Source organism: Streptomyces sp. NPDC005302, from assembly GCF_040607345.1.
Classification (GTDB): Bacteria; Actinomycetota; Actinomycetes; order Streptomycetales; family Streptomycetaceae; genus Streptomyces.
In genome coordinates, this window is the sequence record NZ_JBEXGN010000023.1 from 1 (window position 1) to 57,671 (window position 57,671).

At 70.3% G+C, this 57,671-nt stretch carries 37 protein-coding genes (1 of these 37 running past the window's edge); 14 read left to right on the forward strand and 23 right to left on the reverse strand.

Features of this window, described 5'->3' with window-relative positions:
- Positions 1–366: 366 nt before the first annotated feature.
- The gene (locus tag ABZT74_RS28105; RefSeq protein ID WP_356439117.1) at positions 367–2,880 is read right to left on the reverse strand and encodes a hypothetical protein; all 2,514 of its coding nucleotides are present in this window, start codon (positions 2,878–2,880) and stop codon (positions 367–369) included.
- Between the two features lie 565 nt (positions 2,881–3,445).
- Here ABZT74_RS28105 and ABZT74_RS28110 point away from each other — a divergent pair.
- The 3 genes from ABZT74_RS28110 to ABZT74_RS28120 all read left to right on the forward strand — a co-directional run bounded on the left by ABZT74_RS28110 (position 3,446) and on the right by ABZT74_RS28120 (position 5,324).
- On the forward strand, positions 3,446–4,141 hold the full coding sequence (locus ABZT74_RS28110; protein ID WP_356439120.1) for a hypothetical protein: 696 nt from the start codon (positions 3,446–3,448) through the stop codon (positions 4,139–4,141).
- Positions 4,142–4,236: 95 nt separating this feature from the next.
- The gene (locus tag ABZT74_RS28115; RefSeq protein ID WP_356439123.1) at positions 4,237–4,713 is read left to right on the forward strand and encodes a hypothetical protein; all 477 of its coding nucleotides are present in this window, start codon (positions 4,237–4,239) and stop codon (positions 4,711–4,713) included.
- Positions 4,710–5,324, forward strand: a complete 615-nt coding sequence (locus tag ABZT74_RS28120; protein WP_356439126.1) for a hypothetical protein — start codon at positions 4,710–4,712, stop codon at positions 5,322–5,324. Before ABZT74_RS28115 ends, ABZT74_RS28120 begins: the two co-directional genes overlap by 4 nt.
- A 580-nt stretch (positions 5,325–5,904) precedes the next feature.
- On the opposite strand, the gene ABZT74_RS28125 is transcribed toward ABZT74_RS28120, so the two are convergent.
- Complete coding sequence (locus ABZT74_RS28125; RefSeq protein ID WP_356439129.1) at positions 5,905–6,477, reverse strand: transcriptional regulator; 573 nt, start codon at positions 6,475–6,477, stop codon at positions 5,905–5,907.
- Between the two features lie 743 nt (positions 6,478–7,220).
- Positions 7,221–8,189 (reverse strand): LysR family transcriptional regulator, encoded by a 969-nt coding sequence (locus ABZT74_RS28130; RefSeq protein WP_356439132.1) that lies wholly within the window; start codon positions 8,187–8,189, stop codon positions 7,221–7,223.
- A 179-nt stretch (positions 8,190–8,368) separates the two neighbouring features.
- Between ABZT74_RS28130 and ABZT74_RS28135 the strand changes: the two genes are divergently transcribed.
- The 4 genes from ABZT74_RS28135 to ABZT74_RS28150 all read left to right on the forward strand — a co-directional run bounded on the left by ABZT74_RS28135 (position 8,369) and on the right by ABZT74_RS28150 (position 13,533).
- Positions 8,369–9,355: a helix-turn-helix domain-containing protein gene (locus ABZT74_RS28135; RefSeq protein WP_356439135.1), complete on the forward strand. Its 987-nt coding sequence runs from the start codon at positions 8,369–8,371 to the stop codon at positions 9,353–9,355.
- 723 nt (positions 9,356–10,078) lie between these two features.
- Entirely contained in the window at positions 10,079–10,462 is a 384-nt protein-coding gene (locus tag ABZT74_RS28140) for a peptidase inhibitor family I36 protein (RefSeq protein WP_356439138.1), read from the forward strand.
- Between the two features lie 375 nt (positions 10,463–10,837).
- The gene (locus tag ABZT74_RS28145; RefSeq protein ID WP_356439141.1) at positions 10,838–11,314 is read left to right on the forward strand and encodes a hypothetical protein; all 477 of its coding nucleotides are present in this window, start codon (positions 10,838–10,840) and stop codon (positions 11,312–11,314) included.
- Between the two features lie 182 nt (positions 11,315–11,496).
- Positions 11,497–13,533 carry a tetratricopeptide repeat protein gene (locus ABZT74_RS28150; protein WP_356439144.1) on the forward strand — a complete coding sequence of 679 codons (2,037 nt, stop codon included), beginning with the start codon at positions 11,497–11,499 and terminating at the stop codon, positions 13,531–13,533.
- Between the two features lie 163 nt (positions 13,534–13,696).
- On the opposite strand, the gene ABZT74_RS28155 is transcribed toward ABZT74_RS28150, so the two are convergent.
- The 7 genes from ABZT74_RS28155 to ABZT74_RS28185 all read right to left on the reverse strand — a co-directional run bounded on the left by ABZT74_RS28155 (position 13,697) and on the right by ABZT74_RS28185 (position 21,339).
- Positions 13,697–14,164: a hypothetical protein gene (locus ABZT74_RS28155; RefSeq protein ID WP_356439148.1), complete on the reverse strand. Its 468-nt coding sequence runs from the start codon at positions 14,162–14,164 to the stop codon at positions 13,697–13,699.
- 74 nt (positions 14,165–14,238) lie between these two features.
- A complete protein-coding gene (locus tag ABZT74_RS28160) occupies positions 14,239–15,114 on the reverse strand; it encodes a hypothetical protein (protein WP_356439151.1) in 876 nt (291 codons plus the stop codon).
- Positions 15,115–15,360: 246 nt separating this feature from the next.
- Positions 15,361–15,891: a hypothetical protein gene (locus tag ABZT74_RS28165; RefSeq protein ID WP_356439154.1), complete on the reverse strand. Its 531-nt coding sequence runs from the start codon at positions 15,889–15,891 to the stop codon at positions 15,361–15,363.
- A 358-nt stretch (positions 15,892–16,249) separates the two neighbouring features.
- Complete coding sequence (locus ABZT74_RS28170; protein ID WP_356439157.1) at positions 16,250–17,026, reverse strand: ABC transporter permease; 777 nt, start codon at positions 17,024–17,026, stop codon at positions 16,250–16,252.
- A complete protein-coding gene (locus tag ABZT74_RS28175; protein WP_356439160.1) occupies positions 17,023–17,994 on the reverse strand; it encodes an ATP-binding cassette domain-containing protein in 972 nt (323 codons plus the stop codon). Before ABZT74_RS28175 ends, ABZT74_RS28170 begins: the two co-directional genes overlap by 4 nt.
- 80 nt (positions 17,995–18,074) lie before the next feature.
- Entirely contained in the window at positions 18,075–18,746 is a 672-nt protein-coding gene (locus tag ABZT74_RS28180) for a DUF4097 family beta strand repeat-containing protein (RefSeq protein WP_356439163.1), read from the reverse strand.
- Between the two features lie 337 nt (positions 18,747–19,083).
- Positions 19,084–21,339: an MMPL family transporter gene (locus ABZT74_RS28185; protein WP_356439166.1), complete on the reverse strand. Its 2,256-nt coding sequence runs from the start codon at positions 21,337–21,339 to the stop codon at positions 19,084–19,086.
- 700 nt (positions 21,340–22,039) lie between these two features.
- Here ABZT74_RS28185 and ABZT74_RS28190 point away from each other — a divergent pair.
- Positions 22,040–22,825, forward strand: a complete 786-nt coding sequence (locus ABZT74_RS28190) for an MBL fold metallo-hydrolase (RefSeq protein ID WP_356439170.1) — start codon at positions 22,040–22,042, stop codon at positions 22,823–22,825.
- Here the strand turns inward: ABZT74_RS28190 and ABZT74_RS28195 are convergent.
- Positions 22,822–24,414 carry an MFS transporter gene (locus tag ABZT74_RS28195; protein WP_356439173.1) on the reverse strand — a complete coding sequence of 531 codons (1,593 nt, stop codon included), beginning with the start codon at positions 24,412–24,414 and terminating at the stop codon, positions 22,822–22,824. The genes ABZT74_RS28190 and ABZT74_RS28195 overlap by 4 nt on opposite strands.
- A gap of 148 nt (positions 24,415–24,562) precedes the next feature.
- Positions 24,563–25,294 (reverse strand): helix-turn-helix domain-containing protein, encoded by a 732-nt coding sequence (locus ABZT74_RS28200; protein WP_356439176.1) that lies wholly within the window; start codon positions 25,292–25,294, stop codon positions 24,563–24,565.
- Between the two features lie 251 nt (positions 25,295–25,545).
- Between ABZT74_RS28200 and ABZT74_RS28205 the strand changes: the two genes are divergently transcribed.
- A complete protein-coding gene (locus ABZT74_RS28205; RefSeq protein ID WP_356439179.1) occupies positions 25,546–26,220 on the forward strand; it encodes a DUF4097 family beta strand repeat-containing protein in 675 nt (224 codons plus the stop codon).
- 64 nt (positions 26,221–26,284) lie between these two features.
- Here the strand turns inward: ABZT74_RS28205 and ABZT74_RS28210 are convergent, their stop codons facing one another.
- From ABZT74_RS28210 to ABZT74_RS28225, 4 genes are all read right to left on the reverse strand, one after another.
- A complete protein-coding gene (locus ABZT74_RS28210) occupies positions 26,285–27,343 on the reverse strand; it encodes a methylmalonyl-CoA mutase family protein (RefSeq protein ID WP_356439181.1) in 1,059 nt (352 codons plus the stop codon).
- Between the two features lie 42 nt (positions 27,344–27,385).
- Positions 27,386–28,438 (reverse strand): 2-oxoacid:ferredoxin oxidoreductase subunit beta, encoded by a 1,053-nt coding sequence (locus ABZT74_RS28215; protein WP_356439183.1) that lies wholly within the window; start codon positions 28,436–28,438, stop codon positions 27,386–27,388.
- Complete coding sequence (locus tag ABZT74_RS28220) at positions 28,428–30,329, reverse strand: 2-oxoacid:acceptor oxidoreductase subunit alpha (protein WP_356439186.1); 1,902 nt, start codon at positions 30,327–30,329, stop codon at positions 28,428–28,430. Before ABZT74_RS28220 ends, ABZT74_RS28215 begins: the two co-directional genes overlap by 11 nt.
- Before the next feature lie 186 nt (positions 30,330–30,515).
- Positions 30,516–32,090 (reverse strand): acyl-CoA carboxylase subunit beta, encoded by a 1,575-nt coding sequence (locus ABZT74_RS28225; RefSeq protein WP_356439333.1) that lies wholly within the window; start codon positions 32,088–32,090, stop codon positions 30,516–30,518.
- Positions 32,091–32,230: 140 nt separating this feature from the next.
- On the opposite strand from ABZT74_RS28225, the gene ABZT74_RS28230 reads away from it, so the two are divergent.
- The 4 genes from ABZT74_RS28230 to ABZT74_RS28245 all read left to right on the forward strand — a co-directional run bounded on the left by ABZT74_RS28230 (position 32,231) and on the right by ABZT74_RS28245 (position 35,215).
- Positions 32,231–32,377 (forward strand): hypothetical protein, encoded by a 147-nt coding sequence (locus ABZT74_RS28230; protein ID WP_356439189.1) that lies wholly within the window; start codon positions 32,231–32,233, stop codon positions 32,375–32,377.
- A gap of 382 nt (positions 32,378–32,759) precedes the next feature.
- Positions 32,760–33,521: an alpha/beta fold hydrolase gene (locus tag ABZT74_RS28235; RefSeq protein ID WP_356439192.1), complete on the forward strand. Its 762-nt coding sequence runs from the start codon at positions 32,760–32,762 to the stop codon at positions 33,519–33,521.
- A 112-nt stretch (positions 33,522–33,633) separates the two neighbouring features.
- The gene (locus ABZT74_RS28240; RefSeq protein ID WP_356439195.1) at positions 33,634–34,434 is read left to right on the forward strand and encodes an alpha/beta hydrolase; all 801 of its coding nucleotides are present in this window, start codon (positions 33,634–33,636) and stop codon (positions 34,432–34,434) included.
- 4 nt (positions 34,435–34,438) lie between these two features.
- Positions 34,439–35,215 (forward strand): MerR family transcriptional regulator, encoded by a 777-nt coding sequence (locus tag ABZT74_RS28245; RefSeq protein WP_356439198.1) that lies wholly within the window; start codon positions 34,439–34,441, stop codon positions 35,213–35,215.
- A 289-nt stretch (positions 35,216–35,504) separates the two neighbouring features.
- Here ABZT74_RS28245 and ABZT74_RS28250 read toward each other — a convergent pair whose 3' ends face one another.
- From ABZT74_RS28250 to ABZT74_RS28270, 5 genes are all read right to left on the reverse strand, one after another.
- Positions 35,505–36,416, reverse strand: coding sequence for a 3-hydroxybutyryl-CoA dehydrogenase (locus tag ABZT74_RS28250; RefSeq protein WP_356439201.1), 912 nt, complete (start codon positions 36,414–36,416; stop codon positions 35,505–35,507).
- Complete coding sequence (locus ABZT74_RS28255) at positions 36,413–37,402, reverse strand: ketoacyl-ACP synthase III (protein ID WP_356439204.1); 990 nt, start codon at positions 37,400–37,402, stop codon at positions 36,413–36,415. Before ABZT74_RS28255 ends, ABZT74_RS28250 begins: the two co-directional genes overlap by 4 nt.
- A gap of 1 nt (position 37,403) precedes the next feature.
- A complete protein-coding gene (ccrA, locus tag ABZT74_RS28260; RefSeq protein ID WP_356439207.1) occupies positions 37,404–38,753 on the reverse strand; it encodes a crotonyl-CoA carboxylase/reductase in 1,350 nt (449 codons plus the stop codon).
- A 94-nt stretch (positions 38,754–38,847) separates the two neighbouring features.
- On the reverse strand, positions 38,848–42,114 hold the full coding sequence (locus tag ABZT74_RS28265) for an AMP-binding protein (protein WP_356439210.1): 3,267 nt from the start codon (positions 42,112–42,114) through the stop codon (positions 38,848–38,850).
- A 196-nt stretch (positions 42,115–42,310) separates the two neighbouring features.
- Positions 42,311–45,556, reverse strand: a complete 3,246-nt coding sequence (locus tag ABZT74_RS28270; RefSeq protein WP_356439213.1) for a type I polyketide synthase — start codon at positions 45,554–45,556, stop codon at positions 42,311–42,313.
- Positions 45,557–45,729: 173 nt separating this feature from the next.
- On the opposite strand from ABZT74_RS28270, the gene ABZT74_RS28275 reads away from it, so the two are divergent.
- Complete coding sequence (locus ABZT74_RS28275) at positions 45,730–46,932, forward strand: transposase (RefSeq protein WP_356439216.1); 1,203 nt, start codon at positions 45,730–45,732, stop codon at positions 46,930–46,932.
- A 51-nt stretch (positions 46,933–46,983) separates the two neighbouring features.
- Here ABZT74_RS28275 and ABZT74_RS28280 read toward each other — a convergent pair whose 3' ends face one another.
- The gene (locus tag ABZT74_RS28280) at positions 46,984–53,607 is read right to left on the reverse strand and encodes a type I polyketide synthase (RefSeq protein WP_356439219.1); all 6,624 of its coding nucleotides are present in this window, start codon (positions 53,605–53,607) and stop codon (positions 46,984–46,986) included.
- 9 nt (positions 53,608–53,616) lie between these two features.
- Positions 53,617–57,671: the 3' portion of an SDR family NAD(P)-dependent oxidoreductase gene (locus ABZT74_RS28285; RefSeq protein ID WP_356439222.1), read on the reverse strand. 1,654 nt of this gene lie beyond the right edge of the window; only the last 4,055 of its 5,709 coding nucleotides appear in the window; its start codon lies beyond the right edge, outside the window; it ends in the stop codon at positions 53,617–53,619.

Here is a 57,671-nt window from a genome sequence, read left to right on the forward strand (position 1 = left end):
GGGCGTCGTGGACTCACAAGACACGCAACGACCCACCATCACCCTGGTCACAGTGAATGCCTCAAATCGCCTGCAAAATAGATCAGTTGCCCTCTTGCAGCGCACTGGCTGGTTCTCAGAAATGCACGGCCACAAGGTCCGCAGACCCCTGCAGGGCAGGTCGATGATTCGAAGACGCTATAACGCAGCGGCGTCTGGGAATCAGTGGCCGAGTAATCGGTTCAGCCATAACTTCGTAGGTTCGGGAGGGGTGGAGGGTACTGGTGACCGCCGTTGATGTGGGTCATGCCCTTCGGCTGCCGGACGCAGCGAGGTCGACAAGGCGAAAGGGAAGGTTCCGTCGGGCATGACGCGAAGCCGGCGCCATCACCAGCCGACGCGGTGGGGCGTAAGGCCGGATTCCGGAATGGACGGCTTGCCTGTGTCGGCAAGAAAATCATCAACGCCCGCCCACGCCGGATCGTCAGTCTCGGTTCTGAGGGAGTGCTCGCTCATTGCCCAGTGAGCCGGGAAAAGCGCCGTGGGCGCGAACGACGACTGGCGCCCGAATCGATGACGGATCGTCTGCCGTGTGCTCCAGTATGCCCATCGCAGGGAATGCATCCGCACCGGCTTGCCCTTCGTCCGCCAGGCGACGAGGGTGACCGCGAATTCGCCCAGGGGGTCGGTCGACGCGAGAGACTCCAAGCGGCGAGCACTGTCATGAAGGCCGTAGGCAACCAGCGCCTGGTAGTGCTCCAAGAGCACGCTCGGGGGCCGTCGCCGGGCAAGGGTCGTGAGCAGACGATCGGCGAGGCGCCTGGTGCTGACGAGTTCGGGAACGCTTCCACCGGACAGCTCATCCTGCCGGGGCGGGCGAGGTTGCATGATGTTCCTCAGGAGCAGGACGGCCTCGGGAGCTGGCCTGTCCAAGAAACGTTCCGTGATCACTTGGTCAAGGTGATCGTCAAGGTGCGCCTCGTACAGAGCTCGGCACAGGGCTGCGATCTCGGGTGCACCACGATGCTGGCTCTCGTCGGTGCAGATCCCTTCCGGCAGGACGTGGCGGGATCCTCGTGCCCTCAGACCGCGCAGTACCGCCCCGGCGTGGCCTGTGGGCCGTGACGTGATGGTGTTCCACCAGACGGCTACGGCGTGATCGTGCAGTCCGCAGTCGAACAGGGTGTCCACCATCTCAGCTCCGTCCGCGGCGCTGCACTGGCCGGCGGCCTCCGCCACGAGTTTCAACGAGCCGTTCACTCCGACGGGAAGCGAGTCGAGGCATCTGATCAGGTGGGCGGACTCGTGCGGGGGCAGGGAGCACAGTCCGATCGTGAGGGTGTCTGCCGCCTGCTGGTAGCGGCCGGCCAGATGAAAGTCAGCAATGATCTTCGCGGCCTGCGGAACGGGTCGGCTCCTGAGTACCTGGGGGAAGACGTTCGAGGCAGCAACGTGCAGGTCAGCCGATTGCAGGGCGGAGACAAGCGTGGCCAAATGGTCCGGGCTGCGCTGCTGGGTCGCCCGGAAGACGGCGTTGAAGTCATCGGTGCGTCCACCGCGGTGCAGAGCCCCCATGAGCTCGGCGACGTCAGAGGCGGACCGCTGGAGGGCTACGGCTGACTGAAACGCCTGTGCGAGTGCAGTCAGGTTCGCTTCATGGCACGCCAGGATCAGCAACACGAGGTCGTTGCAGAGGCGTTCCCTCGTCACCTCGGCAGCGGACTCCAGCATGTGGTGCTGGAGGGGGCTCTCGGTCAGGGCCTCATACATGGCCACAACGTCGTCAACCGGTCTGCTCGCGGCCGCTGCGCTCAGTACGACCAGGACTGCTTCCTCAAGTCCCGACCGGTGCAGCGTGGATGCCAGGCCCACTAGGTCTTGCGGAGTGTGCAGTTCGACCGACGCCCGAAGTACGGGGACTACGGGGTCCTGGAGCCCGGACTGGAGCAGTTCACTGACAAGGACGGCGATCTCGTGCGCACTGCGGATGGCGACCATGGCGGGCAGTGCGGCGTCTGCGTACTTGCCCAGTCCTGCCCGGTACAGCCCCGCCAGCAGATCCTGGACATCGTCCACCGGCCGGCAGCGCAGGACCGAGGTGACAAGGTCTCCTGCCGTGGCGGGGCGGGTGTTGGTTACCAGCCCGCCAACGAGCTGGAGCAGCTCGGGGACGGACGCCGAGCGGTCGGTAGCGTCCAGTACATCCATGAGGGATGCTCCGGAGATGCCCTGCGCCAGCAGCTCCTCTGCCGCGACAAGACGCTGCTCAAGTTGGACGCAGCGTTCCTCGGCCACGCGCCGTTGCTGCTGCACGTCCGCGAGAGCGGCACGCAGTCGCGCTACTACCTCCTCCAGGGCGGCGCAGTGCCCGTACATCCGGTCGTGCAGATCCTCCCAGCGGACGATCGCGCCGGCGTGTTCCTGCTGAAGCTCCGTCAGTTCCACCTCGGTGGTCATGTTCTGTGCGCGTAGCTCCTCCAGCTCTTGCTGACGGTCCAAAAGCTGCGCGGCCAGAGCGTTTTCCCGTACCTGTAGCCGGCGGGCCAGCGTATCCGTGGCTGCCAGCTGCTCCTCGATCTTTTGCAACTCGTCGGCAGGCTTGTGCGCTTGCTGCGCGTCCTTGTGCTGCTTTCGCAGCTCCCTTTCGACTGAGTCAGTGATCGGCTGCCCCGTCTTCTCTGAGGCGGCGCTCAACAGGGTGGAGACAAAGCTCCATTCAGGAACACGGATCCCCCTGAGGTAGCGGCTGACAGTGCTCGGGTGATGGTTGTAGCGACTGGCGTATCGGCGCACGCCGATGTCGAGCCCTTGAAAAACGGTGCGCAGGGAATCTGCGAACAGTCTCTTCTCCAGCGGGAGATCCTCAGGCAAGGGCGCCAGACTGCCGCCTGATGTGGTCATGATCTCCTCAGCGCATCGCTATTAGGGACAACGACCCTCAGAATCTAGCGATTGGCGCCTCGCCGGCAGCTGTCTCCGGCGCAATTGGCAACACTGACCGTCGCCGTTTCGAACGGCGGCTGTTGCCGCCTCCTGCGCAACAGCGGCGGGGGCGATGCTCGGAGGGCGGCTAGCGATCCTGGCCGCATCGTCACCGAGCGTGCACATGCCAGATCACAGGGAGAGCCGTGTCTACTGTCCAACCGCCCCGCAAGAAGCAGCGAGCGAGCGCCCCTTCTGTACCCTCTGCCGCACTCGAAGGCCGAAGCCGTCTCCTTCTGGAGCTGGCAACGCCACGCCGCCCCAGCGCCGTAGGCGCGACAGCCGTCGTCGGTAGCGGGGCCCTTGCCACGGCCATTGCGGGCGGGCATCTTCCCCACACTCCGGGCCAGGTCTGGCCCTTGGTCGTGCTGAACGTCTCCGCGATGGCCTACGACCTGGGACGTGAAGCGCTCAGGAGCCGACGGTCCCTCTAGCGCTGTGCCCGCAGAGACTCCGCCGCGGCCCGGGCCCGTAGCCTGACCGGATGCCCGATGACATCCTCGCCCAGTGGCCCCTCGCGCCCGCCTCCGAGACCGACTGGCTCACGGAGCTCACTCGGGACGACGGCCTCACCGGCTACGAGGCACCCGGGCGGCCCGACGCCGCCTGGGTGCTCGGCGCCATGTACGAGCGAGGGTCGTCCGCGAGCAATTCGGTCAACGACAGCCAGAGCAGGGACGAGCACCCCGGCCTTGGATGGGAGCGGCTGCGCTGGGCTGACCTGGCCGACCGCATCGGCGATCCGATCGTTCCACAGGGGCTGTACCCCTGCTTCCACTGCTTCCCCTCCACGAATACGGCGGACATCGGGCCCGGCACCATCGAATGGCCGGCCGAGGGCAGTCTCGACAGACCGACATGGGACCAGCTGATCCGGTTCCTTACCGCCCATAGCCTCGACGGAGCAGACACCGCCTGTCTGGCGTACTACAGCCCTCTCATCACCGGTGACTTCGAGAAGGGCCACGTCCGCTCCGGGCGCCTGGGCGACGCCCGGTCCCTCTTCGACAACCCGGACATCCTGCAAACCCCGTCCAACCTGTGGGTCACCGACCGCTCCTGGGTCATCTGCACCGACTACGACCTGTGGGGCACGAAGGTCTGCGGCCCCCACTCCCTCGTTGAAGCACTACTCAGGGACCTCGAGATTGAAGCCATTCGCCTGCCCTGGACCAGCTAGTGACTTCGTAGCGTCCATGAACTGGCCAATATAGAACTACAGTTCGGCTGAAGGGTCCCTTTTGACACCTCTAGCACCATGATGTGATCAGCGCCATGAAGAAGATCACGGCGTTAACAGCCACTGCCCTGACCACCGCGACGCTGCTGTCAGGTCTCACATCGTCCGCACTGGCCAGGCCCGGCCCGGTCGTACCGCACCCCTGGGACAAGCGGGTGCACTGCAACGCGACCGACCCTGACGGCCGTCACATCGTCACCCGCTTCGGCACATCCGGCTTCGGCTGGAACCACTTCACCACCCGCCACAACATCCACAAGTGCTCTACGCTGGCCGCAGCCATCCACGGCAACGTCGACCGCAACGACCACCACGGCCGCCTGGAGTACGACGGTGTCGCCTTCGAAACTGGCCCACGGCCACGGCAGGTCAAGTTCACCGTCATCGTTCAGTACACCCGGAAGACGAAAGACGGGCTGTACGACGCAGGCAGGGGACAGAAAATCGGCGTCATCAACGCGTTCTGCCACAACCAGAGAAACAACAAGTGCCCCGCATGGATGCATCCGTGACCGATCCTGAAGACCGCGAGCAGCAGGCGGACATCACCCGGCGCCTGCTGTACTTCCTGAACGCTCCGATTGTCGAGTACTGCCGCCTGCGCGGTGTCCTGCCCGCACCCGGCGCCGTACGCGTCGCGATCCGTGCCGGGGACGACGAGCACGCCCGGGACTTCCTCTACGAGATCCCCAACGACACCGTGACCCCCTACTACGTTCCTGGCCTCCTGAGAGCGGTCCTGACCGGGCCCCAGCTCTACAGCAGCAGCGATGTGGAGGAGGTCATGGGGATGACACTCATCCGGCTGCGCCCGGAGGAGATCGCCCCGGAGCCGGAGCCCGAGCAGGGGCGGGCGCTCACCGCCGTGCAGGCATTGTCGGGACCCGGTGACGACGAGGACCCGTTCTTGATCGGCTTCCTGATGCACGGCGGCGGACTGCTGCGCCTGTACGTGCAGCGCACCGACCGTCCCGGCATCATCGGCGCCGACATCCGCCTCACCGAGACGCCCGCCACCGCACTCATCGCCTCCCTGGCCTCCCTCGTCGAGGAAGAGCAGTACCGACAGCCGGCGCCAGACGACCCGCACTGCGACCTCCTCGTCGACCTGACCAACTGGTAGGGCCCTTGCCGACGAGGACCTCGCACTTCGTGATGAGTGAAGCGGGAGTGGTCGCAGCCCAGTTGATCGTGACGGCGCCCTTAGTCAGATAGGTGCCACCCGACAGGCTGGCGCCGGTGACCGACGTGACCGTGAGGGCGGCGACGGGTCCGGCGGCCCACGTACGCAGGGTCGGCGGCTGGTTGTACAGAGCCGTACCGGGACATTCGGTGGCGTACGCGTCGCGATGGCCGGAAACACGGTTGGGAGGTGGGGCGAGGCCGGGGCCCAGCACGCCATCACAGGGCTCGAAGCGGAACTCGGCAACCTGCTGGAGCAGCCGACGTCGCAATGCCGGTTCGGCTGCCGCGAGTATGGAGAGCATGGGTGGACGACCCGCGCGTCGGCCTGCCACCAGATCACCTTGGAAGGATGCCCTGCCCGACTGGCGTGCAGCGGAAGGCTTATAGCTCCCCCGGCGAGCCACGCCCTGGACAGCCCCAACCGCCGGCGTTCTCAGCCGGTCGACAGCTTGATCCGCCGACCGTGTGAGCCGACCTCACGGTGCGCGCTTCGCCCACTCCCCCGGCCAGCCGTACGCTCACGCCGCGAAGCCGACGTTGGTCACGTACTCGTACTGTCCCCATTGCGAGCCGAGGTCCACGATCTGGTCGATCCAGGCTTCGTCCAGGGCTTCGTCGTCTCCGTCGGCCCAGGCTCGTACCACGGCATCCCAGTGACGGATGTTCAGGCTTCGGTATTCCACGATCCGTTGACGCGGCCGGTCGACCTGGGACTGGTTCAGGGGGTGCAGCTCGACTCGTGTGCCGCGGCCCTCGCGGTTGAGGCGGCCCAGGAGATAGCGGGCGACGTTCTGCCGGCGCACTGTCCTGTAGGCGGTCTCGATGCGTTCCAGGTTCTTCTTGGACGGGGTGCGCTTCCCGTCGAGCCAGGCTTTGAGGGTGCGGTCGGTGACCGTGAGGCCGGCTTCACGTGCAGCTGCGCGGGCGTGGTCGGTACGGGTCAGGTAGTGCAGGCGGGCCAGCAGACCTCGTTTTGCTGTGATGGGGGTGGCGATGTAGCCGGCGAGCTTGTCGAGTTGCCGGGCGACGGCTTCGTAGCCCTTGATGCCACGAGCGCCGAATTTACCGAAATCAATGTTCTTTTCCGGCATCCTGCCCTCACTCCTGACTGCTCGGCGAACTTCCCCTATTCTAACTGAACTTGCAACGCAAGAAGGTCATTCTCGACTCAATTCTTCCATCAGTATTGGCTTATGCCGTGCGAGAGTTTCTGTGCGGGTGAGTAGAGGAGATAGAGTCTTGGTGTCTGAGAGTCTGCGCCGGCGGCAGTCATCGGGAACGTCTGGAGTGTGCGGTGGTTCGTCGCCGATTTCGAGGGATTGCGTCCAGCGAATTACTCAGGCGGTACGGACTTCGAGGCGTAGTTCGAGTTGGCGGCGTAGGCGGGCGGATGCGCCGCGGAGAGTGCCGAGTTGTCGTACCTCCGTGGCCGTGAGTTCTGTCCGTGCTGCCAGTGCGAGTACTGCCGCGTAGGGTCGTTCTCCCTCTGCGAGTTTCGCTGCCGTGGCGTCTCGGACTGCCAGCAGCACTGTGCGGTCCGTGCGGGGATGTTCCGCCAACAGGTGAAGGAGTCTGTTGTCGTTCCAGCTGCTGTCTTGGGCCGTGCTGAGTTCCAGCAGAGTGCGGGACTCCGTGTATGGGTTGGAAGCCAGAGCGTGCCAGACGAAGGGATAGGGGCAGCGCGCGAGTTGGTGCAGGGTGGAGCTGTCGTGTTCGGTGTGTGCCAGTTGTAGGTGGTCGGCTGGTGTGGGCACGTTCATGACCCTCTGGATCGTTGGGAGGGCCATCCTGTCATCAGGGCGGTCTCTTCGGTGGGCAAGGCGGGGCAAGGCGGTTACTCCCCTGTGCCGGTTTTGTCGGGTCGTGGTTCGCCCGCGGCTGATGGGTTGTCGGGGTGTGCTGCGGCGCGCAGGGCGTGTACGGCGGGTGTGTCGCGGTTGGCCGGGAGCCATGCGAGGCAGGAGACGGAGTTGCCGAGCTCGGGGGAATCCACGTAGGTGAGTCCGGGGCGCGGGTAGAGGCGGCGGGCGGCCGCCGGTAAGAACGTGATGGCTCGTTTCTGTAAGACCGCGAGCACCATGGCTTCGGTGTCGCGGACTACGGGACCGTAGCGCACGCTGGTTCCGTCGGGGCGTGGGTTGATGGTGAGGTGGTCCCACCACTGTCGTGGCACTTCGGGGGGCATGTTCACCACGGCGCGGTCCGCGATCTGGGCCAGGGTGAGTTGTGTTTCGTTGGCGAGCGGGTCGTCTGCCGGGAGGCAGATCACGCGTGGCTCTGTGGCGAGTTGGATGCTTTGGAAGCTGGAGGGCAGTGGTGCGCGCAGGAAGGCGGCGTCGACGGTGCCGTCTGCGAGGGCGTCGAACTGCTCGACGAAGTTCAGGTTGAGGACTTCGACCTCGAGGTGGGGGTGGCGGTTGTGCAGGCGGTCGAGGACGGTTCTTGCGTGTGGCATGGCTGCTTCCGCGCCGAGGGAACCGATGCGTAGTCGGCCTCGTACGGTGCCGGCGTGTGTGTGGGAGACCTGAAGCAGTTGTGCCATGGCGCGGAGTACTTCTTTGGCTTGCTCGGCCAGTGCGTGGCCCGCCGGGGTGAGGGTCAGGGTGCCGCTGCGGCGTTCCAGCAGGGAGATGTCGAGGCGCTGCTCCAGTGCGCGCATCTGTTGGCTGAGCGCCGGTTGGGAGATGAACATGCGAGCGGCTGCCCGTCCGAAGTGGAGTTCTTCCGCCAGTACGAGGAAGAGGCGTAACTGGTGAAGGCTCGGCTCTCGGGCGTTTCGGTGACGCGTCCCCCGGGCGACCATAGAGTGCAGGTTATCGAATCGCTGAGTGTTCCCTTCGGTTCTCGGCCGCTCTGATGCCCGGGGCTGGACAAGAATGGATCAAGGGGTCTGTTCTGCCGCGCTGTTGAGCGCGGTGGCCTCTGCCGTGCGGCGGTGAGCGCCTCCCCCCTGTCGGTCGTGACGGAATTGGGGAGGGCGGCATGCTTCGTCTGCATTTCACTGAGGATGACTTGAGGAGGGTTCGGGTGTCTCGTGGCCCGGATCCTCTGTGGGAGATCGTCTGCAGCATCTGTCGATTAAAGACGGGTGATGGGCGGGCGGAGTTCGGGGTGTGGCGCGATGCGACGCGTGACAGGATCCGCCGTGACGAGAGGCTGCGTGTGGCGTTGTCGCCGTTGCGCGGTCTCGTGCCTAGCCACGGTTACATTCCCGACCTTCTCACTCCCGACGTGTCCGGGGATTTTGCGGCGGGGTTGGATGCGATCGGGGCGACACCGGCGCGTGTGGTGGCTGACCAGGTGGGACGTCTGAACGCTGCGCAGGCCAGGTTGCGTGGGCCTGTTGGGGGTCCGCGGGTGGACTCTGTCGATTTGGTGAGAGTCGTTCGGGCGCTTCGCACGTACTTCGATACGTTGCTGAGGCCTCATCTGTCGCGCGTGCGTGGTCAGGTGGGGGTCGATGTCGGTCTGCGCTCGGAGTCTCTGCTCGGTGGTGGTGTGCGGGGGCTTCTGGAGAGTTTGGCGCCCTATGCGCGATGGCGGGATCCGGTCCTTGAGGTGGATTATCCGGTGAGCCGTGACGTGTTTCTGGGGGGCCGCGGGCTGCTTCTTGTGCCCTCTTTCTTCTGCTGGCGTCGGCCGACGGCGCTGGCGGATCCGGATCTGACGCCGACTTTGGTGTATCCGGTGGCCAAGCCGGCCTGGCATTTGGCTCGGGACGGTGGGAGGGGTGCCTCGCGGTTGCTCGGCCGGACGCGTGCCGCCATTCTTCAGGCTCTTGCCGGTCGTGACAGTTGTGGGGGACGGACGTCGACGGACATTGCTCGTGTCGTGGGTATCGCGCAGTCGAGTCTCACTTACCAGATGAGTGCGTTGCGTGATGGGGGTCTGGTCAGTAGCCGTCGTTGCGGGAAGTACGTGGTTCACGCTGTCACGCCGCTTGGGCTGCGGGTTCTCGACGGGGCGTGACGGGCCCGTTTGCGCCGGATCGGTCGCGGTGGCGCCTGTGTCGGGGGAGGGCCGGCGGCGGGTTACGCGCTCTGTCGGCGTCTCCTGCGTCGCCTTCTTGATTCTGCTCTGTCGTGGTGGGCGCCGGTGACATTTCGATTTGCTTCGAATGCATTGGCGGTTGCTTCGTCGAGGTTCCAGGCTCGGTGCGGTGGCCGTCGCGGTGATCGATACACCGTGCGGCCCTGGAGAAGGAACCGTGATTCGGCGTTCGACAGGGGAATTCATGCATACCGGCAGATTGCTTCGTACGACTATCGTGGCCTGTTCTTTGTCCGTCGTCGCGGTTGCTGCGCCGGCCCAGGCGGCAGCGGAAGCACCGGCTCCGTCTACAGATGCTGCCGTTCAGTCCTGTCAGATCGGAGGGGCCTATACGGACTTCCGCGGCACGGGAATCAACATTCGGGCCACGCCGGGCGGGCGGATCGTCGGCCAGGCGAATCGCGGGGACTGCGCGCACTGGTACCAGACGGACCCCGGCCCCAGGGTCGACTGCCCTGACGGCACCAGCACCGCGGCTTGGCAACTCGTCCTGGACCTGCGCACGCGCGTTCCCGGATATGTCTCTGCCTGCTACGTCTGACCTGCTGGAGGGATGGGGCGACGTACTACGGCGGGGTGGGTTGCCCGCCGTCATGAGGACTGTCCCTTCGGACAGGCGGAACCGATCATCGGAGGAAACGTATGCGTAAGACACTCGCGGCGCTGGGTTCTACCGCTGCCCTCGTTCTGGCACTGGCCACGACCTCGGTCCAGTCGGCGGAGGCGGCGCCTGCGGCCGGCTGGAGCCGCTGTCCCAACGGGTATTTCTGCATCTTCGACGGGGTCGACGGGACCGGCACGATCGCGTGGTTCGCGTCGGGCTCCCCCGACCTGCGGGGTCAGTCGATGGACAACCGGACGTCGTCGTACTGGAACCGCAACAGCGAAGCCTTCGCCCTGCACGACGGGTACAACTACACCGGCGGCTGCTGGACGGTCTTCGGCGGTACACAGACCAACCTGCCGTCGCGCTTTCCCGAGTGGGACAACCGGTTCAGCTCGATCACCAAGTTCGCCTGCGGCTGAGCTCGCCTGTCGCCCGGTGGGGAATCCCGTCATCACGTGATGGTGTCCTCGACCGTCTAGCTGCCGGTGTCGGCGATCCGGACGGTCGAGGACGCGCGTCCCAGCCCGGGATTCCCGACGCCCGCCTGTACTGAGTTCACGACCGCCATACTGTCGTGGATCTGCCAGTCCTGGTGCCCGTAATGGCCATGCTTGTCATGCTTGGATGTCGCGCGCCGCGCCTCGGACGGTCTGCTCGGCATCATGCGGTTGAGGCCTCTTGATGCGTCGTATCGCGCAAGGCATACGAGGAGCCTGCCTACCCGTGGTTGGCACTGCGACCTGTTGGGAAGGCCCGACGTAAGTGCGCTACGCAATGTCTGGCGTGGGGGGACTGTGACCGGTATCGAAGTCGCGGTGGCGTGTGTGTTTGCCTGGGCGGTCAACAAGGTGCGCCGGGTCGGGGGGCGGGCCGATGGCGAGGTGGACTTCGTCCTGGACTCGGCGATGGACCGAGTGCACGAGGTGGTCGTTCGCAGACTCGGGTCGGACGCTGAGCTGATCCGTCTGCAGGCGGAGGCTGAGGCGGGACAAGAGGAGCCGAGCGCGCTGACTCGTACCCGTGTCGAGCAGGTTCTGGCCGAGGCGGCTAGGGAAGACGCTGCTTTCGCCGCCGATTTACAGGCTGCGGTCGAAGCGTGGGCGGCGCTGAGTTCGGCTTCAGTAGTTCCTGCGGCGGGCGCTTACGGGCTTGCGGTCGGCGGTGCGGTCCGTTTGGTAGCCGAGGGTGGTTCGTTCGCTGCAGGTGTGGCCAATGTGAAGGGTGATATCAGTTTGGGAAACCCTCCTCAGCCGGGTCCAGCCCGCTCTTGAACGACCCGGCGGAATCGTCGTCGCTGCTCGTGTCGGCTGTCGGTGGCGGGCTGTCTGCCTACAGTCTGCGAGCTGGTTCGATCTACGTGGGGAGCCGTCCGGTTGATATTCCAGATCCCGTGACAGTGGCGCCTCCTCTGGGGTTGCGTGACCCGCAGCACCCGATACGTGGCCGAGGGGACGTGTTGCAACGTCTGCAAGCTTCTCTGGCTCGCCCCGGCGGGTACCGGATTTCGGTGCTGTGCGGCATGGGAGGCTGCGGCAAGACTGCCCTGGCAGTCGAAGTGGCCGCGTCGTGGGTGCGCGCCGGGTGGCGCGTGTGGTGGGTGGACGGTCAGCGGGGCGCGAGTCTCGAAGCAGGGATGCGTGCCGTTGCCCGTCAGGCAGGCGCCTCCGAGGAAGAACTGCGCAACGGTGATACCGCCGATGTGGTGTGGGCATACCTGGAGTGCTTGCGGGAGCGGTGGCTGCTGGTGGTCGACAGCGCAGACGATGTAGCCCTTCTCAATGGCCCCGGTCATCTCAGCGCCGGAACCGGCTGGGTTCGCCCGTTGGTCTCCGGCCGAGGCAATGGTGCGGTCCTGGTAACCAGTCGCGACAGTACGGTCGCGGTGTGGGGACCGGTGTCGAGGCTGTACCCCATCCATCCATTGACCGGCGATCATCTAGATGATGCGGCCCATATCCTGCAGGACCATGCCCACAGCTCTGCCGGAACCCACGGTGAGGCGCGGGAACTCGCCGGACGGTTGGGCGGTCTGCCTCTGACGTTGCGGCTCGCCGGCACCTACCTCACATCCGTGCACCAGACGCCAGGCGCCTTCCGTCCGTGCGGGACGCCCTCTACCTACGTCGACTACCGACGAGTTTGGGAGCACGAAGTGGAACGGCTGGACTCCGATCACGTCCTGGCACGCACGCTGTCCCTGTCCGTCGGACTGCTGGAAGAGCGCGGCCAGACCCATGCTCGGTCTTTGCTCGAACTGATCACTGCTTTCGCCGATGCCGAACTTCCCTATTCCCTCCTGCTCACTCCCGAGCGTCTGGCCTCTGCACCGGACGGTCTCAACGCCTTGAGTGGATCCGCGGTTTGGGACCATCTGACCGGCTTGGCCGCGTTCGGCCTTGTTGATCTGCGCGGTCCAGGCGTCACTGACCTTCCGGTTCTTCAGCTCCATCCGCTGGTACGAGACACCTGTCGCAATCCTGCTCTTCTCGTCACAGCCGCCTCTTTGTTGCAGTCCGCGGCGGGCGCTGCTGAGACCGGGACGCCGCACGAGCCCGAGTTCTGGATGCACTGGCGGCTGCTGACACCCCACATTCTCGACGTCTTCCACCGTGCAGTTTCTGAGCCGTTGCCGGGCCGCATCCTCCTGGCAGCGGCCACATCGGCCAGCCTGGCCGCCCAGTATCTTCGGACCCGTGGCCTTCACGCACAGGCCCGCTCAGAGTTCGAGGCGGTCCTCGCGGTGTACCGGGAACAGTTGGGCGAGAGTCACCACGACACCCTGGTCACCCGGCTCGAGCTTGCCCGTGTGCTGCGTGAGCAAGGCGAACTACCCCAAGCCCGGCGGGAGGTCGAAGCCGTTCTCGCTCTGCGCCGGGACCAGCTCGGCGACGCCCACGAGGAGACCTTGACTACTCGGCACGAGCTTGCCCGTGTCCTGCGTGAGCAAGGCGAACTACCCCAAGCCCGCTCGGAATTCGAGGCAATCCTCACCCTTCGCCAGGGTCAGCTCGGCGACACCCACGAGGAGACCTTGGCCGCTCGGCACGAGCTTGCTCGGATACTGCACGACCAAGGCGATTTGCGAGCGGCCGGCACAGGGTTCGAGGCAGTCCTCGCCGTGCGAAGAGAACAGCTTGGCGAAGCGCATCCCAGCACTCTGGCCAGTCGGCACAACTTCGCTCGCGTGCTGCACAGTCGGGGAGATCTGGCCGGGGCACGCTCCGAACTCGAAGCGATTCTTGGCGTCGAACGAGAATTACGCGGCGATGCTTATCCTGGGACGCTCGACACACGACATGATCTCGCTCGAGTGATGCAGGACCAAGGAGAACTTCAGGCGGCACGCTCCGAATTCGAAGCCGTTCTCGCTCTGCGCCGTGAGCGGCTTGGTGCCTCGCACCCGAGTACCTTGGACACTCAGCGTCGTTTGATGCAGGTGTCTGTTGCCGAAGGAGAGATGGGGATGGGACCCGGAATCGGTGGGAACTGATACCGCTGCCCGGCGCTTTCGCGCTTCGCATGCTTGCCTGGGCCGAAGAGCTGAAGTAGCTCTTCGGCCCTGCCGGCAGGCGCCGTCGTCTTGGCAGTGATGCCAGACAGCTGTCAGAGCACGAGCGCGCTGCATGCTCTGGAGCAGGTGAGGCGGTGATGGGTCAGGTGATCCAGCTGCCCGCGGCGCAGTCGGCGGAAGTGACCCATTTGTGCGCCATGATGTTGTTGTTCATGTTGGCGCCATTGGTGAAGGTGTTGTCGCCGAGGTAGTCGGCATAGAGCTCTCCTGGTGCAAGGCAGGCGTACGATCCTGTGCCGCCGGGGAGGAAGTAGAAGGCGACCATGTCCCTCCCTCCGAAGAATCCTGCGTTCATGACGGAGGAGGCTCGGTTGTTGGCGTTGGTGAATCCGCCTATTCCGTCTCCCCAGTTGAGGTCGTTTCCGGTTGTTCCGCCGAGGTAGTCGCCGCTGCAGTCGGTCCCATCCCAGGCATGCATGGAGCCGTTGCGGCCCGGCCATTTGGCGTTGCAGATGTCCCCTTCGGTGGTGGCTTGCGCCGCGGTGCCGGTGACGGAAAGCCCGAATACGGACAGGCTGAGGGCAACGACGAACGTGCCTAATGTGCGCATGGTTGACTCCTTGGTGTCGCTGCTGCCGCTTCGGCGAACGTTCTCGGCCGTAACGGTTGGGGAATTCTGTGATGTCAGGTGCGTGCGTCGACGAGGAGGCGGGCGCACTCCAGGGCGTGATGTTGGAACTCGTGCCAGGTTTCCAGCGCTTTTTCGTACCGCTTGGGCAGTTCGCTGACGTAGTGGGCTTCGCGTGCCTCGCCGATGGCTTTCAGTGAGGTCTTCCGGGCGCAGGTGGCATCGGCTACGGCAAGATCACGCTCACCGGGGAACGCTCTGTCGACGCCGAGCCGAACTGATCGCTGGGCGGCGGCCTGGCGGGCCGCCTGAGGGTCCGGGTAGGGGTGACCGGCGTGGTTCATGCATTGCGACCAGGCCTTCAGTGCCGCGTTGAACTTCTCGTCGGCCATCACTTTGGGGACGTAGAGCGGCTGCAGGCTGCCAGCGGTCTTTTCTGCGCGGAACCAGGCCCGCACGTCTCCGTACAGCCGCCTCTCGGATTCCGCTACACAGCCTCCTTCCCGTTTCTGGACGACACCGCCGCCGGGAAGCGTGGCGGAGATGACAGGTGCTTGGAGCCCTCCGTCCAATGCCTCGTCATACGCCGTGCGTTTCTCTGCGGACAGGCTCTTGTGGTAGGCGATGTTGGGGTCGGTGCGCCGTCGGCGGTCTTCCTGCGCGGAGATTCGGCTCCCGTAGGCGTGACGGCGCGCCCAGTCGACATCGTCCAATACGTAGCCCAGAGTGCGACTTTCCTCCAGGCTTGGGCGCTCCGCTTCCCAATAGGTGAAGCCATCGCGTTCCATGCACTTTCGGACCAGTACCTGCTGGGCGTCGGCGATACGGAGCGCCTCCGCATCGGTAAGTGCCCGGGAGGTGCTCGGCGAGGTGGAAGCCGACGCGCCCTGCGGCGTCTGTGCGTTGCCGCATCCGGCCGCCAAGGCGGTCACGACGGCCAACGTCGTAGCCAGGACTGACACTCGCCGCATACCGGTTCCCCTGATCCCCGAGACACCTCGCGTCGGCCCTCTCTCGCTTTCGGCCGACCCAGACCTGCCTCAGCGTGACCACATCGCCGGGCTAGGACCATGAATTCGAGCAGCGTCGAATCGGGGATCCGCTTTCGAGGGGGCCTGCCCGATGAGTTCACCGCGACCGGATCACCTCAGTCCGGGGGCTGTCGCCGAGCTGTGGGGTCAGGCGGCCTGGCAGAGCGTTGCCGGGCCGGTTGGCACGGTGGCGAGGGTGTCGGTCGGCCCTGTGTGGGTTCGATGGCTGGTGGGGCTGGTGGTTGGGGTCTGTGTGTGGCTGCGGGCGAAGACGACCAGGCGCAGGACTGCGAAGCGGGCGACGCCGGCGAGTGCGGAGGCTGCGAGGTAGACGGTCTGCTGGAGCATCGCGTCGGGGGTGGCGACCAGTTGGTGCAGGGCGAGTGTGGCGGTGCAGGTGAGGGCGAAGGCGGCGGCTGCGGAGCCGGCTGACTGTGTGTGCTGGCGCCAGGTTGCGTGTCCGCCTGCGCCGAAGGAGAAGCGGGCGTGGAGTTCGGTGGCCAGGAGGGTGGAGAGGATGGTGACGAGGGCGTTGGCCAGGCCCCAGGGGATCTGTGTGGCGACGGCGGCCACGGTGAGGCTGGAGGCGAGTCCTACGGTGCCGCCGAGGAGGGTGAAGCGGGCGAAGGCGATGTAGGCGCTGGGTGTGGCCTGTTGCCGGCTCTGCGTTGTCTTCATGGTTCGCCTCCTCTTGGCTGTTGGTCTGCGGAGCTCGTTCTCGGTGGTCTGCGTGGCCGCCGCTTCGTTGTTTCTTATGATGGAAACGCTACGTTGCATTCATGGATTTGACAACGTATTTATCGCTCGGGATCAGGGTTTTAGCAGGTGGAGGCACTGTTTTTGTTGCAATGGATCCGTTGTAACGCAACAGATCCTCTTGCGATCATTGCAATGGATTGGCTGTGAACGCTACGCCGGAGAGCCTGGGTCGCTCCGAGGTGCGTTGTCGGGCGTCCGTCGCATGCGCAGGGCGGCGTACTCCGACCGTGTCGGGGTGCGCCGCCCTGGGGTGGAACGGGTTCGCGTTGTCTGCCTGCTACTTGGGGTCGGCGTTGAACTGGGCCTGCGACCAGCGCCAGCCGAGGATGCTCAGGGCTGCGCACCAGAGCAGGGCGATCCACCAGTTGTTGCCGATCTCCGTGCCCAGCAGGAGGCCGCGGAGGGTCTCGATGGCGGGGGTGAAGGGCTGGTAGTGGGCGATCGGCTGGAACCAGCCGGGCATCGAGTCCAGCGGGACGAAGGCGCTGGAGATCAGCGGCAGCAGGATCAGCGGCATGGCGTTGTTGCTGGCCGCCTCCGCATTGGGGCTGCCGAGGCCCATGCCGACCGCGATCCAGGTGAACGCGAGGGCGAAGAAGGCGAGTAGGCCGAAGGCCGCCAGCCATTCCAGGACGGTGGCATCCGTCGAGCGGAAGCCCATGGCGACGCCCACCGCGCCGACCAGGATCACGCTCAGGATCGCCTGCAGGACGCTTCCGACGACATGCCCGAAGAGGACGGAGCCGCGGTGGATGGCCATCGTGCGGAAGCGGGCGATGATCCCTTCGTTCATGTCGGTGGCGACCGAGACGGCGGTGCCGACGACGGTGGAGCCGATCGTCATGAGCAGGATGCCGGGGACGATGTAGGCGATGTAGGCGGAGCGGCCCGCGCCGCCGCTCATGGTGTTGCCGAAGATGTAGACGAACAGCAGCAGGAGCATCACGGGGGTGAGCAGCAGGTTGAGGGTGAGGGAGGGGTAGCGGCGTGCGTGGAGGAGGTTGCGGCGCAGCATGGTGGTGGAGTCGCGTACGGCGAGGGAGAGGGTGCTCATCGGACGGTCTCCTTGGACGGGGCGGGCTGGGTGGGGAGGGTGGTGTTGCCGGTGAGGGCGAAGAAGACGTCGTCGAGGTCGGGTGTGTGGACGGTCAGTTCGTCGGCTTCGATGCCGGCGGTGTCGAGTCGGTCGAGGATGGTGCGCAGTTCTCGTTGGCTGCCGTCGCTGGGGAGTTGGAGGGCGAGGGCTTCGTCGTCGCGGGCGGCTTCGGTGAGAGCGTCCGCGGCCCTCTGGTAGGCGGTGGGGTCGGTGAAGCGCAGGCGGATGTGTCCGCCGGGGATGAGGCGCTTCAGTTCTTCGGCGGTGCCTTCCGCGGCGATCTTTCCGTCGTTCAGGACGGCGATGCGGTCGGCGAGTTCGTCGGCCTCCTCCAGGTACTGCGTGGTGAGGAAGACCGTGGTGCCACCCGTGACCAGCTCCCGGATGATCTGCCACATGGTGTGACGCGAACGCGGGTCGAGACCGGTGGTCGGCTCGTCGAGGAAGATGATCCGCGGGGCCCCGACGAGGGTCATCGCGATGTCCAGGCGTCGCTTCATCCCGCCCGAGTAGGTCGAGGCGGGCTTCTTCGCCGCCTCCACCAGGTCGAAGCGCTCCAGGAGTTCGGCCGTCGTGCGCCGGCCCTCCGCCTTGGACAGGTGGTGCAGGTCGGCCATGAGGAGCATGTTCTCCTCGCCGGTGATCAGACCGTCCACCGCCGAGAACTGGCCCGTCACCCCGATCACCGCGCGAGCCGCCTGCGCCTGCGTGGCCAGGTCGTGGCCGCCCACCTGAATCTGGCCCGAACCCGTGTCCGGGGTGATGAGCGTCGAGAGGATCTTCACGGCCGTCGTCTTGCCGGCACCGTTCGGACCCAGCAGAGAGAAGACGGTGCCCTCGGGGACCGTCAGGTCGACGCCGTCGAGCACGACCTTGTCACCGAAGGACTTGCGCAACCCGTGCGCCGCGATGGCCAGGTTGGTCATGAGGGGTACTCCTTTGAGGCTGCGTGTGGTGATGGTGTCGTGGGTCGGATGTCGGGTGTCGTGGGTGGGGTGTCGGGGGGTCAGTTGCTGGTGGCGGTGATGTTGCCCTGGGTGGTGGTGGCGCGGATGGTGAGGCCAGGGGTGCCGTCGGTGTTCTTCAGGGCGTTGTTGATCCGGCCGTAGGTGGTGGCGGCGTCGAGGGTGGCGGAGATGCCGTGGGCGGCGCCGACGGTGATGTCGCCGGACTGGGTGTTCAGGGTGAGGGTGCCGTCGGTGGCTTCGGTGACGGTGAGGTCGCCCTTTTGGGTGCTGATGTCGGCGGGTCCGCCGAGGCGGCCGACGGTGATGTCGCCTGCCATGAGGCTCAGGTGGGCGCTGGCGGTCTCGTCGAGTTCGAGGGCGCCCTGGGCGCCTTCGTAGGTGACGTCGCCGAGGCGGCCCGCTGCGCGGAAGTCGGCGGCTGCGGTCTTGGCTTCGATGCGGGAGCCGACGGGGAGGTGGACGGTGAGTTCGACCGATCCGGAGTCGCCGCCGAGGATGCGGTTCTTGGCCGGTGCGGCCTCGATGCGCAGGACGCCGTCGGCGTAGGTGACGGTGACCTGCTCCGCCGCCTTCACGTCGCGGCTCTTGGAGGCGTTCGCCGGCAGCACCTCGACCGTGGTGTCCGACCGGTCGGCGGCGATGACCTGGATCCGGCCCGCGGGAATGTCGATGACGGCCGAGACGGGGGCGGGGCTGTCGAACTTCTGCATCGTGCTCTCCTTCTCCTGCATCGCGCGCCCCAACGGCGCCCGCGCTTTCCGATGACAGAAACGCTACGTTGCATTCACGGTTCTGACAACACCGTTATTGCGCAAGCTTGCGGTAAGCGCTGGTTGATGCGCGAAAGTTGTTGCAACGGTCTCGCGCATAACGCAACGCCTTCCTGCGCACGTTGTTGCAATGATTGGAGGTGAACGCTATCCGTGGGCGTAGGGCGGCAGCGGGGCGGTGTCGGTAGCGGCCACGACGCCACCGGCCGGCGGCCGGTGGCGTCGTGGCGTTGCCCGGCCAAGCCCTCGTACCGGCCTGGTGCCGGAGGGCTGTGGCTCAGCGGATCAGTTCGCGCTCGCGCTTCGGGCGGCGGGAGGACAGCGGGGGGCCGGCGGGGTCGTGGCCGAGCTGCGCGCCTTCGACGTCCAGGTTGGGCAGCAGCCGGTCGAGCCACTTGGGCAGCCACCATGCCTTGGCGCCCAGGAGGGCGAACAGGGCGGGGATGATCGCCATGCGGACGACGAAGGCGTCGAAGAGCACGGCGGAGGCCAGCGCGAAGCCCATCATCTTGACGAGGTCGTTGTCCTCGGCGATGAAGCCGGAGAAGACGCTGATCATGATGATGGCGGCGGCCGAGACGACGCGGCCGCCGTAGCGGAAGCCGGTGACGACGGCCTCGGCGGGGGTGGCGCCGTGGGTGTAGGCCTCGCGCATGCGGCTGACGAGGAACACCTCGTAGTCCATGGCGAGTCCGAAGACCACGCCGATCATGAGGATGGGCATGGTGCTCACGATGGGGCCGGGCTGGTCGATGCCGAAGAGGCCGGCGAGGTGGCCCTGCTGGAAGACCGCGACGACGGAGCCGAGCGCCGCGCCGACCGAGAGCAGGAACCCCAGGGCCGCCTTGAAGGGGACCAGGACGGAGCGGAAGACCACCATCAGGAGCAGGAAGGCCAGGCCCACGACGAGGGCGAGGTAGGGCAGCAGCGCCTTGTCCAGGGTGTGGGAGAAGTCGATGATCAGGGCCGTCTGACCGGTGATCAGGATTTCGGAGCCGGTGGCGTTCTCCAGGCTGCCGGCGCTCTGGCGCAGGGAGCGGACCAGGTCCTCGGTGGCGGCCTTGCCCGGGCCGCTGGTGGGGATGACGTTGAACAGGGCGGTGTCGCCTGCCGGGTTGAGCGTCGGCGGGGTGACGGAGGCGACGCCGTCCTGTGCGGCGAAGCGCTGGGCCACTTTCTTCGCGGCGGCCGCGGCCCCGGGGCCTTCGACGGTGGCCGTCAGCGGGCCGTTGAAGCCGTCGCCGAAGGACGCCGAGAGCATGTCGTAGGCCTTGCGCTGGGTGGTGGCGGTGGCCATCGTGCCCTCGCCGGGCAGGCCCAGGCGCAGGCTCGCGGCGGGCACGGCCAGCGCGCCCAGGCCCACGACGCCGACCAGCAGGACGGCGACCGGGTGGCGCAGGACGTAACCGGCCCAGCGTGCGCCGAGGTTGGGGTGGCGTCTGGCCTGTTTGGCCGCCTGCTTGGCGGCCTTGCGCCGGCGGCGGGCGGAGAGGGGCTTGGTGCGGAACGCGGCACGGTCGCGGCGGCGCAGGACGCGGATGGGAGCGAAGCCGAGGAGGGCGGGGACCAGGGTGATGGCGATGAGGACGGCGACGGCGACGGTGCCGGCGGCGGCCAGGCCCATCTTGGTCAGGACGGGGATGTTCACCACGCTCAGGCCGGCGAGCGCGACGATGACGGTGAGTCCGGCGAAGACGACGGCGGAGCCCGCGGTGCCGACCGCCCGTCCGGCGGCCTCCTGGCGGTCGTGGCCCTCCAGTTTCTCCGAGCGGTAGCGGGAGACGACGAACAGCGCGTAGTCGATGCCGACGGCCAGGCCGAGCATCATCGCCAGGTTGGAGGTGGTCGCGGACAGGCCGAGTGTGCTGCCCAGGGCGGTGATGGCGCTGATGCCGATGCCGACGCCGATGACGGCGGTCAGCAGCGGCATGCCCGCGGCGATCAGGGAGCCGAAGGTCATCAGCAGGACGAGGGCGGAGATCAGGACGCCGATCTTCTCGCCGACGCCGCTCATGGCGGTGTCGACCTTGACCGCGTCGCCGCCGGCCTCCACGGTCAGGCCCGTGCCGCGGCCCGTGCGAAGGCTCTTGTCGAGCGCGTCGTGCTGGGCGTCGGTGAGTTCGGTGGCACTGGCCTTGTAGGTGGCCACCGCGTAGGCGGTGGTGCCGTCCTTGCTGACCGCGCCGGCCGTGAACGGGTCGGTGACCCGGATGACGCCCGGGTTGTCGCCGAGGTCGCCGACGAGAGCGGCCACGGCCTTCTTGTTCTCGGCCGTGGTGATCCGCTCCCCCTTGGGGGCGCGGACGACGACCCGGGCACTGGCGCCCTCGGCGCCGGCGGCCGGGAACTTCTCCTCCAGCAGGTCGAAGGCCTTCTGCGACTCGGTACCGGGCATGGAGAAGGTGTCGGCGGGGGGCGCGGGTGCCGAGGAGGCCGCGAATCCCGCGCCGAAGAGAACGAGCAGCCACAGCAGTACCGTCAGGCCTCGCCTGCGGAACGCGAATCGGCCCAGTCTGTAGAGCAACGTCGCCATGGTGGGGGGCTCCCGTCGGGATCGGATGGCACCAAGACCCGCGCAGGGTAACAAACCGCAGTGGCGGTTTACTTACGCTGGCGGTGCTTCTCCGCCACTCCCGGGACAGCCCTCGAGCGCGCCTCCAGCGATTCCCCAGCGTTCCCCCAGCGGGCCTCGCGGCACGGCGGAACACGGTCCCCACGCACCCCCTGGCCGAGGCGCGCCCACCCTCCACCGGCCCCGTCCGGCACGCACCTGGGCACTGCGGCAGCCTGCCGGAACGCGCTCGAAGCGTGGTCGAGTCCCGCTCGGCCCCAACAGCAGCCCCGGGCACGCCCGTTCGATGTGCCGGGCGGTCTGTGCCGGTGGTCTCCGCTCGTGGTCTCTGCTGGTGGACTGCGCCGGGGGTGGACCGCCAGCGCCGGGCGACGATGTCCGACGCGCGTGGCCGAAGCGCGCGTGCCGGGCGCGGGTGTCCGGCGTGAGTCCAAGTCGGCCGGGTAGGAGCGGTGTTGATCAGGCCGGTGGTGTTCCTCTGTCGCCGAAGATGCGCCGGCGTGCGGTCCGGCTTTCCTCGTCCATCGCTCAACTATCCCTATACGGAGGGCGGTTAGCCTCCGATCATGGACCGTTCGGCTTCGGGCCGCTGCGGCGAGATGCTCCGACGGGAGGAGGGCTCGGGCCTGCCCGCCTCCCCACACGACAAGGAATCCCGTTTGTGAAAGTCCATCATCTGAACTGCGGCACCATGCATCCGCCCGGCGCGCGTCTGGTGTGTCACGTGCTGCTCGTGGAGACCGCCGGCGGCCTGGTCCTCGTCGACTCCGGTTACGGGCTCGACGACATCGCCGATCCCGGGCGCCGCATCGGGCCGTCCCGGCGTTTCGTACGGCCCGTTTTCGACGTCGAGGAGACGGCCGTACGCCAGATCGAGCGGCTCGGGTTCAGCAGGGGGGACGTCCGCCACATCGTGCTCACGCATTTCGACTGCGATCACATCGGGGGGCTGGCCGACTTCCCCGACGCGCAGGTCCACCTCACCGCCGACGAGGCCCGCGGGTCCGTCCACTCCCCCACCTGGCGCGAACGGATGCGCTACCGGCGCCCGCAGTGGGAGCACGGCGTGAAGCTCGTCGAGCACCGTCCCGACGGGGAACGGTGGCGCGGCTTCGCGGCGGCGCGTGAACTCGACGCGATCGCCCCCGGGATCGTGCTGATCGCCCTGCCCGGGCACAGCCGGGGGCACGCCGCGGTCGCCGTCGAGTCGGACAGCGGGTGGCTGCTCCACGCCGGGGACGCCTTCTACCATCGGGGCGTCCTGGACCGGCGTGTCCCCGTCCCGCGCACGCTCAGCGGCATGGAGTCCTTCATCGCGTACGACATCAAGCAGGTGCGCGACAACCATGCGCGGCTCGCCGAGCTGTACGAGCGCGGGGAGCCCGATCTGCTCATCGTCAACGCCCACGACCCGGTGCTGTTCGAGCGGGCGCTCGCGCGGGCCTAGCGGGTCCGGCGGGGCCCGGGGTCCGTGTCGGGCCGTGGGGCGGGCGCCGGGGTGCGCGGCCCCGGCTGCGGGGCGGGCCGCATGGTGAGTTCGGCCCGGCGTACGTCGGGCGAGAGGAGGCCCACGACGGCGGCGCTCGCGCTGATGCCCGCGCCGATGAGGAACATCGGTGTCACCCCGACCGCGCCGGCGGCAAGGCCGAAGAGGGGGAAGACGAGCGGGGCGAGTCCGACGTGGGACAGGGCCAGGACGCCGGCGACGCGGCCCTGGTAGGAGGCGGCCGTGTTGTGCTGGATCAGGGCGATGGACAGGCCCCCGCACACGCCGCCCACCAGCCCCGCGAAGCCGGCGACCGCCGCCGCGCCGGCCACCGTCGGCAGCAGGCCGATGGCGCCGATCGCCGCGGAGGCCACAACGAGCGTGCAGAGCTGGGCCGTTCCGGCGCGCCGGATCCGTCCCATGAGGGACAGGCCCACGGCTCCCAGCCCGGCCCCGACCGCGAACGCGCCGAGGATCCAGCCGATCGAGGACGCCCCGAAGCCCCGCTCCCCCGCCAGGAGGAACACGCCGACCTGGAGCGGTGCCATGAACCCGATCTCGCTCAGCGCGGTGGCGAGGACGAGGGGGCCTACCAGGCGGTGGCGGCGGATGTAGCGCAGCCCGTCGGCCAGGTCCTGCCAAGGGGTGCCGGGTTCACCCGCGCCCGGGTCCGGCGGCAGCGGCGCGATGCGCACGCCGGCAAGGAGGACGAGGGAGAACGCGAACAGCACCCCGGCCATCGCGAAGGCAGCCTCGCCGTGGTGGGCGAGGGCGAATCCGGCCAGGGGCGGCCCCACCGCCTTCCCGATCCGGATCGCCAACTGCCGCATACCGACGAGGCGGACGACCTCGTCGGGGGCGGTGAGCCGCGGTGGCAGCGCACCCACCGCCGGCATGAACAGGGCGTCCACCACCCCGAAGAGCAGCGCCACCAGCACCAGCAGCCAGATCTTGGGCGTGCTGAGCCACAGCAGGGCGGCGAGCGCGAGGATCACCGCGGCGCGCAGGGCGTCGGAGCCGATGACGACCTTGCGCGGATCGAACCGGTCGGCCACCACACCGCCCAGGAGCATCAGCAGCGCCCTGGGGACGGCCCCCACCGCCAGCACCAAGCCGACCTGCGCGGGACCGGCGAACTGCGCGGCCGCCCAGCCCAGAGCGAGGAAGTAGACGCTGTCGCCCACGATCGACGCGAAGTAGGCGGTGAGCCAGCGCAGTACGTTCGTGTCCCGGTGCGCGGGCTGCGCGGGCCGTGACGGGGGCTGGCCGGACGGGCCGGGCCCGCCGGACGCGACGGAGGCAACGGACGCGCCGGGTACATCGCACGGGCCCTCGCCGACGTGAGGGTGCGGCGGAGCGGTGGGGTGCGGCCGGAGCGGGGACGGCTCCGCTGTCGGTGTGGTGGCCGTGCGCGGCGCCGGACGCGGGCCCGTCGGGTGCGGGGCGCTCGGATCCGAGAGGAGGGTACCGGCGCCGGGGCGGGGGCCGGCGGGTGGAACGGAGCCGCCGGGTCTCGGGGACCCGGCTCGGTCGGCGTCGGCGTCAGTCACGTCCCGGATCCTCACCTCAATCGCCATACGGGACAAGGGATTCCGGTACTTCCTGGGCCATGCCTCCACCGGTGTTCCGGTGGAACCCTGTGCGCCGGATGCGCGTCGATCCGGCGCGGCAGGCGGGTCCCTGCGGCCGGGGCGTGGCTCAGTCGGTTTCGTCCGGTGTCGTCTCGGGCTTGGTGTAGAGGACTTCGCGGGCCTGTTCCGCGGCGCGGGCGAGGCTTTCCGAGACGTAGTCGAGGAAGCGGGCGACGTTCTCCAGGCGGTTGCCGGCCGGGGTGCCGGGGCCCAGGACGCCGACGCCCTGCCGTGCGGTCTCGACGATCTGGGCGGTGGAGCGGGCGCTGGCCATCATGGACTGGTACCAGACGTCGTCGTCGACGACGTAGCGCTCGCGGCGGCGTTCGTCGCGCTCCCTGCGGACCAGGCCCTGGCTCTCCAGGAACGCGATGGCCTTGGAGATGGACGCCGGGCTGACCTGGAGACGCTGGACGAGTTCGGCGGCGGTGAGGCTGCCGGAGTCGGTGAGGGTGAGGCAGGCCATCACCCGGGCCATCATCGTGGGCGCGCCCGAGGCCATGAAGACGGTGGTGAGCACCTCCTCGTACTCGCGCACGGCCTGCTCGTGGCGGCCCTGGGGCTGGGGCGCCCTGGTGTCGCGGGGGGTGGCCTGCTTGCGGCGGTGGGCGCGGTGTTCGGTGGCCCGGTGGGCGAGGTCGGCGCGGTAGGAGGTGGGGCCGCCGTTGCGCATCACCTCGCGCGTGATGGTGGAGGTGGGGCGGTCCAGGCTTCGGGCGATCTCGGCGTAGGCGAGGCCGTCGGCCAGTCCCAGCGCGATCTGCTGGCGTTCCTGCTGGGTGAGCCTGCCTCCCGGCATCGGGGTCTCCTTCGTCGTGCATGGCGCGTGATGTCTCGGACTATAGCGTTCACCTCCAATTCATTGCAACACTCAGAGGCAGGCGTGTTGCGTTAGACGCGAGACCATTGCAACAAATTCAGCCCATCTACCTGTACTTATAGTGTTCTTGCGCAACGACACTGTTGCTCGATCCGTGAATGCAACGTAGCTTTTCCATCAGCAGAAACCGCGGGCCGCTGGGGCACGCGATGCAGGAGAAGGAGAGCACCATGCAGAAGTTCGACTCCCCCGCCCCGATCTCCGCCGTTCTCGACATCCCGGCCGGACGTATCCGCCTGGTCGCCGCGGACCGCGACGCCACCAGCGTCGAGGTCGTGCCCGCCGACGCCTCCAAGGGCGCGGACGTGAAGGCGGCGGAGCAGGTCACCGTCACCTACGCCGACGGCGTCCTGCGCGTGGCGACCCCGGAGGCCAACAGCCGTCTCCTGGGCGCCGGTTCCGGGGCCGTGGAGGTCACCGTCCAGCTCCCCGCCGGCTCCCGCGTCGAGGCGAGGACCGCCGCCGCCGAGATCAGCGGCACCGGCCGCCTCGGCGACGTCGCCCTCGAATCCGCCCAGGGCACCATCACCCTCGACGAGACCGCGGGCGCCCGCCTCACCCTCGCAGCCGGTGACATCACCGTGAACCGCCTGGGCGGCTCCGCCGAGATCAGCACGCAGAAGGGCGACCTGACCGTCACCGAAGCGGTGCACGGCACCGTCACCCTGCGCACCGAGGCCGGTCACATCAGCGTCGGCGCCGCCCACGGCGTCTCCGCCACCCTCGACGCCGGCACCGGCTACGGCCGCGTCGACAACGCCCTGACCAACTCCGAAGGCTCCGCCGCAGGCCTGACCATCCACGCCACCACCGCCTACGGCGACATCACCGCCCGCAGCAACTGAAGCGGCCAGAGCCCTCGGCGGGCATCCGCCGCAGATCCCCCGGCCGTCATCCGCCGCACGGCCGTCAACGGGCATCCGCCGGGAGGCGGATGCCCCACACCTCGCGCAGTGCGTCGCACACCTCGCCGACGGTGGCGCGGGCGCGCAGGGCTTCCCTCATCGGGCGCAGGACGTCGCCGTCGCCCGCCGCTGCCTTCTTCAGCGCGGTGAGTGCGGCGTCCACGTCCCGTTGTTCGCGCCAGGCACGGAGTTTGGCAATGCGTTCGCCCTGCCACACCGCGGCGGACGGATCGGCGGGCGCCGACCCGTCGGGCCTCTCCCCGTCGAAGGGGACAGGGCCGGTGCGGGGCACGACGTACGCGCCGGGGCCGGTCTCCCGGACCACCCGGCGGGCGTCGGTGGCCCACTGCGGAACCTCGGTCCGGCAGTACCGGACGAGGTCCGCGGCCAGCCGCGCGGACGGGCCCGGCGGGAAGATGCGGTCGCCGTCAGGCACGCACTCCCCCGCCCCGCCGTCGTGGAACGTGCCGGACAGCCGGCCCGCCGCCGCTCCCTGCTCCTCGGCGACCAGCTGGTACAGAAGAAGAAGCGGCGCGGCGCACGCACCGCAGCGCATCGAGGTGACGACCTCGTCCAGCGGGATCCCGGCGAACAGCACCCGCATGTCGTCGATCGAGTCGATCGCCACCCCCGCCCGGCCGACCTCACCGCGCGCCGCCGGCGCGTCGGAGTCGTACCCCGTACGGGTCGGCACGTCGAACACCACCGACAGGTCCCTCGCGCCGGCCGCGATCAGCCTCCTGTAGCGGGCGTTGGACTCGGCCGCGGTGCCGGAAGCGGTGTACGGCCCCAAGGTGGGCGCACGGTCCGGGTCCGGGTCCGGGTCCGGCGGATGCACGACACGGGTCGGTGGGTGCGCGGCCGGCTCGCCGAGCCACTGATCCGCCTCCCCGAACCCGAGCCGCTGATCCGCCGTCCCGAACCCGAGCAACCGGCCCGCCTCTCCCGGGCCCCGGCCGCCCCGCTCCCCCGTCCGGCGGGCCGGGTTGAAGGGCTCGAGAGCCCGCGGACCGTACGCCGGCTCGGTGGGCGGTCGTGGCGCGCCTGTTGTGGTGTGCTCCATGCCATCCCGTTTCTCGGTGCCGCCTCGCGACGGGAGCCGGGGTCAGCCGACGACGGTCCAGGTGTCTCCTCCGGCCAGCAGTGCGCCGAGGTCTCCCTTGCCGTTCTGCTCGATGGCCGCGTCCAGTTGGTCGGTCATCTGCGTGTCGTAGACGGGGCGTTCGACGCTGCGGAAGACCCCGATGGGGGTGTGGTGCAGGGTGTCGGGGTCGGCGAGGCGCGACAGGGCGAACGCTGTGGTCGGGGACGCGGTGTGGGCGTCGTGGACCAGGATCCGGTGGCGGGTCTCGTCCGTCACCGGGACCACGACCAGGTCTCCGGTGGCGGGGTCGCGGACGACGCCCTTGGACTGGTCGGTGCCGAAGGTGATGGGCCGGCCGTGTTCGAGGCGGATGACGGCTTCCTCGGCCTGCTGCTTGTCCTTGAGGACCTCGAAGGCACCGTCGTTGAAGATGTTGCAGTTCTGGTAGATCTCCACCAGCGCCGTGCCCGGATGGGCCGCGGCCTGCCGCAGTACCTCGGTCAGGTGCTTGCGGTCGGAATCGACCGTGCGGGCCACGAACGAGGCCTCCGCGCCGATCGCCAGCGACACCGGGTTGAACGGCGCGTCCAGCGACCCCATCGGCGTCGACTTGGTGATCTTCCCGACCTCCGAGGTCGGCGAGTACTGCCCCTTGGTCAGCCCGTAGATCCGGTTGTTGAACAACAGGATCTTCAGATTCACGTTGCGGCGCAGAGCATGGATGAGGTGATTGCCGCCGATGGAGAGCGCGTCACCGTCACCCGTGACGACCCACACGCTCAAGTCCCGCCGCGAGGACGCCAGTCCGGTCGCGATCGCCGGGGCCCGGCCATGGATCGAGTGCATCCCGTAGGTGTTCATGTAGTACGGGAAACGCGAGGAACAGCCGATCCCGGAGACGAAGACGATGTTCTCCTTCGCCAGCCCCAGCTCCGGCATGAACCCCTGCACAGCCGCGAGGACCGCGTAGTCACCGCAACCCGGGCACCAGCGCACTTCCTGATCGGACTTGAAGTCCTTCGCGGTCAGCGGTACTTCGGGCCTGGGGATGAGGGTCAGGGCCTCAGCGGGCATCGATGGCCTCCTTCAGCGCGGTGGCGAGCTGCTCAGCCTTGAACGGCATGCCGTTGACCTGGTTGTACGAGCGGGCGTCCACCAGGTACTTGGCCCGGATCAGGGTGGCGAGCTGGCCGAGGTTCATCTCGGGGATCACCACTCGGTCGTAGGAACCGAGGATGTCGCCGAGGTTGCGGGGGAAGGGGTTGAGGTGGCGCAGATGGGCCTGCGCGATGTGCTCACCGGCCGCGCGGAGCCTGCGCACGGCGGCGGTGACGGGCCCGTACGTCGAGCCCCAGCCCAGGACGAGGGTGGTCGCTTCGCCGGTGGGGTCGTCGACATCGAGGTCGGGGACGTCGATGCCGTCGATCTTGGCCTGGCGGGTGCGGACCATGAACTCGTGGTTGGCGGGGTCGTAGGAGATGTTCCCGCTGCCGTCCTGCTTCTCGATCCCGCCGATCCGGTGCTCGAGGCCCGGCGTTCCGGGGACGGCCCACGGGCGCGCGAGGGTCTGCGGGTCCCGCTTGTAGGGCCAGAAGACTTCCGTGCCGTCGTCCAGGGTGTGGTTGGGGTGCTGGGCGAACTGGACGCGCAGATCGGGGAGTTCGTCGCTCTCGGGGACGCGCCAGGGTTCGCTGCCGTTGGCGAGGTAGCCGTCGGAGAGGAGGAAGACCGGGGTGCGGTAGGTGACGGCGATCCGGGCCGCCTCGATGGCCGCGTCGAAGCAGTCCGCGGGGGTGCGCGGGGCGACGATGGGGACCGGGGCTTCGCCGTTGCGGCCGTACATCGCCTGCAACAGGTCGGCCTGCTCCGTCTTGGTCGGCAGACCCGTCGAGGGTCCGCCGCGCTGGATGTCGATGACCAGCAGCGGCAGTTCGAGACTCACCGCCAGACCGATCGTCTCCGACTTCAAGGCGACACCCGGACCCGAGGTCGTCGTCACCGCGAGGGAACCGCCGAACGCGGCGCCCAGCGCCGCCCCGATCCCCGCGATCTCGTCCTCCGCCTGGAACGTGCGCACGCCGAAGTTCTTGTGCCGGCTCAGCTCATGCAGGATGTCGGAGGCCGGAGTGATCGGATACGACCCCAGATACAGGGGCAGATCCGCCTGCCGCGACGCCGCGATCAGACCGTACGACAGCGCCAGATTCCCCGAGATGTTGCGGTACGTACCCGTCGGGAACGTCTGCGCCGCCGGAGCCACCTCATAGGAGACCGCGAAATCCTCCGTCGTCTCCCCGAAATTCCAACCCGCCCGAAAAGCCGCCAGGTTCGCCGCCGCGATCTGCGGCTTCTTCGCGAACTTCGTGGCCAGGAACCTCTCCGTCCCCTCCGTCGGCCGGTTGTACATCCACGACAACAACCCCAGCGCGAACATGTTCTTGCTCCGCTCGGCCTCCTTGCGCGAGAGGTCGAACTCCTTCAACGCCTCCACCGTCATCGTCGTCAACGGAACGGGGTGCACGCTGTATCCGTCGAGGGAACCGTCCTCCAGCGGACTGGTCGCGTATCCGACCTTCTGCATCGCCCGCTTCGTGAACTCATCCGTGTTCACGATGATCTCCGCACCCCGCGGCACATCGGCCATGTTCGCCTTCAACGCCGCCGGATTCATCGCCACCAACACATTCGGCGCGTCACCCGGCGTGAGGATGTCATGGTCGGCGAAGTGCAGTTGAAAAGAAGAAACGCCCGGCAGGGTTCCTGCGGGCGCGCGGATCTCGGCCGGGAAGTTCGGCAGCGTCGAGAGGTCGTTGCCGAACGAGGCCGTCTCCGCAGTGAAACGGTCACCGGTGAGCTGCATCCCGTCACCCGAGTCCCCCGCGAAGCGGATGACGACCCGGTCCAGGCGCCGGACTTCCTTGTCGTACACCCCTGTCGTGGCGGGGGCGGTGGTGTGCACGGACATACGTGTGTCGGCTCCTGTCGGTGCTGGTCCGGCGGGTGCGGGCACGTCGGCGGACACGGGATGCGGTGCAGGGTCGTACGTCTTCGTCGAGGCTAGGGAGCGCCGGTGGAGGGGCGCTCGGGCCGTCGTCCAGACGTGCATCGCCCTGCCGGGACTGTTCGGTGGGGAGGAGAGGGGGCGGGTGGGTCACTGGGGCTGGTTGCCGTGTTTGCGGGAGGGCTGGGAGACGTGCTTGGTGCGCAGGACGGCGAGGGCGTCGATCAGGCGGATGCGGGTCTCGGCGGGATCGATGACGTCGTCGACCAGGCCGCGTTCGGCGGCGTAGTAGGGGTGCATGAGCTGGTCCCGGTATTCCTTGATGTGCTGGATGCGGGCGGCCTCGGGGTCGTCGGCGGCAGCGATGTCGCGGCGGAAGATGACGCCGGCCGCGGCCTCCGCTCCCATGACGGCGATCTCGTTGCCGGGCCAGGCCAGGGAGAGGTCGGAGCCGATGGAGCGGGAGTCCATGACGATGTAGGCGCCGCCGTAGGCCTTGCGCAGGACGAGCTGGATACGGGGGACGGTGGCGTTGCAGTAGGCGTAGAGGAGTTTCGCGCCGTGGCGGATGATCCCGTGGTGTTCCTGGCCGACGCCGGGCAGGAAGCCGGGGACGTCGACGAGGGTGACGAGGGGGATGTTGAAGGAGTCGCACATCTGGACGAAGCGGGCCGCCTTCTCGCTGCCCTCGATGTCGAGGGCGCCGGCGAGGTGGGCGGGCTGGTTGGCGACGATGCCGACCACGTGGCCGTCCAGGCGGGCCAGCGCGCACAGCACGTTGGGCGCCCATCGTTCGTGCACCTCGAAGTAGTCGCCGTCGTCGACGACTTCGGCGATGACGTGGCGCATGTCGTAGGCGCGGGTGGTGTCGGCGGGCACCAGGCCGCGCAGGGCCGGGGTGCGGCGGCCGGGGTCGTCGGCGCAGGGTTCGGACGGCGGGTGTTCACGGTTGTTGGCGGGCAGCAGGGACAGCAGGTACCGGACGTCGGTGAGGCAGTCGTCCTCGTCGTCGTAGGTGAAGGAGGCGACGCCGGAGAGGGTGGCGTGGGCGTCGGCGCCGCCCAGTTCCTCGTGGCTGACCTGTTCGCCGGTGACACTCTTGACGACGTCGGGGCCGGTGATGAACATCTGGGCCGTGCCGCGCACCATGAAGACGAAGTCGGTCAGGGCCGGGGAGTAGGCGGCGCCGCCCGCACAGGGGCCCATCATGACGCTGATCTGCGGGATGACGCCGGAGTTGCGGACGTTGCGCTGGAAGATGCCGCCGTATCCGGCCAGCGCGGTCACGCCTTCCTGGATGCGGGCTCCGGCGCCGTCGCACAGGCCCACGATCGGGGCGCCCGCGGTGGCGGCCATGTCCATGATCTTGTGGATCTTCTCGGCGTGGGCCTCGCCGAGGGAGCCGGCGAAGATGCGGAAGTCGTGGGCGTAGGCGAAGACGGTGCGCCCGTACACGCGGCCCCAGCCGGTGACCACGCCGTCGGTGTGGGGGCGGCGGTCCTCCAGGCCGAAGCCGCTCGCGCGGTGCCGGCGCAGTCCTTCGACCTCGGTGAAGCGGCCGTCGTCGAAGAGGAGCGCGAGGCGTTCGCGGGCGGTGAGTTTGCCCTTGGCGTGCTGGGCGTCGGTGGCGCTTGTTCCGGGTCCGTCGCGCATGGTCTGCCGCAGGGCCTGGAGTTCGGCGACCGTGCCGCGCCGCTGCCCCGGTGTGTCGTCCAGGGCGGTCATGGGCTCTGCGGGCATGGGTGTCCCCCTTTGGCCGTCGTGGTGAACCGCCGCCCAGCGTGCGCTGCGGCGCTCGAGGGCGGTTGGAATACCGGGCGATGCGGTGCGGTGCCGGGCAGGCCCCACCGTGCGAAGGTCTGCCCTTGGCTGTAGCCGTCGTGCAGGTGAGGGCTCTCGCCAGGGTGCACGGTCTGCCGTGGACCGTCTCCACCGTGGTGGTGGGCCTGTGCCGTTTCTCCACCGGGCTGCGAGCGGTCGTCGAGGGCGGGTCGGCATGCTCGGGCTCGTGAGCTCCGATGCGGCCTGGCGTGAGACGTCCGGAGCTCGGACCGCCCGCCGGCGCCCCAACCCCCCGGGAGCGTCGGCGGGCCGGTCCGCCACGGGCCGGACGCACACGGCCGCCCTGCCGCGGGCGTGGCTGCCCAGGAGGGGCGGGTACGCGGGTGCGGGGCGGGTGCGGGGCGGGTGCGGATGATGCGCGGCGCCGAGCGTGCGCAGCGTGTGCCCGGTCCGCCGTGCCCCATCTGCGTACCCGATCCGCTGTGCCCGTATGACGTGCCTGACATGACGTGCTCGATCTGCCGTGCTTGATCTGCCGTGCCGGGCCGGGCGGTTGACGGTTCGTTCCCGGCCGGGGTGACCGGCCGGCTCCAGACGAAGGAGACACCGACAGTGGACACCACCTGGTTCCGACGCTTCACCGCTCCGGGCGACGGGCCGCGGCTCGTGTGCTTCCCGCACGCCGGGGGTTCCGCGACGGCGTATCTGCCGCTGGCGCGGACCCTGTCCGCGGACCTCGACGTGGTGTCCGTGCAGTATCCGGGGCGCCAGGACCGCTACCGCGAGACGCCGTTCACCTCGATCGGCGCGCTCGTCGAGGCGGTGGCCGGGCATCTGGCCGAGGAGCTGGTGAAGGATCCCTCGCGGCCGTACGCCCTGTTCGGTCACAGCATGGGCTCGCTCGTCGCGTTCGAGACGGCCCGGCTGCTCGCCGCGCGTGAACTGCCCGCTGCGCAGCGGCTGTTCCTGTCCGGGCGGGGTGCGCCGGGTCCGCGGACCAGTGAGCACTACCAGTTCTTCGACGACGCCGACGTGCTGGCCGAGGTGCGCCGGCTGGGCGGTACCGATCAGAGCATGCTCGACAATGCCGAGGTCATGGAGATGGTGCTGCCGGGGCTGCGGGCCGACTACCGGGCTCTTGGCGGCTACCGGTGGCGGGAGGGTGAGCCGCTCGCGGCCCCGGTGACGGTCCTGGTCGGGGACAGCGACCCGATGGTGAGTGTCGAGGAGGCTGTGACGTGGCGGGAGCACACCCGGGGCGACTTCGCGCTGAAGGTGTTCTCCGGCGGTCACTTCTATCTCGCCGACCACCTCGGTGAGATCGCGGCGACCATCAGTGAGGGGCTGCTCGCCAAGGCGGCCGCCGCCCGCTGACGCACCCCGCACGGACACGCCGGCACAGCGGTCCGACGGGTTCGGCTTCCGAGCGGGGTGGCTCGATGTGGCTGGTTGACCCTGACCCGGGGTCAGGGTGAACGCTGATGGCATGACCACTTCCCCCACAGCACCCTGGTCCGGCATGGTCCCCGTCGACGACACGGCGCTGGCCGTCACCGACACCCGCGGCCCCGGCCGGGCCGTCGTCTATCTCAACGGCGCCTACGCCGGCAGCCGGACCTGGCGTCCCGTCGTCGCCGAACTCGGCGCCGGCTGGCGGCACATCACCTTCGACGGCCGCGCCCGCGGCCGCTCGCGCCGGTCGGCGGACTACTCCTTCGAGGCGGCCCTGCGCGACGTCGACGCCGTCCTCGGCGCGAGGGGCGTCACCCGGCCGCTGCTGGTCGGCTGGTCCTACGGCGCCGCACTGGCCGTGCACTGGGCCGAGCGCAACCCCGGCCGCGCCCTGGGCGTCGTGTGCGTGGACGGCGCCGTCCCCTACGGTCTGACCGGTGAGGCGGGCCGGGCGCGGATCCGGAGCCTGTTCCGCCGGATGCGGCCGCTGCTGCCGCTGGTGCGTCCCTTCGGGCTGGCCGCGCGAATGAGTGCCGACCGGCATGCCGACGTCAACATCGAGGCCAACGAGATCACCGCCGCCATCGGCCCGGTGCTGGACCGGGTGGCGTGCCCGGTGCGTTTCGTCCTCGCCACCGGCGCGAGCCTGGGAGGGGAGGAGAAGGAGATGGAGGAGATGCGGGCCTCGCTGGACCCGGTCCTCGCCCGCAACCCGGACATCCGGGTGAGTGCGAAGGTCGCGAGCAACCACTCGCACATTCTGCGCAAGGACTTCCGGGCGGTGGCCGCGGCGGTCCGCGAGACGGCGGCCGCCCTCGACGGCGGGGCGCGCTGAACTCATGGTGTACGGGCTCACGATCGGCCAGGCGGCCGCGTTCGCCGGGGTGACGGTCAAGACGGTGCGCCACTACCACCGGCTCGGTCTGGTCGAGGAACCCGGACGGGACGGTTCGGGGTACCGGCGGTACGGGTCGGCGCAGATGCTGCGGCTGGTCCAGGTCCGCACGCTGGCCGGCGCGGGTGTGCCGCTCGCCGAGATCACCGAGCTCCTCGACGGGGATCCGCAGCGGTTCGCGGCGGCGCTGGAGGATGTCGAGCGGCGCCTCACCGAGCGGATCGAGGAGCTGATCGCGCGGCGTGCGGTGCTGCACCGGCTGGCGTCCGGTGACCGGCTGCTGCTGCCCGAGCGGGCCTGCGCGGTGCTGGACCGGCTCGCCGAGCTGGGTGTCGGTGCCGCGTACGTGGCGATCCAGCAGGAGGCCCTGGTGCTGGCGCGGGCTCTGGTGCCGGAGGTGTTCGAGAGTTTCCTGCGGCATCTGGAGCACCAGCTCGCCGATCCGCAGTACGTCGAGCTGGTCAGGCGCTGCCAGGACGCCGAGGCGTGGGATCCGGACGATCCCCGGCTGGACGAGCTGGCGTCAGCGCTGGCCGCCAAGGTGCTGGCCCACCCTGAGCAGCTGTCGATGCCGGCGGCGTTCCGGGCCAGGCCGGACGCCGCCGCCCGGTACGGGCTGATCAACCATCACCGCCAGGACCAGGCGCCGGCGGCGGTGCGGCTGACCGAGCTGCTGGAGGCGAACCTGCGGGCGGCCGGGGTGGAGGTCCCGCAGCAGTGACCGCCCTGGGGGCTCGTGGCCTCCTGCCGGGATCACGGCCCCGGGTCGCGGGCGGGAAACGACGTCCCGGCTGCCGTGGGGCACTCCCCCGCTCGGGGTGAGGCCCTGTGCCGGTGCCGGTGCCGGCGGGCGGTGGCGTCCAGGAAGGGGGCCGACCGGATGCACTCCGGTCGGCCCCCTTCCTCGCCCCGTTGCTCGCCCCGTTGCTCGCCCCGTTGTTCGCCCCGTTCCGCCGGGCTCCGGCGGGCGGCGGCGGGCGGCGGCGGGCGGCGGCGGGCGGTGGCGGGGGTCACGGGTAGGTGTGGAAGCCGCGGCCGGACTTCTTTCCCAGCAGGCCGCTCTCGACCATGCGCAGCAGCAGGGGCGGCGGGGCGTGGAGGGGTTCCTTGTACTCCTCGTACATGGCCCGGGCGATGGAGACGGTGGTGTCCAGGCCGATCAGGTCGGCCAGGCGCAGCGGTCCCATGGGGTGGGAGCAGCCCTGGGTCATGGCCTGGTCGATGGTGTCGGCGTCGGCGAGGCCGGATTCGAGCATGCGGACGGCGCTGAGCAGGTAGGGGAAGAGGAGGGCGTTGACGAGGAAGCCGGCCCGGTCCGGGGAGGTGACGGGTTTCTTGCCCAGGACGTCGCGGACGAAGGTCTCGGCGCGCGCGCTGACCGCGGGGGCGGTGAGGACGGAGTCGATGAGTTCGACGAGCGGCAGGACGGCGACGGGGTTGAAGAAGTGCATGCCCAGGACCTGGGCGGGGCGGCGGGTGGCGGCGGCGAGCCGGGCGATGGGGAGGGAGGAGGTGTTGGTCGCCAGGATCGCGTCGGGGTCCTCGACGATCTTGTCGAGGGTGGCGAACAGGTCCTGTTTGAGGGCCTCGTCCTCCTTGACGGCCTCGATCACCAGGTGACGGTCGGCGAGTTGGCCCAGGTCGCGGGTGAACGACACGCGGGCCAGGGCCGCGTCGCGTTCGGCGGGGTCGAGTTTGCCTTTGGTGACGCCGCGGTCGAGGGAGGCGGTGAGGCGCCGGGGTGCGGTGGTCAGGGAGGATTCGGAGAACACCACGACCGTGACGTCCAGGCTTGATGTGGCGCACAGTTCGGCGATGCCGGTGCCCATGATGCCGCTGCCGACGACACCGACGCGGTCGATGCCGGTGTGTGCACGGCTGCCGGTGGTGGTGTCGGTGTGCGGCGTGGCTGTGGTGGTCATGTGGTCTTCCCCCAGGTCAGAAGTGATGCTCCGATCGACATGCCGCCGCCGAACCCGGCCAGGAGCACCAGGTGTCCGGGGGCGAGGGCTCCGCTGCGGTTCGCCTCGTCGAGGGCGACGGGCACGGAGGCGCTGCCGACGTTGCCGTAGCGGATCAGGGTGCGGTGGGTCTGTGCCCTGTTCAGGCCGGTGCGTTCGACGACGTCGGTGAGCATGACGCCGTTGGCCTGGTGCGGGACGAAGTGGTCGACGGCGGTGATGTCGACGCGGGCCTTGTCGGCGAGGGCGGTCAGGGCGGGCGGGACGTGTTCGGCGACGAAGTCGCGGACGCCGCGGCCGTCCATCTTGAAGTAGTGGCCGCCTTCGGCGAGGGTCTGCGCGGAGGCGGGGTTGCGGGAGCCGCCGGCTTCGACGCGGATGAGGTGGTGGGCGTCGCCGCGGCTGGACAGGTCGCTCGCGATGATGCCGTACGGCTCGGGGACGGCGGCGACGACGGCGGCGCCGGCACCGTCGGCGAAGAGGATCGCGGTCCTGCGGTCGGTGAAGTCCAGGATGCGGGAGTAGACGTCCGCGCCGATCACCAGGGCGCGGGCTGTGGGGCGTTGGGCGATCAGGCTGTGGGCGAGGGTGAGGGCGTAGACGAAGCCGCTGCACACGACGTTGACGTCGAAGCAGGCCGCGTTGAAGGCGCCGAGGGCGTGCTGGACGAGGTAGGAGGTGGGCGGCTGGGGGAAGTCGCCGGTGGAGGTCGACACGATGAGGTAGTCGATCTGATCGGCGGTCAGGGCCGCCTGGTGCAGGGCTTGTTCGGCGGCGAGGGCGGCTAGGTCGGAGGTCGCCTCGTGGGGGGCGGCGTAGCGGCGGGAGCGGATCTGGGTCTTGGCTTCGATCCATTGGGGGGTGACGCCGACGCGTTCGGCGATCTCGTCGTTGCCGACCTCGTGCTTGGGCAGGTAGGAGCCGGTGGAGAGGATGCCGATGCCCACGTCAGGTCCCCTCGGGGGGTGTGGGGGTGCGCAGGGGGTTGAGGCGGGCGGCGCCGATCCTCTCGCGCAGGGCGGGGTCGGTGACGCCGAGTCCTTCCTTGGGGGCCAGGCAGAGCACGCCGACCTTTCCGGTGTGGCGGTTGCGCTGGACCAGGCGTGCGGCCTCGCCGACCTCGGCGAGCGGGTACACGGTGGACAGGACTGGGGAGAGGTGGCCCAGGCGGAACAGGCGGTTGCATTCGGCCTGTTCCTGGAGGTTGGCGGCGTGGCTGCCGATGATGCGCTTGAGGTTCATCCACAGATACCGGTTGTCGAAGTGGTGGTCGTATCCGGTGCTGGATCCGCAGGTGACGACGGTGCCGCCCTTGCGGACGACGAACACCGAGATGCCGAAGGTGGCGCGGCCGACGTGGTCGAAGACGACGTGCGGGTCCTCGCCGGTCCGGCGGCGGATCTCGCGGCCCAGGCGTTTGCCCAGTTCGATGGTCCGTTCGGGGGTGAGGGCGTCGTCGCCTGCCATGCCGATGTCGTTGCGGTTGATCACGATGTCGCAGCCCAGGCGGCGCAGCACGGCGGCTTTTGCTTCGGAGCTGACGACGCCGACGGCGATGCCGCCCGCGTTCTTGACCATCTGTACGGCGAACGCGCCGAGTCCGCCGGTGGCGCCCCAGATGAGGACGATGTCGCCCTGTTTGATGCGGGCGCCGTTGTCGCCGACGAGCATCCGGTAGGAGGTTGCGGCGGTGAGCAGGACGCCCGCGGACTCCTCCCAGGTCAGGTGGGCCGGTTTGGGCAGGAGTTGGCTGGCGCGGACGACCGTGTAGTGGGCCAGGGCGCCGAAGTTGGTCTCGTATCCCCAGATCCGCTGGCGGGTGCCGAGCATGGCGTCGGCGTGGGTGGCGGGTTCTTGTTCGTCGACCTGGACGCAGGAGGCGACGACGTGGTCGCCGGTCTTCCAGTGCCGTACGCCGGCGCCGGTTCTGACGACGATGCCGGCGGCGTCGGAGCCGACGACGTGGTGGGGCAGGTCGTGGCGGGCGGCGTGGGCGCCCTCGCGGGCGTGGCGCTTGAGGAAGGCGAAGGTGGGGACGGGTTCGAAGGTCGCCGACCAGACGGTGTTGTAGTTGATGGAGCTGGCCATGACGGCGACGACGACCTCGTCGGGGGCGATGTCGGGCATCGGGACGTGGCCGACGTGCAGGGATTTGCGGACGTCCTTGTCCTCGACGCCGTCGAACATGTGGGTGTCGGCGGCCAGGAGGTGGGCGGCTTCGTAGGTGGCGGGCAGGTCGTGGCGTTGCAGCTCGTCCGGTCCGGCCCCGTCCAGCAGGGCCTGGGTCAACGCGTCCATGATCGCCTTTCTGGTCCGCTGTGGTCACGGGGGCGGGTCTGCCGCACGGCGGAGGGGTGGGCGCGCCGGGTCCGCGGCGCGGCGGGGGGCGTGCTCACAGGACGGCGCCGTTGCTGGTCCTCCTGCGCAGGCTCGGCCTGCTGGAGCGGGCGAGGTCCTGCCACATGTCGGACAGCCCCATGACGGTGCGGGCCGCGAACAGGCGGCGGATGGAGACTTCCTGGTTCAGTTCGGCGCGGATCAGGCCGACCAGGCGGATGGCGCGCAGGGAGTTGCCGCCGAGGTCGAAGAAGTCCTCGTCGATGCCGACCCGGTCGAGTTCGAGGACGTCGGCGAACGCGGCGGCCAGGATCTTCTCGGTGTCGTTGCGCGGGGCCTTGTAGGTGTCGTCGTCGGGGGCGAGGTCGGGCAGCGCGGTGCGGTCGATGCGTCCGCCGGGGGTGAGCGGCAGCTGGTCGAGGACAGTGAAGAGGGCGGGCACCAGGGGTTCGGGCAGCCGGGCGGCGGTGAAACGGCGCAGTTCGTCGGCTGCGAGGCTCTGGGAGGGGGCCGGGACCACGTAGGCGAGCAGTCTGGGCCGGCCGGTGGTGTCGGGGCGGACCGTGACGGCCGACTGGGCGAGGGCGGGGTGCTCGGCCAGGGCCTCCTCGATCTCAGCGAGTTCGATGCCGGTGCCGCGCAGTTCGGCCCGTGTGCCGGGGCCGCCGATGTGGGTGACGCGGCCGTCCTCGTCGCGGTGTACGCGTTCTCCGGTGCGGTGCATGAGGCTGCCTGGCGGGCCGGAGGGGCAGGGAACGAAGCGGGTGGCGGTGGTGGCGGGGTCGCCGGGGTAGCCGCGGGTCACGCCGGGGCCGGCCACGTACAGCTCTCCGGTGACGCCGGCAGGGACCGGTGCGAGGCCCGGGCCCAGGACGTGCAGGGTGGTGTCGTGCGGGGGGTGGCCGATCGTGCCCGCCGGGGGCAGGGGCTGGTCCGGCGTCAGGCGGTGGCGTGCGGTGAACACGGTGCTTTCGCCGCTTCCGTGGCCGGTGGTGATGGTCAGGTGGGGGCAGGCCTCGCGGATGCGGCGCAGGGCGGCGGCGGGCACGCGGTCGCCGCCGGTGATCACCTCGCGCAGCGGGGCGAGGCGCTCGGGGTGCTGGGCGGCGATGGCGGTGAGGCGGGCGGCGGGCAGCCACAGGGTGGAGATGTGGTCGGTGCCGCCGGCGCGGGTCAGGGTGTCGCTCTCCGGCTCCCCGGGGGGTGTCACGACGACGCGGCCGCCGTTGAGCAGCGGCATCCACAGTTCGAGGGCGAGGGCCTCGACGGTGTGCGGGCCGTGCCACAGCAGGGTGTGCTCGCCTGTCCGGCGCCAGACGGGGTCGGTCGCGAAGTGGCTCAGGTTGCGGTGGGTGAGAGCGACGGGCGCGCCGGTACCGGTCGGGCCGGAGCCGTCCGTGACGGCGAACAGGCTGTCCGGGCGGGCCGGGGCCGGGAGTTGAACATCCACACCGTCACCGTCGGCGGGGTCGGTGTCCGGGGCTGTGCCGTCGAGGACGATCACGGGGATGTCCGTGTCGGCGGGGAGCGTGGCGGCGGTCGCCGGGTCGGTGAGCAAGGCGCGGGCCAAGGAGCGCGTCGCCTGTGCGGTGAGGCTCCCGGCCGCCGCGGCGGGGTCGAGGGGCAGCCAGGCGGCGCCGGCCTTCGCCACCGCCAGCAGGGCGACGGCCAGGTCCGTGGAGCGGGGCAGGGCGACCGCCACGACCGTCTCGGCTCCCGCGGTACGGGTGGTCAGGGTGCGGGCCAGCAGGGTGGAGCGGGCGTCCAGTTCGCGGTAGGTGAGGGTCGTGTCCGGGCCGCTGAGGGCGACGGCGTCGGGGGTGCGTGCGGCCTGCCGGGCGAAGAGGCCGGTGACCGTCTCCTGCCCCGCCTGCGGACGGGCTTCCCGGTCCTGCTCCCGTACGGGGGTGAGGAGTTGGTCCTGTGCCGCGGTGAGGGGCTGGTGCTGTCCGCTCACGCCGCTCACATCGAGGGATCCGACGCGCTGGTCCGCGGCGGCGACCAGGGCGCGGACGTGGGCGATGAGTTCCTCGCCGATGAAGCGCAGTTCGGGGCGGGTGTAGAGGCTCTGGGGGGCGTCCAGGCGGATGAACAGGTCGCTGTCGGCGCTGCCGTCGGTGTAGACGCCGATGGACAGTTCGTCGAAGGTGCCGGTCGTCGCGCCGAAGTAGCGGGCCGGGCTGTCGCCGAAGTGGAGCTGCTGGACGAACTCGACGACGTTCAGGACGGCGCCGAAGCTGCCGCGGTCGCTCAGGGTGGTGCCGGCGGCGCGCTGGATGTCGGAGTAGTGGCAGGCGGCGTGGTCGAAGATCTCGTACGTCTCGTCGACGAGCGTGTCGGCGATCTCGGTGAAGGTCGCGTCCAGCGGCACCCTGGCGCGGACCGGGACGACGTTGACCGCGAGGCCGGGGGTGCGGCTGGCGACGCCGACGCGGTTGCCGACGGCCAGGGAGAGCAGGAAGTCGGGCCGGTCGCAGCGGTGGCGGACGAACACCGCGGCGGCGGCGGTCAGCATCGTGGACATCCACACGCCCATGGACTGCGCGGTCCGGGTCCAGGTGTCCGCTTCGGCGCGCGGGACGGTGAGGGTGCGGCTGGCCATGCCGATGGCGCCGGCCACCTGTGACCAGCGGTCGGCGCTGCTGAGCGGTTCGGCGAGCGCGTCGCGCGTGGTGTCGGACAGGGCGGGGCGCGGGAGGCGGGCGGGCGGCGGCGCGTCCTTGAGGTAGTCGCGCCAGAACGCGGTGTCCTCGGTGAACTGTGGGGAGGCGAGGTAGCGGTCGGACTCGGCGGTGAAGGAGGCGGTGTCCCACGCGTGTTCCAGGGGCGGGACGCTCCGGCCCTCAGCGAGGGCTGTGTAGGCCTCGGCGAGGCGGCGGGAGAGGAGGCCTCCCGCGCCGAAGCCGTCCGATATGAGGTGGTGGTAGGCGATGACCAGGAGGGAGCGGTCGGCGGCAAGTTTCACCACGCCGAGGCGGAACAGCAGGTCCCGTTCCAGGTCGAAGGGTTCGCGCACCAGGTCGGCGAGCGCGTCGCGGGCCCCCTGTTCGGGGTCCGGCTCGGCGGCGAGGTCGAGGAGGAAGGGCCGCCAGTCGCCCAGTTCGCGGGGCACCAGGCGCAGGCCGTGACCGTCCCGCTCGGTGAAGGTGACGCGCAGCACCTCCGCCTCGCCCATCACGTGCAGGAACGCGGACTCCATGACCGCCGTGTCCAGGTCGCCGTCCACGTCCCACATGGTCAGCGCGTGGTTCGGCGTGTCGGAAGCCATTTCCTGTGCCCGCCACAGCCCTTGGTGCGCAGACGACGCGCCGAACGAAGGCATACAGATCAACCCCTCAGCAAACAGGCCCGAATCGGAGGATTTCGCAGATCACCCCCACTGTCGGGGAAGTGACGCAGCCGTTCAATGCACCTGGGTGTCCGGTGGGAGGGGGCCGCGGTGGTGCTTGCGGTGTCCCGCCGGCGGGACGTTCCCGCCGGGCGCCCAGGTGCCCGGCGGGAGTGGTGGTTCGGCGCGGTCAGGGTGCGCTCAGCAGGGACAGGACGTGGCCGGCGACGCGGCGGGGCGAGGGGTGGCGCAGCACCAGGTTCGCCCGCAGTTTCAGTCCGGTGGAGGCGGTCAGGCGTTTGCTGAGTTCGGCGGAGAGCAGGGAGTCGAAGCCGAGTTCCCTGAACTCCTGGTCGGGGTCGACCGACTGGCCGGAGGCGTGTCCCAGGACGACGGCGACTTTCTCCAGGACGTGGTCGAGCAGGACGGTGGCCGCCTCGTCCTCGGGGAGGGCGGCGAGCCGGTGCGGCAGGGGTTCGGGCGGCTCGTCGCCGGCGGGCGGTTCGGGGGCGGTGTTCTGGGCCGCGGCCGTGGTGCGGGTGGAGTCGAGCCAGTACCGCTGGTGCTGGAAGGCGTAGGTGGGCAGGTCCACCCGGCGGTGTTCCTCGAAGAGGGTGGCGAGGTCCGCCGGGCCGCCCTGGACGTGGAGCTGGGCCAGGGAGGCGACGACGGAGGCGACCTCGTCGCGGTTGCGGCGGGTCGAGGACAGGACGAGTGCGTCGTCGAGGTCCTCGAGGGTCTCCTGGACCGGGACGGTCAGGACGGGGTGCGGGCTCATCTCGACGAACACCCGGAACCCGTCGGCGGCCAACTTGCCCACGGATGTGGAGAATTGGACTTTTTCGCGGAGGTTGTCGTACCAGTAGTCGGCGTTCAGCCGTGCGGTGTCGACGACCTCGCCGTACAGGGTGGAGCAGAAGGGCAGCGTGGACGAGGTGGGGGTCAGGTCGGCGAGCGGGTCCCTCACCTGGTCGCGGACCCGGGTCACGTGGTGGGAGTGGGAGGCGTAGTCGACGGAGATCCTGCGGGCCTGGGTTCCTTCGGCCTTCATCTTCTCGATGAACTCGTCCAGGGCGTCCGGTTCCCCGGACACCACCACGGAGCGGGGGCCGTTGACGACGGCGACGCTGACCTGGCCGCTCCAGGGTGTGATCCGTTCCTGGACGGTCTGCTCCGATGCGGCGACCGAGGCCATCGCGCCGTGTCCGATGAGGTCGACCAGTGCCTTGCTGCGCAGTGCCACGATCTTCGCGGCGTCGCGCAGGGTCAGGGCGCCGCACACGTGGGCGGCGGCTATCTCGCCCTGGCTGTGGCCGATCACCGCGGCCGGCTCCACGCCCCAGGACCGCCACAGGGCGGCCAGCGACACCATCACGGAGAACAGGGCCGGCTGCAGGACGTCCACCCGGTCCAGTCCCGGCGCGCCGTCGGCGGCGCGCAGCACGTCCAGGAGCGACCAGTCGGTCCACTCGGCCAGGGCCGCCGCGCACGCGTCCAGGGAGCGGGCGAAGGCGGGGAAGGCGTCGTAGAGCCCGCGTCCCATGCCGACCCACTGCGATCCCTGTCCGGGGAAGACGAAGACGGTGCCGCCGGGGCTGCCCGCGCGCCCGCGCACCACGCCGGGGTGGTCCTGGCCCCGGCTCAGGGAGGTGAGGCCGGCGAGGAGTTCCTCGCGGGTGCGGCCCAGGACGACCGCACGGTGCTCGAAGCGTGTACGGCTCGACAGCAGGGACCAGCCGACGGCGCCGAGGTCCACGCCGTCGCCGGAGGCAGTGGCGGTGGCGGTGGCGGTGGCGGTGGCGTCGCGCAGTCTGCCCGCCTGCTGCTGGAGGGCGGCCGCGCTCCTGGCGGACACCACCCAGGGCACCAGGCCGCCCACGACTCCCGCGGCCGGTCCGGGCTCGCCCTCTCCCCCGGCCCGCGCGGTCCGGGGCGCCTGCGGGATCTGTCCGGGCCGTGAGGCCGGTTCGCTCTGCGGGGCCGGTTCGTTCTGCGGGGCCGGTTCGTTCTGCGGGTCCTGGGGGGCTTCCTCCAGGATCACGTGCACGTTGGTGCCGCTCACGCCGAACGAGGACACCCCGGCGCGCCGCGGCCCGTGCGTCCGGTCCCATCGCCGTCCCTGGGTGAGCAGTTCGACGCCGCCCGCGGCCCAGTCCACGTGCGGGGAGGGGGCGTCCACGTTCAGGGTGCGGGGCAGGTGGCGGTGGCGGATGGCCAGGACGGCCTTGATGACCGAGGCGACGCCCGCGGCGGCCTGGGCGTGGCCCATGTTCGACTTCAGCGAGCCCAGCCACAGTGGCCGGCCCGGTTCGCGGTCCTGGCCGTAGGTGGCCAGCAGGGCGCCCGCCTCGATGGGGTCACCCAGCACGGTTCCGGTGCCGTGTGCCTCGACCAGGTCGACGTCGGATGCCGCGACGCCGGCGTTCGCCAGGGCCTTGCGGATCACGTTCTCCTGGGCGCGGCCGTTGGGGGCGGTCAGGCCGTTGCTGGCGCCGTCCTGGTTGACGGCGGAGCCGGCGAGGACGGCGAGGACGGGGTGGCCGTTGCGGCGGGCGTCGGAGAGCTTCTCCAGCAGGAGCACGCCCACGCCCTCGGCCCAGCCGGTGCCGTCCGCGCCGGACGCGAAGGACTTGCAGCGGCCGTCGGGGGCCAGGCCCTTCTGGCGGGAGAACTCCACGAACAGTTCGGTCGTCGACATCACCAGCGCGCCGCCCGCCAGCGCCAGGGAGCACTCCCCCGCCCGCAGGGACTGTGCCGCCAGGTGCAGGGCGACCAGGGAGGAGGAGCAGGCCGTGTCGACGGAGAGGGCCGGTCCGGTCAGGCCCATCTCGTAGGCGACGCGGCCGGAGGCGACGCTGAGGGTGCTGCCGTGCAGGACGTAGCCTTCCAGGCCGTTCTTGTCCCCTTCCAGGAAGCGTGAGCCGTACTCGGAGGAGCTGACGCCGGTGAACACGCCGACGTCGGTGCCGCGCACGGTGGCGGGGACGATGCCGGCCCGTTCGAAGACCTCCCACGACGTCTCCAGCAGCAGGCGCTGCTGCGGGTCGGTGGCGAGTGCTTCGCGGGGGCTGATGTTGAAGAAGTCCGCGTCGAATCCGGCCACGTCGTCGAGGAAGCCGCCGTGGCGGACGTAGGAGGTGCCGACGGTGTCGGGGTCGGGGTCGTAGACGTCGCGCCAGCCGCGGTCGGTGGGGAACGCGCCGACGACGTCACGGCCCTCGCGGATCACCTCCCACAGATCTTCGGGGCCGGCGACGTTCCCGGGGTAGCGGCAGGCCATGGCGACCACGGCGATGGGCTCGCCGCGGCCGGCCTTGAGGGCGTCGTTCTCCTGCCGGAGCCGGTCGCGTTCCTCCAGCAGGGTGCGCAGCGCCCGCTGGACGCGGTCGGCGCCGTCCGCCGAACGAGGCGCAGAGTTGGTCGTGTCCGTCGTCATCGGGTACCTCCGAGTGCCCCGGCCTTCAGGCCGGGGAGGAATCGAGCTGCTGGGCAGTAGGACTGGTGCGGTCGAATCGCCGTCAGGGTGATTCGGCTTCGGCCACGGCAGTGCGATACCAGCGCTTCACGCAGTGGAATACGTCGGATTCGAGAAACCGATAACGTGAGGGCATGACGACGTCGACGCAGCTGGGGGATGCCGGATACGCCCGGTACACCTATCGTCTGCGTGTGTCGTCCACCGCTCTGGCCGGTCTTGACGCCGAGTGGGCGCGCTGTCGTTGGGTTTGGAACGAATGCGTGGCGATGTCTCGCAAGGTCCACGAACTCAACAGGATCGCGGTCGAGAAAGTGTCGTGCGGTCCGGCGCAGCTCGACAAGATGCTCACCGATGCCCGCACCGCCATGGGATGGCTGCGTGAGGGTAGTTCGGTGGCTCAGCAGCAGACCATCCGGGACTTCGGCAAGTCCCGCGCGAAGGCTCTGAAAGACATCAAGGCGCAGCTGCCGATGCGCCGGCGCGCCGGGATGCCCAAGGTGAAGACGAAGCGCGAGGCGCTGCCCAGTTTGAACTACACCCGGCGTGGTTTCCGGCTGAAGGACGGTCGTCTGCGCCTTGCGGGCGGAATCGCCTTGACCGTTGTGTGGTCCCGCGACCTGCCCTCCAATCCCACGTCGGTACGTGTGTACCGGGACAGCCTGGGCCACTGGTACGCGTCGTTCGTCGTGGAGACGGCTTTCGAACAGCTCGCCCCCACCGGCCGTGCGCTCGGTATCGACTGGGGTGTCAAGGAGACTGCGACGACTACCTCCGACGCACACGACCTCCCCCACGCCCAGCACGGGAAAGTCGCCGCGGCCAAACTCGCCGGATACCAGAAGATGATGGCCCGCCGTCGCACGCCGAAGAACCGTCCCGAAACCGCCGGCTACCGCACAGCCCGGAGGGCAGCGGCGAAATTGTCGAAGAAGATCGCCCGCCGACGTCAGGACATCGGACGCAAGTGGGCCAAGGCCGTCGTCCGTGACTTCGAGCACCTCGCGGTGGAGGACTTCCGCCCCAAGTTCCTCGCGAAGTCCACGATGGCCCGCAAGGCCGCCGACGCGTCGATTGCCGCGACCAAGACCGCACTGTGCGAAATGGCGCGCAAACACGGGCGCGTCGTGCACCTGGTCAATCCCGCGCACACCACCATGGATTGCGCGCAGTGCGGAGCGAGAGCCAAGCACGCACTTCCCCTTTCCGAACGTACGTATACGTGCACCGCGTGCGGAGTGCAGTCCCCCAGGGATAAGAACTCCGCCCACGTGATGCTCGTCCGGGCTGGTCTCAACCCGGCTGGTGCTGATCTTGTAAGTCCTGCCACCTGCTAGGTGTCGGGCAAAGTGAGCCAGGAATCCCTCTCCGCCAGGAGGGGGAGGACGTCAACTCTCGTCCAGGGCCAGGCCGACCAGTGCTTCCAGGTCCAGGTCCGACAGTTCGTCCGTGCCGGACTCGGCCGGCGGCGGGCCGTCGGCGCTGAGGGGGTCGGCGCAGGCCAGGACCTGGTCCAGGATGCCTGCCTCGCGCAGGCGGTCGGGGGTCAGGGTGTGCAGGATCTGCCGGATCGTCGCGTCGGCCTCGGCCTGCGGGTCGGGTTCGGGGCGGAGCAGGCCGACGAGGTGGTGGCCCAGTTCGCGGGGGGTGGGGTAGCTGAAGACGAGGGTGGAGGGCAGGCGCAGGCCGGTGGTGGCGGCCAGCCGGTTGCACAGTTCGACGGCGGTCAGGGAGTCGAAGCCGAGCTGGGTGAAGGCCTGGTCGGCGTCGACGGTGGCGCCGGAGGGGTGGGCGAGGACGATGGCGACCTGGTCGCGGACCCAGTCGGTGGCGGCGTCCTTGGCCTGCTCCTCGGGCAGGGTGGTCAGCCGGCCGGTCAGAGCGGCGGGGCCCTTCTCGCCCGCGGGTGCGGCCTCCTCGCGGCGGGGGCGGCCGCCCGCGGCCAACTCCCGCAGCAGGAGCGGGAGTTCGTCAGGGCTCTTGCGGCGCAGGGCCGCGAGGTCGACGCGGGCCGGGACGAGGACCGCCTTGCCGTTCGCGCAGGCGGCGTCGAACAGGGCCAGTGCCTCGGTGGTGGGCATCGGGGCGATGCCCATGCGGCGCAGCCGGGAGAGGTCGGCGCCGTGGAGGTCCTCGGTCATGGCGCTGCTCTGTTCCCACCAGCCCCAGCTCAGTGAGGTGGTGGGCAGGCCCGCGGCGTGGCGCTGTGTGGCCAGGGCGTCCAGGAAGGCGTTGGCGGCGGCGTAGTTGGCCTGGCCTGCGGTGCCCAGGGTGCCGGCGAGGGCGGAGAAGTGGATGAACGCCGACAGGGGGCGGCCCTGGGTCAGTTCGTGCAGGTTCAGTGCGCCGCCGGCCTTGGCGTCCAGTACGTGGTCCAGGTGCCGGGGGGTCAGGGACTCGACGGTGGCATCGGCCAGGGCGCCGGCCGCGTGGACGACGGCGGTGAGCGGGTGGCGGCCGGGCAGGTCGGCGAGCAGGGCGGCCAGGGCGGTGCGGTCGGTGATGTCGACGGCGGCGACGTGGACGTCGGCGCCCGCGGCCCGCAGGCCGGCGACCAGGTCGGCGGTGCCGTCGGCGGCGTTGCCGCGGCGGCTTGCCAGGACGAGGCTGCGTACGCCGTGTTCGGTGACGAGGTGGCGGGCCACCAGGGAGCCCACTCCCCCGGTGCCGCCGGTGACCAGGACGGTGCCGCCGCCGAGGGTGCCGCCGACGTCGAGGACGAGCTTGCCGGTGTGGCGGCCCTGGCTCATCTCGCGGAACGCCGCGCGGGCGTCGCGGATGTCGCGTACGGAGACGGGGTTGAGGTGGAGGTGGCCGTCGGTGAAGAGGTCCATGACGCGGCGGAACATGTCCTGGAGTGCGTCGGGGCCGGCCTCGTAGAGGTCGAAGGCCTGGTAGCGGACTCCGGGGTGGCGGGCGGCGACCTGGTGGGGGTCGCGGATGTCGGTCTTGCCCATCTCGGTGAAGTGTCCGCCGCGCGGGAGCAGGGTCAGGGAGGCGTCGACGAAGGCGTGGGCGAGGGAGTTCAGGACGACGTCCACTCCGTGGCCGCCGGAGGTGGTGAGGAACTTCGGTGCGAAGTCGAGGTCGCGGGAGGAGGCGAGGTGGTCGTCGTCCAGTCCCAGGGCACGCAGGGTGGGCCACTTGGCGGGGCTCGCGGTGGCGTAGATCTCGGCGCCGGCGTGCCGGGCGAGCTGGACGGCGGCCATGCCGACGCCGCCGGCCGCGGCGTGGATGAGGATCCGCTGCCCCTTCTGGAGGGGGTTGACGTGGAAGAGGGCGTAGTAGGCGGTCAGGAAGGTGGAGGGGACGGAGGCCGCTTCGGCGTAGCTCCAGGTGTCGGGGATGTGGGTGAGCAGGTGGTGGTCGGCGACGGCGACGCGGCCGAAGGCGCCGGGGAAGATGCCGGTGACGCGGTCGCCGGGTGCCAGGCGGGTGACGTCGTCGGCGACGTCCAGGACGATGCCGGCGCCTTCGCTGCCCAGGCCGGCGTCGAGGGCGGTGCGGTCGACCAGGCCGAGGGCGAGGGTGATGTCGCGGAAGTTGAGGCCGGCGGCCTGGACGGCGATACGGACCTGGCCGCTGGCAAGGGGTGCCTCCACCTCGGGGCAGGGCACCCAGGTCAGGTTCTCCAGGGTTCCCTTGGTGGGGATGCCCAGGCGGTGGGGTCCGGGGGCGGGGGCTTCGAGGCGGTGGGCGGCGGGCGCTGCGGGTGCCAGGCGCGGCAGGAGGAGGGTGCCGGCGCGCAGGGCGAGCTGGTCCTCGCCGGCCGTCAGGGCGCCGGGGACGCGGGCGAGGGAGGCCGGGTCGTCGTCGATGTCCAGCAGGCAAAAGCGGCCGGGGTGTTCGGTCTGGGCGGAGCGGATCAGGCCCCATACGGACGCGCCGGTCAGGGAGGTGACCCGCTCCCCGGGGCCGGTGTCCTGGGCCAGGCGGGTGCAGACGACCAGGGTGGTGGCGGTGAGGGTGCCCTCGGCGAGGAAGCGCTGGATCTGGCCCAGTGTGTGCCGGGCCGTGTCGCGGACGGCGGTGAGCGGGTCGGCGGCGAGGGTGATGGCGTCGTCCGGGCACAGCACGATGTGCGTGGGCGGGGGGCCGGTGAGGATCTCGTCCAGGCCGGCCTGCGGGACGGTGTTCTCAAGGGCCGTGGTGAGGCGGCCGGCCAGGCCGTCGGGGGTGCCGATGACGGCGCAGCGGCCTCCGGTCGCCGGGGCGGCGGGCCTATCCGGTTCCTGGGCGGTGGGCGAGGCGGGGTGCCATTGCAGTTCGTAGAGGGGCTGGTGGCGGGTGCCGTGGGCGGCGTGGACCTGTTCGGCGCTCGCCGGGCGGAAGGTGAGTGCCTGGATGCGGGCGGCGGTGCGGCCGTGCTCGTCGGCGACGGTCACCGCGACGACGCCGTCGCCGGCCGGGGAGAGACGGACCGTGACGGTGGGGCCGCACACGCCGGTGAGTTCGGCGCCGGACCAGGAGAAGGGCATCCAGCCCTGCTCGCCGCTCACTTCGATGACGCCGCCGGCGATCACCGCGTGCAGGACGGAGTCGAACAGGGCCGGGTGCAGGGCGAAGCCGTCGCCCGCCGAGGTGTCGCCGGAGACGGGCAGGGTGGCCAGCGCGAAGAGGTCCGTGCCGCGGCGCCATACCTCGCGCAGTCCGCGGAAGGTCGGGCCGTAGTCGAAGCCCGCGTCGGCGAGGGAGTCGTAGAGGCCCTCGATGGGCAGTGCGGTGGCGCCGGGCGGCGGCCACACGGCCGGCAGGCCCGCGTTGTCGGGATGCGGGGTGGCGGGGGTGGTGGGCGGGGCCAGGGTGCCCATCGCGTGACGGGTCCAGCCGCCGTCCGCCGGGCCGGTGCCGGCGGTGTCGGGGCGCGCGTACACGTCCAGGGAGCGGCGGCCCTTCTCGTCGGGGGTGCCGGCGACGAGCCGTATCCGGATCTCGCCCGGGTCGGGCAGGACCAGGGGTATTTCCAGGGAGAGTTCCTCGACGGCGGGGCAGCCGAGGTGTTCGCCCACCGACAGGGCCAGGTCCAGGTAGGCGGTCGCGGGGACGACGGCCGCGCCGAACACGCTGTGGTCGGCCAGCCAGGGGTGGGTGCGCAGGGACCACAGGTCGCTGAAGACGCTCTCGCCGGTGGCGGGGTGGTCCATCACGGCGCCCAGCAGCGGGTGCCGGGGGCTGGTCAGGCCGGCGGAGGCGAGGTCGGTGCTGTGGGTGGCGGCCTGGAAGTCCAGCCAGTAGCGCCGGTGCTGGAAGGCGTAGGTGGGCAGGTCGACGGTGCGGCGGGGGCCGGACAGGGCGCCGAGGTCGACCGGGTTGCCGTGCACGTGCAGCTGGGCGAGCAGGGTGATGAGGGCCTGGGGTCCGCCGCGGTCGCGGCGGGCGGCGGACAGCACCAGCGTGTCGTCGACGCCCTGGTGGGCGAAGGCCTCCTGGGTCATGCCGGTGAGGGTGGCTCCCGGGCCCACCTCGACGAAGACGCGCGCTCCCGCCGCGCGGGCGCACTCGACGGCGTCGTTGAAGCGGACGGGTGCGCGGACGTGGTCCACCCAGTGGGCGACGGACGCCAGTTCCTCGCCGGTGGCCTCGCGGCCCAGCCGGGTCGAGACGACGGGGATCGCCGGTGCGCCGGCGGTGAGTTGGGCGATGGCCTGGCCGAACTCGGCGAGGACGGGGTCCATGAGCGGGGAGTGGAAGGCGTGGTCGACGGGGAGGAGTTTCGCCGAGGTGCCGGCGGCGACGAGCTGGTCGCGCAGCGCGTGGACCTCCTCGCGCAGGCCCGAGACCACCACCGACTCCGGGCCGTTGACCGCCGCGATGCCGGTCCGCCGGTAGGGGGTGAGCAGGGCGCTCATGTGTGCTTCGCCGGCGCGGACGGCGAGCATGGCGCCGCGTTCCCTCACCGTCTGCATGATCCGTCCGCGGGCGGCGACCAGCCGGGTGGCGTCGTCCAGGGTGAGGACGCCGGACACGTGCGCTGCGGCGATCTCGCCGACCGAGTGGCCGATCAGGCGGTCCGGGGCGGGGAGATGGGCGGTCAGGAGCCGGTAGAGGCTGACCTGCAGGGCGAACAGGGCCGGCTGCGCGACGTCGGTCCGCTCGCGGCCGGCGGGCTCCTCGGCGAGCAGGACGGACCGCAGGCCGATCGGGAGGTGGGCGTCGAAGTGTGCGCAGATGTCGTCGAGGCTGCGGGCGAAGGCGGGGAAGGCGTCGTACAGCTGCCGTGCCGCGCCCGCCCAGGGGGAACCCTGGCCCGGGAACATGAAGACGGTGCCGCCTGCTGCGCCGGCGACGCCGCGCAGCACGGCGGCGGATTCCTCGCCCTGGCTCAACGAGGTGAGGGCGTGCAGGAGTTCGTCGCGGGTGCGGCCCAGGACGACCGCGCGGTGCTCGAAGCGTGCGCGGCTCGCCGCCAGCGACCAGCCGATGTCGGCGAGGTCGGGGGGCGGGCCGGCGGCGGCGAAGTCGCGCAGTCTGCCGGCCTGGGCGCGCAGTGCCTGTTCCGAGCGGGCCGACACCGTCCACGCCACCAAGTCGCCGGTGAACGTGGGCTGTTGGGTGTTCGCGTCGGGGGTCGTCCCATCGTTGTCGCTGGGGGTGTGCTGCGCGGCGGGTGCGGGCTGTTCTTCGGGGGCCTGTTCGAGGATGAGGTGGGCGTTGGTGCCGCTCGCGCCGAAGCTGGACACCCCGGCCCGGCGCGGCCGTTCCGCTGTGCCGGGCCATTCACGTGACTCGGTGAGGAGTTGTACGGCTCCGGCCGTCCAGTCGACGTGGGTGGAGGGGCGGTCGACGTGCAGGGTGGGGGGCAGGACCCCGTGCCGCATCGCCATGACCATCTTGATGATGCCGCCCACCCCGGCGGCCGCCTGGGTGTGGCCGATGTTGGACTTCAGGGAGCCCAGCCACAGCGGGCTGTCCTGGTTGCGGTCCTGGCCGTAGGTGGCGAGCAGGGCCTGTGCCTCGATGGGGTCGCCGAGCGTGGTGCCGGTGCCGTGGGCCTCGACCGCGTCCACGTCGTTCGCCCGCAGCCGGGCGTTGGCCAGGGCGGCGCGGATGACGCGCTGCTGGGCGGGGCCGCTGGGTGCGGTCAGTCCGTTGGAGGCGCCGTCCTGGTTGACGGCCGTGCCGCGGATCACCGCCCAGATACGGCGGCCGTTGCGGCGGGCGTCGGAGAGCCGCTCCAGGACGAGCATGCCGACGCCCTCGGCGAATCCGGTGCCGTCCGCGGCGTCCGCGAACGCCTTGCACCGGCCGTCCTGGGACAGGCCGCGCTGGCGTGACATCTCCCGGAACACCTGCGGCATCGCCATGACGGTGACGCCGCCGGCCAGCGCGAGGCCGCATTCGTCGCTGCGCAGCGACTGCACCGCCTGGTGCACCGCCACCAGCGAGGAGGAGCAGGCGGTGTCGGTGGAGAGGGCCGGGCCCTGGAGGCCCAGCGCGTACGAGATCCGGCCCGAGGCCACGCTCAGCAGGGAGCCGGTCTGCGCGTAGCCCGCGATGGTCTCGGGGGTGGAGAAGTGGTTGCCGTAGCCGAAGTAGGCGAGGCCGGCGAACACGCCGGTGCTGCTGCCGTGCAGGGTGTGCGGGTCGATGCCGGCGCGTTCCAGGGACTCCCAGGAGGTCTCCAGCAGGAGCCGGTGCTGCGGGTCGGCGGCGAGCGCCTCGCGCGGGTTGATCTCGAAGAAGTCGGCGTCGAAGTCGCCTGCGTCGTGGAGGAATCCGCCCGAGCGGGTGGAGGAGGTGCCGGGCCGGTCCGGGTCCGGGTCGGCGAGGTGCTGGAGGTCCCAGTTGCGGTCCTCGGGGAAGGCGGACACGACGTCCGCGCCCTCGCGCACCAGGTCCCACAGGGCCTCCGGGGAGGTCGCCCCGCCCGGGTAGCGGCAGGCGACGCCGATGACCGCGATGGGTTCGGCGGCCGCCTCCGTCACCTCCTTCAGGCGCTTGCGGGTCTCGATCAGTTCGATCGATGTCCGCTTGAGGTAGTCCAGGACATCGGCGTTGCTGTCGTTGGTCATCGCTCTCCCCTAGCCGAGCTCTTTGTCCAGCAGCGCGAGAAGGTCTCCCGCCGAGGCCGAACTGATCTGGTCGGCGATGCCGACCGGTGATCCGGCGCCCGCCAGTGAACGGACCCGGCCCTGGAGCTCGCCGAGCAGAGTGGACATGGTGGTCTGGTCCTGCTGTGCGAGGCGCAGGAACGCGTCCTCCAGGCGGGCGCCCAACTCCTCGATCTCCCGGGCCAGATGGCCGGCCGCCGACTCGGGTGCGCCGACGGGTGCGGGGGTGATGCTCCCGGTCAGGAACTGGGCGAGGGCGCCCGGGTTGGGATGGTCGAAGACGAGCGTGGCGGGCAGTTTCAGGCCGGTGACGGCGGAGAGTCTGTTGCGCAGTTCCAGCGCCGTGAGCGAGTCGATCCCCAGTTTGCGGAACGTCGCGGCCGGGCCGATTTTCGCGGTGTCCGGGTGGCCCAGGACGGCCGCGGTCTGTGCCCGGACGGTGTCCAGGAGCAGGGCCTGGGCGTCGGCCGGTGAGAGGGCGGCGAGCTGCTCGGCGAGGGGTGTGCCGGCCGGTTCGGTGCCGGCCGGGCCGCCCGGCGCCGGTGTGCCGGTCACGGCGCGCAGCAGCGGGGAGCCCATGGGTGCGGCGGCCGGTGTGCCGGGGGCGGGGTGGTGCAGGCGGGTGGGTACCAGGACCGGGCGGTCCGTGCGCAGTGCCGCGTCGAAGAGGGCGAGTCCCTCGGCCGTCGACAGGGGCTGGATGCCCTGGCGTTGCAGGCGGACGATGTCGGCGTCGGCGAGGCCGGCGCTCATCTCGCTGCGCTGGGCCCAAAAGCCCCAGCACAGGGCGGTGGCGGGCAGTCCGGCGGCGGTGCGGGCTTCGGCGAGGGCGTCCAGGAAGGCGTTGGCGGCCGCGTAGTTGGCCTGTCCGGCCGTGCCCAGTACGCCGGCGACGGAGGAGAACAGGACGAACGCGGTCAGGTCCAGGTGCCGGGTCAGCTCGTGCAGGTGCCAGGCGCCGTGCGTCTTGGGTGCCAGGACCGCGTCCAGGCGGTCCTCGGTCAGGGCCTCGACGACGCCGTCGTCCAGCACACCGGCGCAGTGGATCACCGCGGACAGGGGCCGGCCGGCCGGGAGTGCGGCGATCAGTTCGGCGACCTCGGCGCGGCGGGTGACGTCGCAGGCGACGATCTCCACCTGGGCGCCCGCCGCGGCCAGTTCGTCGCGCAGGTGTGCCGCCTCGGGGGCGTGCGGTCCGCGCCGGCTGGTCAGCAGCAGCCGCGACACGCCGTGCCGCCGCACCAAATGGTGGGCCAGCAGCGCGCCCAGGCCGCTGGTGCCGCCGGTGATCAGTACGGTGCCCGACCCGAGGGCGGGTGTGTGCTGCTCGCTGTCGCGGGCCTCGCCGGAGGTGGAGGGGCCGTGTACGGGGGCCAGTTGCGGGGTGCTCACGGCGCCGCCGCGGATCTTGAGCTGGGCCTCCGCGGTGGTGGCGGCGGCCGGGATCAGGGCGTGTGAGGCGGGCAGGCCGTCGGTGTCGACGAGGGTGAAGCGGCCCGGGTTCTCGGTCTGTGCGGTGCGCACGAATCCCCAGATCGCGGCGGCCGCCGGGTCGGCGGGGGCGCCGGGCCCGTCACCGGACGCGCCCTGGGTCACCAGGACCAGGCGGGAGGCGGAGAACCGGTCGTCGGCGAGCCATTCCTTGGCCCAGCCCAGGACGCGGTGCAGGGCCCGTCCGGCGGCGGCCGGGACGTCCTCGTCCCGGTCCGCGCGGGTGCCGGTGCGGATGTCGCGGTCGTCGAGGGCGGCGATGACCAGCGGGGGTATCTCCCGTCCGGACGCGGCGAGTTGCGCGGGTGAGGCGAACACGGTGCCGTCCTGCGCCGGGGGGACGGCGGGCGCACCGCCGGGGGCCGCCAGGACCGCGTACGGGGAGGCGGTGGCCGGGACGGGCAGGGGCGCCCAGTCGATCTGGAACAGGGCGTCGCGGTGGTCGAAGCCCAGCGCGGTCAGCTGCCCGACGTCCGCCGGTTGCAGGGTCAGGGCGTCGATGGAGGCGACGGGTGTTCCGTGCTGGTCCGCGACGCTCACCGACAGCGTGTCCTGGCCAGCGGGGGCCAGGCGTACGCGCAGCGGGCCGGGGCGGGCGGCGCTGATGGAAAGGCCCGTCATGCGCCGGGGCAGCCAGCCCTCGGGGCGGGTGGTGTCGACGAACTCGCCCAGGCCGACGGGCAGGAGCGCCGCGTTCAGCAGCGCGGGGTGGATCCGGAACCCTGTCCGGCCGGCGCCGTCGGGGGCCGATGGTTCGACCTCGGCGAACAGGGTCCGGCCCTTGCGCCACACCTTCTTCAGGCCGCGCAGCAGGGGTCCGTGGTGGATGCCGAGGGCGGCGAGACGGGTGTACTCGTCCTCGAAGGGGACGGGAACGGCGCCCGCGGGCGGCCACACGGCGAGGCTGTCCCCTGCCGGGCTGTCGGGGGTGGGGGTGGCGGGGGTGAGGGTGCCGGTCGCGTTGCGGGTCCAGCGGGTCGCGCCCTCGGCGCGGGAGTGCACGCTGACGGTGTGGTCCGCGCCGATGACGACGCGCAGGTCGTGCTCGGCGGTGCGGGCAAGCACCAGGGGTGTCTCCAGGGTGAGTTCGCCGACGGCGGGGCAGCCGGCCCTGTCCGCCGCCCACGCCGCGAGTTCGGCCAGGACCGTCGCCGGGACCAGGGCGGCGCCGTGGACGGTGTGGTCGGCGAGCCAGGGGTGGCGCTCCAGTGACAGGCGCCCGCGGGCCACGATCCCGCCCTGCCCGGTGCCGGTGTCGGTGTCGGTGGGCAGGTCGATCACGGCGTCGAGGAGGGGGTGGTCGGAGGTGCTGAGGGTGGTGGACTCCGCGGGGGTGTCCAGCCAGTAGCGGCGGCGCTGGAAGGCGTAGGTGGGCAGTTCGACCCCCGGCCCGTTCCCGCCGGCTCGGCCGTCCTGGCCGTTCTGGCCGTCCTGGCCGGGGAAGGCGGCCTGCCAGGTCACCGGGGTGCCGGCGACGAAGGCCTCGGCGGCCGACCGGTACAGGCGGGCGAGTCCGCCCTCGCCGCGGCGCAGTGAGCCGACCGCGAAGCCGGTGGCGCCGGGGGTGGTGTCGAGGATCTCCTGGATGTTCATCGTGAGCAGCGGGTGCGGGCTGAGCTCGATGACGGTGCCGGTGGGCTGTTCGGCGGCCAGGCGTCGCATGGCGGCTTCGAAGCGGACGGGTTCGCGCAGGTTGCGGAACCAGTAGGCGCTGTCCAGGGCGGCGGGGTCGATCAGGTCGCCGGTCACCGTCGAGTAGATCGGCACCGGTGTCGGACGGGGTGTGATGCGGCCCAGGCCGTCGATGAGCGCGTCGTGGAACTGGTCCATGAGGCGGGAGTGGCCGGGAACGCTGGACTTGACCAGGCGGGCGCGGGCGCCCTGGGCCTCGCAGGCGGCGACCAGTTCCCGCACGGCGGTGCTCTCGCCGGAGACGGTCGTGGAGTTGGGTCCGTTGACCGCGGCGATGCCGACCCGGCCGGACCACGGCTCCAGCAGTTCCTCCACCCGCTGTTCGGGCAGCAGGATCGCGGCCATGCTGCCCTGTCCGGCGGCGGTGGCCAGCAGCCGGGAGCGCAGTGCCACGATCCTGGCGGCGTCGTCCAGGGTCAGGGCGCCGGCGATGTGGGCGGCGGCGATCTCGCCCTGGGAGTGGCCGATGACCGCGTCGGGCAGCACGCCGAGCGAGCGCCACACCTGGGCCAGCGCCACCATCACGGCGAACAGGGCCGGCTGGACGACGTCGATGTCGTCCAGGTCGGCGGCGTCCGGGCCGCCGCACACGGTGTCGATCAGCGGCCAGTCGACGTACGGTTCCAGCGCTGTGGCGCAGGCGCGCAGCGCTTCGGCGAAGACCGGGGAGCTCTCCCACAGTTCCCGGCCCATCGCGGCCCACTGGGCGCCCTGGCCGGGGAGGACGAAGACGGTGCGGCCGGCCGGTTTCACGACGCCCGACACGACGGTGGCGGGGCTGTTCTCCTCGCCGGCGGCGACGGCGGCCAGGGTGGTGAGGAGGTCCTCGCGGCCGGCGGTGA

Coding starts and splice junctions, on each gene's coding strand:
- ABZT74_RS28105 (WP_356439117.1), bottom strand. CDS start 2,880: ATGACCACATCAGGCGGCAGTCTGGCGCCCTTGCCTGAGGATCTCCCG.
- ABZT74_RS28110 (WP_356439120.1), top strand. CDS start 3,446: ATGCCCGATGACATCCTCGCCCAGTGGCCCCTCGCGCCCGCCTCCGAG.
- ABZT74_RS28115 (WP_356439123.1), top strand. CDS start 4,237: ATGAAGAAGATCACGGCGTTAACAGCCACTGCCCTGACCACCGCGACG.
- ABZT74_RS28125 (WP_356439129.1), bottom strand. CDS start 6,477: ATGCCGGAAAAGAACATTGATTTCGGTAAATTCGGCGCTCGTGGCATC.
- ABZT74_RS28130 (WP_356439132.1), bottom strand. CDS start 8,189: ATGGTCGCCCGGGGGACGCGTCACCGAAACGCCCGAGAGCCGAGCCTT.
- ABZT74_RS28135 (WP_356439135.1), top strand. CDS start 8,369: ATGCTTCGTCTGCATTTCACTGAGGATGACTTGAGGAGGGTTCGGGTG.
- ABZT74_RS28140 (WP_356439138.1), top strand. CDS start 10,079: ATGCGTAAGACACTCGCGGCGCTGGGTTCTACCGCTGCCCTCGTTCTG.
- ABZT74_RS28155 (WP_356439148.1), bottom strand. CDS start 14,164: ATGCGCACATTAGGCACGTTCGTCGTTGCCCTCAGCCTGTCCGTATTC.
- ABZT74_RS28165 (WP_356439154.1), bottom strand. CDS start 15,891: ATGAAGACAACGCAGAGCCGGCAACAGGCCACACCCAGCGCCTACATC.
- ABZT74_RS28170 (WP_356439157.1), bottom strand. CDS start 17,026: ATGAGCACCCTCTCCCTCGCCGTACGCGACTCCACCACCATGCTGCGC.
- ABZT74_RS28175 (WP_356439160.1), bottom strand. CDS start 17,994: ATGACCAACCTGGCCATCGCGGCGCACGGGTTGCGCAAGTCCTTCGGT.
- ABZT74_RS28180 (WP_356439163.1), bottom strand. CDS start 18,746: ATGCAGAAGTTCGACAGCCCCGCCCCCGTCTCGGCCGTCATCGACATT.
- ABZT74_RS28185 (WP_356439166.1), bottom strand. CDS start 21,339: ATGGCGACGTTGCTCTACAGACTGGGCCGATTCGCGTTCCGCAGGCGA.
- ABZT74_RS28200 (WP_356439176.1), bottom strand. CDS start 25,294: ATGCCGGGAGGCAGGCTCACCCAGCAGGAACGCCAGCAGATCGCGCTG.
- ABZT74_RS28205 (WP_356439179.1), top strand. CDS start 25,546: ATGCAGAAGTTCGACTCCCCCGCCCCGATCTCCGCCGTTCTCGACATC.
- ABZT74_RS28210 (WP_356439181.1), bottom strand. CDS start 27,343: ATGGAGCACACCACAACAGGCGCGCCACGACCGCCCACCGAGCCGGCG.
- ABZT74_RS28215 (WP_356439183.1), bottom strand. CDS start 28,438: ATGCCCGCTGAGGCCCTGACCCTCATCCCCAGGCCCGAAGTACCGCTG.
- ABZT74_RS28220 (WP_356439186.1), bottom strand. CDS start 30,329: ATGTCCGTGCACACCACCGCCCCCGCCACGACAGGGGTGTACGACAAG.
- ABZT74_RS28225 (WP_356439333.1), bottom strand. CDS start 32,090: ATGACCGCCCTGGACGACACACCGGGGCAGCGGCGCGGCACGGTCGCC.
- ABZT74_RS28240 (WP_356439195.1), top strand. CDS start 33,634: ATGACCACTTCCCCCACAGCACCCTGGTCCGGCATGGTCCCCGTCGAC.
- ABZT74_RS28245 (WP_356439198.1), top strand. CDS start 34,439: ATGGTGTACGGGCTCACGATCGGCCAGGCGGCCGCGTTCGCCGGGGTG.
- ABZT74_RS28250 (WP_356439201.1), bottom strand. CDS start 36,416: ATGACCACCACAGCCACGCCGCACACCGACACCACCACCGGCAGCCGT.
- ccrA (WP_356439207.1), bottom strand. CDS start 38,753: ATGGACGCGTTGACCCAGGCCCTGCTGGACGGGGCCGGACCGGACGAG.
- ABZT74_RS28265 (WP_356439210.1), bottom strand. CDS start 42,114: ATGCCTTCGTTCGGCGCGTCGTCTGCGCACCAAGGGCTGTGGCGGGCA.
- ABZT74_RS28270 (WP_356439213.1), bottom strand. CDS start 45,556: ATGACGACGGACACGACCAACTCTGCGCCTCGTTCGGCGGACGGCGCC.
- ABZT74_RS28275 (WP_356439216.1), top strand. CDS start 45,730: ATGACGACGTCGACGCAGCTGGGGGATGCCGGATACGCCCGGTACACC.
- ABZT74_RS28280 (WP_356439219.1), bottom strand. CDS start 53,607: ATGACCAACGACAGCAACGCCGATGTCCTGGACTACCTCAAGCGGACA.